Origin of the sequence: Rudanella lutea DSM 19387 (assembly GCF_000383955.1) — a bacterium.
GTDB classification, from domain to species: domain Bacteria; phylum Bacteroidota; class Bacteroidia; order Cytophagales; family Spirosomataceae; genus Rudanella; species Rudanella lutea.
In genome coordinates this window covers 5,924,857-5,980,324 of the sequence record NZ_KB913013.1, presented here as the reverse complement: position 1 = coordinate 5,980,324, position 55,468 = coordinate 5,924,857, and the positions used below count along the sequence as shown (strand labels likewise).

At 52.6% G+C, this 55,468-nt stretch carries 46 protein-coding genes and 1 pseudogene (1 of these 47 cut by a window edge); 38 read left to right on the top strand and 9 right to left on the bottom strand.

From position 1 onward, the window contains the following. The 12 genes from RUDLU_RS28205 to RUDLU_RS0124575 all read left to right on the top strand — a co-directional run. The coding region (locus RUDLU_RS28205) for a CusA/CzcA family heavy metal efflux RND transporter (RefSeq protein WP_019991116.1) at window positions 1-4,283 on the top strand (4,283 nt) is incomplete at its 5' end. A 13-nt stretch (window positions 4,284-4,296) separates the two neighbouring features. Continuing rightward, entirely contained in the window at window positions 4,297-5,565 is a 1,269-nt protein-coding gene (locus tag RUDLU_RS0124625; protein ID WP_019991115.1) for an efflux RND transporter periplasmic adaptor subunit, read from the top strand. 12 nt (window positions 5,566-5,577) lie between these two features. After that, a complete protein-coding gene (locus tag RUDLU_RS0124620) occupies window positions 5,578-6,204 on the top strand; it encodes a hypothetical protein (RefSeq protein ID WP_019991114.1) in 627 nt (208 codons plus the stop codon). Between the two features lie 5 nt (window positions 6,205-6,209). Then, a complete protein-coding gene (locus tag RUDLU_RS0124615; protein ID WP_019991113.1) occupies window positions 6,210-8,231 on the top strand; it encodes a heavy metal translocating P-type ATPase in 2,022 nt (673 codons plus the stop codon). Between the two features lie 218 nt (window positions 8,232-8,449). Further along, window positions 8,450-8,881, top strand: a complete 432-nt coding sequence (locus RUDLU_RS28200; RefSeq protein ID WP_019991112.1) for a methyltransferase family protein — start codon at window positions 8,450-8,452, stop codon at window positions 8,879-8,881. A 102-nt stretch (window positions 8,882-8,983) separates the two neighbouring features. Then, the gene (locus RUDLU_RS28195) at window positions 8,984-9,340 is read left to right on the top strand and encodes a hypothetical protein (RefSeq protein WP_019991111.1); all 357 of its coding nucleotides are present in this window, start codon (window positions 8,984-8,986) and stop codon (window positions 9,338-9,340) included. 104 nt (window positions 9,341-9,444) lie between these two features. Next, complete coding sequence (locus tag RUDLU_RS0124600; protein WP_019991110.1) at window positions 9,445-9,939, top strand: hypothetical protein; 495 nt, start codon at window positions 9,445-9,447, stop codon at window positions 9,937-9,939. A gap of 93 nt (window positions 9,940-10,032) precedes the next feature. Next, entirely contained in the window at window positions 10,033-10,314 is a 282-nt protein-coding gene (locus RUDLU_RS0124595; protein ID WP_019991109.1) for a hypothetical protein, read from the top strand. A 205-nt stretch (window positions 10,315-10,519) separates the two neighbouring features. Then, window positions 10,520-10,780, top strand: a complete 261-nt coding sequence (locus RUDLU_RS0124590; RefSeq protein WP_019991108.1) for a hypothetical protein — start codon at window positions 10,520-10,522, stop codon at window positions 10,778-10,780. Between the two features lie 38 nt (window positions 10,781-10,818). After that, complete coding sequence (locus RUDLU_RS0124585) at window positions 10,819-11,136, top strand: hypothetical protein (protein ID WP_019991107.1); 318 nt, start codon at window positions 10,819-10,821, stop codon at window positions 11,134-11,136. Between the two features lie 20 nt (window positions 11,137-11,156). Then, window positions 11,157-11,426 carry a hypothetical protein gene (locus RUDLU_RS0124580; protein ID WP_019991106.1) on the top strand — a complete coding sequence of 90 codons (270 nt, stop codon included), beginning with the start codon at window positions 11,157-11,159 and terminating at the stop codon, window positions 11,424-11,426. Between the two features lie 183 nt (window positions 11,427-11,609). Next, a complete protein-coding gene (locus RUDLU_RS0124575; RefSeq protein ID WP_044130827.1) occupies window positions 11,610-12,608 on the top strand; it encodes a hypothetical protein in 999 nt (332 codons plus the stop codon). Between the two features lie 140 nt (window positions 12,609-12,748). Here the strand turns inward: RUDLU_RS0124575 and RUDLU_RS28990 are convergent, their stop codons facing one another. Further along, entirely contained in the window at window positions 12,749-13,354 is a 606-nt protein-coding gene (locus RUDLU_RS28990) for an FAD-binding domain-containing protein (protein ID WP_245581745.1), read from the bottom strand. On the opposite strand from RUDLU_RS28990, the gene RUDLU_RS30350 reads away from it, so the two are divergent. The 5 genes from RUDLU_RS30350 (at window position 13,292) to RUDLU_RS0124550 (ending at window position 15,374) form a co-directional block, all read left to right on the top strand. Further along, entirely contained in the window at window positions 13,292-13,483 is a 192-nt protein-coding gene (locus RUDLU_RS30350) for a hypothetical protein (RefSeq protein WP_019991103.1), read from the top strand. The genes RUDLU_RS28990 and RUDLU_RS30350 overlap by 63 nt on opposite strands. A gap of 264 nt (window positions 13,484-13,747) precedes the next feature. Next, the gene (locus RUDLU_RS0124560; RefSeq protein ID WP_019991102.1) at window positions 13,748-14,143 is read left to right on the top strand and encodes an ArsR/SmtB family transcription factor; all 396 of its coding nucleotides are present in this window, start codon (window positions 13,748-13,750) and stop codon (window positions 14,141-14,143) included. Continuing rightward, window positions 14,140-14,727 (top strand): mercuric transport protein MerTP, encoded by a 588-nt coding sequence (gene merTP, locus RUDLU_RS0124555; protein WP_027303351.1) that lies wholly within the window; start codon window positions 14,140-14,142, stop codon window positions 14,725-14,727. The genes RUDLU_RS0124560 and merTP overlap by 4 nt, the downstream gene beginning before the upstream one ends. A 6-nt stretch (window positions 14,728-14,733) precedes the next feature. Beyond that, window positions 14,734-14,943, top strand: a complete 210-nt coding sequence (locus RUDLU_RS30345) for a GDCCVxC domain-containing (seleno)protein (protein WP_083940642.1) — start codon at window positions 14,734-14,736, stop codon at window positions 14,941-14,943. Between the two features lie 20 nt (window positions 14,944-14,963). Further along, window positions 14,964-15,374: a bleomycin resistance protein gene (locus tag RUDLU_RS0124550; RefSeq protein ID WP_019991100.1), complete on the top strand. Its 411-nt coding sequence runs from the start codon at window positions 14,964-14,966 to the stop codon at window positions 15,372-15,374. 37 nt (window positions 15,375-15,411) lie between these two features. Here RUDLU_RS0124550 and RUDLU_RS0124545 read toward each other — a convergent pair whose 3' ends face one another. Further along, window positions 15,412-16,026: a recombinase family protein gene (locus RUDLU_RS0124545; RefSeq protein WP_019991099.1), complete on the bottom strand. Its 615-nt coding sequence runs from the start codon at window positions 16,024-16,026 to the stop codon at window positions 15,412-15,414. A gap of 120 nt (window positions 16,027-16,146) precedes the next feature. On the opposite strand from RUDLU_RS0124545, the gene RUDLU_RS0124540 reads away from it, so the two are divergent. Beyond that, the gene (locus RUDLU_RS0124540; RefSeq protein ID WP_019991098.1) at window positions 16,147-16,779 is read left to right on the top strand and encodes a DUF4158 domain-containing protein; all 633 of its coding nucleotides are present in this window, start codon (window positions 16,147-16,149) and stop codon (window positions 16,777-16,779) included. Window positions 16,780-16,803: 24 nt separating this feature from the next. On the opposite strand, the pseudogene RUDLU_RS30660 reads toward RUDLU_RS0124540, so the two are convergent. Next, window positions 16,804-18,037 (bottom strand): annotated as a pseudogene (locus RUDLU_RS30660) (IS256 family transposase). 279 nt (window positions 18,038-18,316) lie between these two features. Here RUDLU_RS30660 and RUDLU_RS0124530 point away from each other — a divergent pair. Genes RUDLU_RS0124530 through RUDLU_RS0124515 form a run of 4 tightly spaced genes read left to right on the top strand, consistent with a single transcriptional unit; the run spans window position 18,317 to window position 24,441 of the window. Continuing rightward, window positions 18,317-19,444, top strand: coding sequence for a DNA methyltransferase (locus RUDLU_RS0124530; protein ID WP_083940641.1), 1,128 nt, complete (start codon window positions 18,317-18,319; stop codon window positions 19,442-19,444). A gap of 41 nt (window positions 19,445-19,485) precedes the next feature. Further along, window positions 19,486-20,592, top strand: a complete 1,107-nt coding sequence (locus RUDLU_RS0124525; protein ID WP_019991096.1) for an AAA family ATPase — start codon at window positions 19,486-19,488, stop codon at window positions 20,590-20,592. Further along, entirely contained in the window at window positions 20,589-21,257 is a 669-nt protein-coding gene (locus RUDLU_RS0124520; RefSeq protein WP_019991095.1) for a DUF4276 family protein, read from the top strand. The genes RUDLU_RS0124525 and RUDLU_RS0124520 overlap by 4 nt, the downstream gene beginning before the upstream one ends. Window positions 21,258-21,261: 4 nt before the next feature. Beyond that, window positions 21,262-24,441, top strand: coding sequence for a DEAD/DEAH box helicase family protein (locus RUDLU_RS0124515; protein WP_019991094.1), 3,180 nt, complete (start codon window positions 21,262-21,264; stop codon window positions 24,439-24,441). Window positions 24,442-24,538: 97 nt separating this feature from the next. Here RUDLU_RS0124515 and RUDLU_RS0124510 read toward each other — a convergent pair whose 3' ends face one another. After that, window positions 24,539-25,354, bottom strand: a complete 816-nt coding sequence (locus tag RUDLU_RS0124510) for a hypothetical protein (RefSeq protein WP_019991093.1) — start codon at window positions 25,352-25,354, stop codon at window positions 24,539-24,541. A 725-nt stretch (window positions 25,355-26,079) separates the two neighbouring features. Here RUDLU_RS0124510 and RUDLU_RS0124505 point away from each other — a divergent pair. Together RUDLU_RS0124505 and RUDLU_RS0124500 are read left to right on the top strand one after the other, a co-directional pair. Next, a complete protein-coding gene (locus RUDLU_RS0124505) occupies window positions 26,080-27,189 on the top strand; it encodes a replication initiation protein (RefSeq protein WP_019991092.1) in 1,110 nt (369 codons plus the stop codon). Between the two features lie 131 nt (window positions 27,190-27,320). Then, window positions 27,321-28,292 carry a site-specific integrase gene (locus tag RUDLU_RS0124500; RefSeq protein ID WP_019991091.1) on the top strand — a complete coding sequence of 324 codons (972 nt, stop codon included), beginning with the start codon at window positions 27,321-27,323 and terminating at the stop codon, window positions 28,290-28,292. Window positions 28,293-28,685: 393 nt separating this feature from the next. Here RUDLU_RS0124500 and RUDLU_RS30200 read toward each other — a convergent pair whose 3' ends face one another. After that, window positions 28,686-29,063, bottom strand: a complete 378-nt coding sequence (locus RUDLU_RS30200) for a transposase (protein ID WP_211220227.1) — start codon at window positions 29,061-29,063, stop codon at window positions 28,686-28,688. A 110-nt stretch (window positions 29,064-29,173) separates the two neighbouring features. Between RUDLU_RS30200 and RUDLU_RS30655 the strand changes: the two genes are divergently transcribed. Both RUDLU_RS30655 and RUDLU_RS30650 read left to right on the top strand, forming a co-directional pair. Next, window positions 29,174-29,476, top strand: coding sequence for an IS3 family transposase (locus RUDLU_RS30655; RefSeq protein ID WP_083940640.1), 303 nt, complete (start codon window positions 29,174-29,176; stop codon window positions 29,474-29,476). Continuing rightward, a complete protein-coding gene (locus tag RUDLU_RS30650; RefSeq protein ID WP_019991089.1) occupies window positions 29,445-29,582 on the top strand; it encodes a hypothetical protein in 138 nt (45 codons plus the stop codon). The genes RUDLU_RS30655 and RUDLU_RS30650 overlap by 32 nt, the downstream gene beginning before the upstream one ends. Window positions 29,583-30,127: 545 nt before the next feature. Here RUDLU_RS30650 and RUDLU_RS29830 read toward each other — a convergent pair. Continuing rightward, a complete protein-coding gene (locus tag RUDLU_RS29830) occupies window positions 30,128-30,334 on the bottom strand; it encodes a transposase family protein (RefSeq protein WP_157580429.1) in 207 nt (68 codons plus the stop codon). A 214-nt stretch (window positions 30,335-30,548) separates the two neighbouring features. On the opposite strand from RUDLU_RS29830, the gene RUDLU_RS29415 reads away from it, so the two are divergent. Next, complete coding sequence (locus RUDLU_RS29415; protein WP_083940639.1) at window positions 30,549-31,118, top strand: RNA polymerase sigma factor; 570 nt, start codon at window positions 30,549-30,551, stop codon at window positions 31,116-31,118. On the opposite strand, the gene RUDLU_RS0124480 is transcribed toward RUDLU_RS29415, so the two are convergent. Both RUDLU_RS0124480 and RUDLU_RS28175 read right to left on the bottom strand, forming a co-directional pair. Next, window positions 31,051-33,147, bottom strand: a complete 2,097-nt coding sequence (locus RUDLU_RS0124480) for an ATP-binding protein (RefSeq protein ID WP_019991088.1) — start codon at window positions 33,145-33,147, stop codon at window positions 31,051-31,053. The two genes, RUDLU_RS29415 and RUDLU_RS0124480, sit on opposite strands and share 68 nt — an antisense overlap. A gap of 23 nt (window positions 33,148-33,170) precedes the next feature. Beyond that, window positions 33,171-33,878, bottom strand: a complete 708-nt coding sequence (locus RUDLU_RS28175) for a LytR/AlgR family response regulator transcription factor (RefSeq protein WP_019991087.1) — start codon at window positions 33,876-33,878, stop codon at window positions 33,171-33,173. 748 nt (window positions 33,879-34,626) lie between these two features. Here RUDLU_RS28175 and RUDLU_RS0124470 point away from each other — a divergent pair. The 3 genes from RUDLU_RS0124470 to RUDLU_RS28980 all read left to right on the top strand — a co-directional run bounded on the left by RUDLU_RS0124470 (window position 34,627) and on the right by RUDLU_RS28980 (window position 36,614). Beyond that, window positions 34,627-35,373 (top strand): hypothetical protein, encoded by a 747-nt coding sequence (locus RUDLU_RS0124470; RefSeq protein ID WP_019991086.1) that lies wholly within the window; start codon window positions 34,627-34,629, stop codon window positions 35,371-35,373. Window positions 35,374-35,392: 19 nt separating this feature from the next. Beyond that, window positions 35,393-35,860 (top strand): hypothetical protein, encoded by a 468-nt coding sequence (locus RUDLU_RS0124465; protein ID WP_019991085.1) that lies wholly within the window; start codon window positions 35,393-35,395, stop codon window positions 35,858-35,860. A gap of 73 nt (window positions 35,861-35,933) precedes the next feature. Continuing rightward, entirely contained in the window at window positions 35,934-36,614 is a 681-nt protein-coding gene (locus RUDLU_RS28980; RefSeq protein ID WP_019991084.1) for a hypothetical protein, read from the top strand. Between the two features lie 52 nt (window positions 36,615-36,666). Here RUDLU_RS28980 and RUDLU_RS0124455 read toward each other — a convergent pair whose 3' ends face one another. Then, entirely contained in the window at window positions 36,667-37,308 is a 642-nt protein-coding gene (locus tag RUDLU_RS0124455) for a hypothetical protein (protein WP_019991083.1), read from the bottom strand. Window positions 37,309-37,359: 51 nt separating this feature from the next. On the opposite strand from RUDLU_RS0124455, the gene RUDLU_RS0124450 reads away from it, so the two are divergent. From RUDLU_RS0124450 to RUDLU_RS0124405, 8 genes are all read left to right on the top strand, one after another. Continuing rightward, complete coding sequence (locus RUDLU_RS0124450) at window positions 37,360-39,393, top strand: hypothetical protein (protein ID WP_019991082.1); 2,034 nt, start codon at window positions 37,360-37,362, stop codon at window positions 39,391-39,393. Window positions 39,394-39,432: 39 nt separating this feature from the next. Continuing rightward, window positions 39,433-40,203 carry a hypothetical protein gene (locus RUDLU_RS0124445; protein ID WP_019991081.1) on the top strand — a complete coding sequence of 257 codons (771 nt, stop codon included), beginning with the start codon at window positions 39,433-39,435 and terminating at the stop codon, window positions 40,201-40,203. Between the two features lie 73 nt (window positions 40,204-40,276). After that, window positions 40,277-46,342, top strand: coding sequence for a DUF6923 family protein (locus tag RUDLU_RS0124440; RefSeq protein ID WP_020657220.1), 6,066 nt, complete (start codon window positions 40,277-40,279; stop codon window positions 46,340-46,342). Between the two features lie 84 nt (window positions 46,343-46,426). Next, on the top strand, window positions 46,427-46,999 hold the full coding sequence (locus tag RUDLU_RS0124435; RefSeq protein ID WP_019991080.1) for a hypothetical protein: 573 nt from the start codon (window positions 46,427-46,429) through the stop codon (window positions 46,997-46,999). 26 nt (window positions 47,000-47,025) lie between these two features. Continuing rightward, a complete protein-coding gene (locus RUDLU_RS30195) occupies window positions 47,026-48,135 on the top strand; it encodes a hypothetical protein (RefSeq protein WP_019991079.1) in 1,110 nt (369 codons plus the stop codon). Between the two features lie 28 nt (window positions 48,136-48,163). After that, window positions 48,164-49,018 carry a hypothetical protein gene (locus RUDLU_RS28975; RefSeq protein ID WP_157580426.1) on the top strand — a complete coding sequence of 285 codons (855 nt, stop codon included), beginning with the start codon at window positions 48,164-48,166 and terminating at the stop codon, window positions 49,016-49,018. Between the two features lie 370 nt (window positions 49,019-49,388). Beyond that, on the top strand, window positions 49,389-54,209 hold the full coding sequence (locus RUDLU_RS0124415; RefSeq protein ID WP_083940638.1) for an SdrD B-like domain-containing protein: 4,821 nt from the start codon (window positions 49,389-49,391) through the stop codon (window positions 54,207-54,209). Between the two features lie 291 nt (window positions 54,210-54,500). After that, a protein-coding gene (locus RUDLU_RS0124405; RefSeq protein ID WP_169578073.1) for an ISAs1 family transposase crosses the window boundary here: on the top strand, window positions 54,501-55,468 show its 5' portion. Its footprint extends 130 nt past the window's final position; only the first 968 of its 1,098 coding nucleotides appear in the window; the start codon lies at window positions 54,501-54,503; the stop codon falls past the right edge of the window.

Sequence of the window (55,468 nt, the reverse complement as noted above, 5' to 3'; positions counted from 1 at the left end):
AGGTGCAGGTCATCACCCAAAGCCCGGCCCTGTCGGCCCCCGACGTAGAGCGGCTCATTAGCTTTCCCATCGAGCAGACAATGGCCACCCTGCCCGATCTGGTCGAGGTACGTTCCATTTCCCGCTTCGGTTTATCTGTCGTCACCATCGTTTTTACCGATGCGGTTGACGTACTAACAGCCCGCCAGCAGGTCTTTGAACGACTGCAACAGGCCCGCGCCCAGATACCAGCCGGTGCGGGCAACCCCGAACTGGCTCCCGTCACGACGGGGCTTGGCGAAATCTACCAGTACGTGATTCGGGCGAAACCCGGCTACGAAAAACGCTATAACGGTATGGAACTGCGCTCGATTCAGGACTGGATCGTTCGGCGGCAACTGTTGGGCACCAAGGGCGTGGCTGACGTAAGTAGTTTCGGGGGCCTGTTGAAACAGTACGAGGTGGCCGTCGATCCGCAGCGGCTCCGGGCGACCGGCGTAACGATGGACGAATTGTTCACCGCCCTCGAACGCAACAACCAGAACGCGGGCGGGGCTTACATCGACCGTCGGCCCAACGCCTACTTTATCCGCTCCGAAGGGCTAATCGGCACGTTAGGAGACATCGGCAAGATCGTCGTGCGCCGAACCGATGAGGGCGTACCCGTGCTGGTACGCGACGTGGCGCAAGTGCAGTTCGGCTCGGCGATTCGCTACGGAGCCATGACCCGAAACGACGAAGGCGAGGTCGTGGGGGCCATCGTGATGATGCTCAAGGGGGCCAATTCGTCCGAAGTGATCGGCAACGTCAAGGCCCGCATCGAGCAGATCAAAAAATCGCTGCCCGAAGGGGTTGAGATTCACGCCTTTTTAGACCGCACCAAACTCGTCAACCGCGCCATCGGTACCGTCGAGCGCAACCTCATCGAAGGTGCCCTGATCGTGGTGTTCGTGCTGGTGCTGATGCTGGGTAACTGGCGGGCGGGTTTGGTCGTCGCGTCGGTCATCCCTTTGTCGATGCTTTTTGCCGTCTCGATGATGAACCTCTTCGGCGTGTCGGGCAACCTGATGAGCTTAGGTGCCATCGACTTTGGGCTGATCGTGGACGGGGCCGTCATTATCGTCGAGGCCACCCTGCACCACATCGCCCTGAAGAACTATAGGCATAACCTGACCCAGGCCGAAATGGACGAAGAAGTGTATGAATCGGCCAGCCGCATCCGCTCGTCGGCAGCGTTCGGTGAAATCATCATCCTGATCGTCTATCTGCCCATTCTGGCCCTGGTCGGCATCGAGGGCAAGATGTTTCGCCCGATGGCCCAGACCGTCGCCTTTGCCATTGCCGGGGCCTTCATCCTTTCCCTGACCTACGTACCGATGGTGTCGGCCCTGTTGCTCAGCAAGAAACCTGTGCGTGAAGGAACCCGCACTATCTCCGACCGGATCATGGCCTTCTTCCACCGGCTCTACGACCCGGCTATCCGCTGGACATTAAACCACAAGGGTATCGTCGTCGGGCTGTCGGTCGCCCTGTTCGCCGTTTCGCTATTCGTCTTTAGCCGGTTAGGGGGCGAGTTCATTCCGCAATTGGACGAGGGCGATTTTGCGGTGGAAACCCGCGTGATGACCGGCTCCTCGCTGGCCCAATCGTCGGATGCCGCGTTACAGGCCGGACGGGTGCTCAAACAAAACTTCCCGGAAGTCATTGAGGTGGTCGGCAAAACCGGCGCGGGTGAGATTCCCACCGACCCCATGCCCATCGAAGCCACTGATCTGATGGTGATTCTGAAAGACCGCAGGGAATGGACTTCGGCCAACAGCCGGGAGGAATTGGCCGAAAAGATGCAGGCCAAATTAGAGCAGATACCGGGGGTGAGTTTCGGCTTTCTCCAACCCATTCAGATGCGCTTCAGCGAGTTGATGACGGGCGTCAAGCAGGACGTAGCCGTGAAGCTCTACGGCGAGGATTTGGGGATTCTGGCCGACTATGCCGCCCGCATTGGCCGGGTGGTCAGCACGGTGCCAGGGGCCAAAGACCTCTACGTCGAGCAGGTATCGGGGTTGTCGCAGATTGTGGTCAGGTTCGACCGGGATGCCCTGGCTCGCTTCGGGATGAGCATTGAGGAGGCCAATCGAAGTTTGCAGGCCGCCTTCGCGGGGGCCTCGGCGGGGCTGGTGTACGAAGGCGAACGACGCTATGACCTGGTGGTGCGGTTGCAGCAACAAAGCCGCCAACGACTTGAAGATGTGCAGAACCTATTGGTGACGACGGTTAATAATCAGGCAGTGCCGTTAGGTCAGATCGCCGACGTATCGTTTCAGAACAGCGTCAACCAGATTCAGCGCGAGAATGCCCAACGGCGCATTACGGTAGCCTTCAACGTGCGCGAACGTGACGTAGAAAGTGTCGTGCGCGAGTTGCAGCAGAAGTTGGACAGCCAGGTAAAGCTGCCCCCCGGCTACTACGTGACCTACGGCGGCCAGTTTCAGAACCTTCAGGAAGCCAAAGACCGCCTGAGCATCGCCGTACCCGTCGCCCTGGGACTGATTTTCCTCCTGCTGTTCTTCACCTTCGGCTCGGTACGGCAAAGCCTGCTGATCTTCTCGGCCATTCCGCTGTCGGCCATCGGGGGCGTAGTTGCCCTCTGGCTCCGGGATATGCCCTTTAGTATTTCGGCGGGCGTGGGCTTCATTGCTCTGTTTGGCGTAGCGGTGCTCAACGGCATCGTGCTGATCGGGGAGTTCAATCACCTCAAAGCAGGGGGCCTGGCTGATTTACGGACGATTATTCTGCAAGGCACGGCTACCCGGCTGCGGCCCGTGATGATGACCGCGCTGGTGGCTTCGCTCGGGTTTCTGCCGATGGCCTTGGCCCAGACCGCCGGGGCCGAAGTGCAACGCCCGCTGGCTACGGTCGTCATCGGTGGGCTGGTATCGGCTACGTTGCTGACCCTGCTGGTCCTGCCCTGCCTCTACTGGTGGGAGCAAACCCGCTGGGGCGCGAAGAAATCGGGCAACGTACCCCGCCCTGCGCCCGCGACGAGCTGGCTGCTGGTAGGTACGTTGCTGGGTGGACTTGGCCTGTCGGCCCAGGCGCAAACGCCCCCGACGGGCAACACGGGCAACCCAACGACCGGCCCGCTGACGCTCGAAGCGGCTTTGAACCAGGCAATTGCCAATAATGGGTCAAGCCGGGTGAGCAGCCTGAACATCGCTATCCAGCAAACCGCCCGGCGCACGGCCCGCGACATTGGCCGGACCGACGTATCGCTGGTGAGCGGGCAGTACAATTCGCTTAATTGGGATAACAACCTTACCATCTCCCAAAGTATTCCCAACGGCAAGCTGATCCGGGGGCTGGAACGACTGGCCGATGCAACCATCCGGGGGGGTGAATTACAACGCCAGTTGACCCAAACCGAGCTAAGGGCGCGGGTAAAAGGCACGTACCTGGAACTAACGTACCTCATTGAACGGCTCAACCTATTGGCCCGGCAGGATAGTCTGCTCGTCGCCTTTCGCCGGGCCACTGAAGTGCGGCAGCGCACCGGCGAGGGGACGGCACTCGAAGTAGCCACCGCCGACAACCTCATCGGCGAACTACGCAACCAACTGGCCCTGACCGAAGCCGACCGGCAAATTGCCCTGACAAGTCTGCAAACGCTGCTTAATACGACGAGTCCGTTAACGCTCCCGACCAGCCCGCTGGCACGTCGCCCACTACCGTTGCTGACCGATTCGGCCCTGGCCCAGAACCCGACCCTGGCTTTGCTGCGGCAGCAGGTGTTCATTGCCGGGGGGCAAATCGCCGTCGAGCAGGCCCGTTTACGGCCCGATTATTCGGTGGGCTACTTCAATCAGTCACTGATCGGTATGCAGAACATCGACGGGCAGGACCGGTATTTTGGCGCGGGAAGGCGGTTTCATGGGGTGCAGGTGGGCGTGGCGATTCCGCTGTTTCAGAAAGCTCAGCGCGCCCGCATCGAATCGGCCCGGCTGGGGCAGCAACTCGCCGAAGCCGCACTCGACTTTAACCAGCGGAATCTGCAAGGCAATTTGGCCGCCGTTGTGCAGGAGGTACGCAAGCAGCAGGCGAGCCTGACCTATTATGAGCAGACCGGCCTGCCCGTTGCCCGCCGACTGGCCGAGGGAGCCGAAAAGGCGTTCCGGGCCGGTGAAGCCGGTTATTTAGACTACAGCCAGGCCCTGACCCGCGCCTACCAGACGCAGTCGGGCTATTTAGATACGATCAATCAATACAATCAGGCGGTCGTCCAACTGGAGCAACTTCTGGGCCTGCCATAACCCCACTGAATCCATGATTTTCAGACGAAGTGTATCATTTATCGCCCTATTGTTCAGCTTACTGGCTGTACCGATGGCCTGCCAGCAGCGCACCGGCGACGCGGCAAAACCAACCGGGGAAGCCGAGCATCCCCACGAAGAAGGCCCGACGGATGTGGTCGAACTGACCGACGATCAGCGACGTATTGCCGCCATAGCAGTAGGCAGCGTCGAATACCGCAACCTCGGCCAGACGCTACAGGTCAATGGCCGATTGGCCGTGCCGGCTCAGAGCCAGGTGAACATCACGGCCCTGCAAGGCGGGTTTGTACGGGCCATCCCCCTGCTACCCGGCCAGCCCGTGCGGAAGGGGCAGGTCCTGGCCCGCATTGAAAACCCCGACCTGATCGGGGTGCAGCAGGAATACGCCGAAACCCACAGCCGCCTGACGTACCTCGAAGCCGAGTTTGCCCGCCAGCAGGAACTGAGCCGCGAGAACGTCAGTGCCCTGAAGGTGTTGCAGCAAACCACCGCCGATCTGAGGGCGACCCGCGCCCGCGTGACGGGGCTGGCCCAGCGCATCCGGCTGGTGGGCCTGTCGCCCCAGTCGGCATTAGCGGGAAAATTCAGTGCCGGCTACGTCGTTACCGCTCCCGTGGCGGGCGTCGTGACCGACGTACCCGCCGTGGCCGGGCAGTACGTGCAGCCCGCCGACGTGATTGCCCGCCTTACCAGCAGCCAGGGTTTGTATGCCGAACTGACGGTATTCGAAAAGGATTTGCCCCAGTTGCGCGAAGGCCAGCGGGTGAGCATCGTACTCAACAACGAAGGGGGCCGGGAGCGTTTGGGACGCATCAGCTTTATCAACCGGGCCATCGACGCAGACCGTTCCGTTCGGGTGGTTGTGCGGCTTGACCAATCCGATGCCCGGTTGGTGCCGAACACGTTTCTGAAAGCGAGTTTAGACCTCGGTAACAGCCGGGTTACGGCCCTGCCCGAAGGGGCCATCGTGTCGGCGGAGGGAAAAGATTACATCTTTATCGAGACCGACGATCAGGCAGCACATCACCACGAGGAAGGAGAAGCTGAACAGTCAGAGAAGGAAGAGCATGAAGCATCCGATCCACCGTCGCGGTTTAAACAAATACCCGTGCGCCGGGGCGTAACCGAAGGCGGCTATTCGCAGGTGACGTTGCCGGGCAATCTGGATATAGCGAAGTCACGGGTAGTGGTGAAGGGGGCCTACGCGCTGCTGTCGCAGCTCAAAGCGGCCAGTGGGGAAGAAGAAGGACACGCGCACTAAACAGACAGGACGATGGACAGTATTCTGATTGGTAGCCTGACCCTGAGCCTGCTTCACGCGCTGATTCCCAGCCATTGGCTCCCCTTCGTCACCATTGGGCAAACCGAACGGTGGAGCCTTCGGCAGACGTTGACGGTAACGACCATTGCGGGGCTGGCTCACACGATTAGCACGACGCTGCTGGGTGTACTGGTGAGCCTGGCGGGCTGGCAACTGGCCGAAAACTACCACGACCTCTCGGAGCGAGCCATACCGCTGTTGCTCCTGGCGTTAGGATTGTGGTATTTGATGCAACACCTGCGCCACCGCCACGTGCATGACCACATCGATACGGACACAGCGCGGAAAGCGCGTTCGTTTTCGGCCCTGCTACTCTCGCTGGGGCTGGCCATGTTTCTCTCGCCCTGTCTGGAAATCGAAGCGTACTTCCTCAGCGCGGGCGCGAAGGGCTGGTCGGCGGTACTGCTGGTAGCCCTGATCTATAACGTCGTCACGCTGTCGGGAATGCTGGTGATGGTCGCGATTGGTCGGCGGGGACTGCAACGGGTGAACCCCCACTGGTTCGAGCACTACGAAAACCTGATTACCGGCCTGACCCTCGTTGGGCTGGCGATTCTCAACTTTTTCATTGAATTCTAAGCGAAATGGCACACGACCATAGTCACGACCACGAGGGACACAATCACGACGACGTAGACCTCATTGAAGCAGGGACTACCCCCGCAGCCGACGCGGCCCCGGCTAAAGAAGGGCCGTTCCAAACGGTACGTACCTACGCTCCGGCTATCAGTAGTCTGGTGCTGCTGCTGGGCGGCATCGGGCTGGATCAATACGCGCCGGGCTGGTTTGGCGACCCCTGGCGACTCATCTGGTACGTCGTGGCGTACCTGCCCGTTGGCTGGCCGGTGCTGCGCCGGGCGTGGAGCAGCATTCGCCGGGGGGATGTCTTCACGGAATTTTTCCTGATGAGCGTCGCGACGCTCGGCGCGTTCGCTATTCGCGAATACCCCGAAGGCGTGGCCGTGATGCTGTTCTACACTATCGGCGAACTGTTTCAGGAAGCCGCCGTGCTGCGGGCGCGTCGCAGCATCAAAGCCCTGCTGGACGTGCGGCCCGACGAGGTAACGGTGCTTAGAAACGGCAACGCCCAGGTAGTGAAGGCCGCGACGGTGGCCGTCGGCGAGGTGATCCAGATCAGGCCGGGCGAGAAAGTCGGGCTGGATGGGACGATGCGCTCCGACTCGGGTACGTTCGATACGGCGGCTCTGACGGGCGAGAGCGTTCCGCGCACCATCGGGCGGGGCGAAGCGGTGCTGGCAGGCATGATCAACCGGCAATCGCTGGTGGAGATGGACGTAACGACTCCGTATCAGGATTCCAAGTTGTCGCGCATCCTGAAGCTGGTGCAGCAGGCGACAGGCCGCAAGGCGCAGACTCAGGAGTTTATCGCCCGCTTCGCCAAGATATACACGCCCATCATCTGTTTGCTGGCCGTGCTGATTACGGTACTACCGTATTTCTTCGTCGCCGACTACCGCTTGGCCGACTGGCTGTACCGGGGGCTGGTGTTTCTGGTGATCGGCTGTCCGTGTGCGCTGGTGATCTCCATTCCGCTGGGCTACTTCGGCGGTATCGGGGCGGGGTCGCGGCAGGGTATCCTGTTCAAAGGCTCGGTATTTTTGGACCTGATGACGCAGGTCAAAACCGTTGTCATGGACAAGACCGGTACGTTGACGAAGGGCGTGTTCCGGGTGCAGGAAGTCAACCCCGTTGGTATCGACGCGGGTACGCTGGCCCGGCTCACGGCGGCATTAGAAAGTAAATCAACCCACCCGGTCGCGACAGCGGTCATCGAGTACGCCCGTGTAAACGGGGATGATAACGCCTTCGGGAACGTACCCGTCGAAGCCGTCGAGGAGATTGCCGGGCATGGGCTAAAAGGACGCGTCGATGGGAAAGAAATGTTGGTGGGCAATGCCAAACTGCTCCGCAAGTTCGGGGTAGCGTTCGACGAGGTACTGACCCGGATTCCCTACACGGTGGTGATGACCGCCCTCGACGGGACATTTGCGGGCTACTTTACCATCGCCGACGAAGCCAAACCCGACGCTACCGACGCGGTCAAACGGCTGCAAGCCGAAGGCATTCGCACCGTGATGCTGTCGGGCGATAAGTCGGCTGTTGTCGAGATAGTGGCCAAACAGGTAGGCATTGACGAATGGCACGGCGATCTGTTACCCGAAGATAAGGTAGCCCAGGTAGAACGGCTCAAAGCAGAGCAAGCCGCTAACCCAAAGGCGAAGCGTCGCCCGGCGAAGCTGGCTTTCGTGGGTGATGGCGTAAACGACGCGCCGGTCGTGGCCCTGGCCGACGTGGGCATGGCGATGGGGGGCCTTGGCTCGGATGCCACTATCGAAACCGCCGATGTAATCATTCAGAACGACGAACCCTCTAAAATTGCTACGGCGGTGGAGATTGGCCGGGCCACGCGTCGAATTGTCTGGCAGAACATTACGCTCTCACTGGTAGTCAAAGCCATCGTGCTGGTGTTGGGAGCCGGGGGCGTAGCCACCATGTGGGAGGCTGTCTTCGCCGACGTAGGTGTGGCGATGCTGGCCATCCTGAACGCCGTGCGGGTGCAGAATCTGAAATTTGATGGAAAGTAGTTAACACACACCAGCCCTGTCCCTACAGGGCTGGCCTACCTACACACTCAATGGAGACGTACATCAAACCGAATTTATGGCTTATTTTTCTGTTATATGGCGGTATTGTACTGGTACTGCCCACCTACCGGGTGTGAAAGCAGACCGGCATCAACCCACTAACGTTTGGCAACACTGACTCGGCGCATGATTACGCAGGGCGGGTTTTCAAGGTACTGATGGGCCTGTTGCTGGGTACGATTCTGGTGTATTGCTTTACCGACGGGTATGGCTGGTTAACTCCGATTCGCTGGCTGGAGGGACCTAAGATCGGGGCAACCGGTGTTGGACTGGTCGCTTTGTCGCTGTTGTGGATTATGCTTGCCCAGCACCAGATGAATCAGTCGTGGCGCATCGGTATCGATGAGGCTCATCCAACCACGCTGGTTACCACCGGCATCTTTGCCTATTCCCGCAACCCAATCTTCCTGGGTATGCTGGTCGGCATTGGCGGGCTGTTTCTGGTGCTGCCCAATGCCGTTACGCTGTGCCTGTTGGGCGTGGGCTATGTGGTCATGCAATTACAGGTACGTCTGGAGGAGGAGTTTCTGGAACGACAGCACGGGGAAGCGTATCGGGCGTACCGAACCCAGACCCGGCGTTGGCTCTAATCAGCACGACTCAACGCAGCTTGTTTGGGGTGTTTTGCCGGTATCAGTACCGTTAAAGATGTCCAATGTATTCTGATTTTCAGATAATTAACAATAGAAAAAATGAAAACTACACTTTCTGTCCTGCTGCTTTCCCTGCTTCCCCTGTTGACCCAGGCCCACAGCTATTGGCTCGAACTGAAAGGTGCCGGTAAGGTGGGTGAACCCATGACGGTGCAATGCTACTTCGGTGAACTCGAAAATGGTCTGCGCGAAAAAGGTTCTGTTTTGAACGGTATCAAAGCTTTCACGGCCTCAGTGTTGCTGCCCGATGGCACCACCGAGCCGCTGACATTAATCCCCGCCGAGAACTGCTATCAGGTCCAGTTTACGCCTAAGCAGGCCGAATTGCAGCGTTGCTACAAATTCACCGAACAGGAATGCCACTTCGCCGATTGGTCGAAAATGCAAAAGGGTTAATCGAATACAGGTTGGGGCGCACCGCTTCAGCCTGTTTTTTTGAAACATGGACGCTCCACCTGACTGATGGGTGAAGACAAAAGCGCAGTCCTTACTAACCCAAGATGTGCAACAATTTATTTACACGTACCCAGGATGTCTGGTTGTTTGGCAATTCGGCCAATAGCATATGGCCTTCATTATCAACACCAGATCAGGGTGACAGCGCATGGCGACCTCGTCAGGTGATGGATTGGGAAACCTTTTGGCGGAGAGCCAGCAAGGTCAATTGTATTCTGCCTAAGCGGCTGGTGCTCCTGGCGGATGCAAGTGCCCTGTCGCATGAAATCATCTTTCAGATTCAGCAGTACAGAGCGCAAAATGCCCTGTTTTCGCCGGTCATCCATTTTGATAAACCGGACTTGTGCAAGTTCATTCACACCTTCAATAGTGATCTGGCTGGGTACTGTGCGGCCACCGATACCAACGAAGAAATGGGGCGGCTTCTGAGGGCGGTATGCGCCGGAAAGCATTACTACAGTCCGGGCTTTTGCCAGATGGTGGAGGATTTGGGCTTTCCTATCGCGAGAGGAGACGATGATGAATACATAAAAAATTAAACAAAAAACTAATGAATCTATTAGTAACAACCGTGAAAAATAATCTTATTTGCACCGCAGGGGCTTGCTTACCAGGCCCTCTGCTATGCGAATATGGAACAGAAACCCAAACTTCTTTACGAAGACATCTACGGCCTCTTTGAATTTCGGGGCATCAAACAAGGCAAAATCGCCGAGGTGATGAAGATGTCTTACAACAATTGGTACAAAACCAAACAGAATCACCTACGCAATTTGAGTCTCAATGAAATAGGAGAATTGGCCATGTTCCTCGATTTACCACCCGAACAGGTGTTTAGTCTGTGTTTCGCTGTCTATAAACGAGCCTATCTTGAGGAACAAAATATGCCTTTACCCGAACCGTCTAAGGCGTAAACGTTCTGACCCGCTGGAAGCGGGTTTTTTTACGCCCATCTGGGTATAATCAAAGGGGATTGGGCGAAGATAAATAGGTAAATCAAAGAGGATTTATAAAGAGCAATTTATTGAAAATCAGAGTTTTATGTATATAAAGTAGGCTGTAAATTTAGGTAGTGAATCAGCGAACGACTTAACTAACCCCGCTGAGATTACGGCCCTTATGACTTGTTTTTGCAGCCCTGCCCGCGTTCGGTTAGCCATCGACAGCCGCATCAACCGCGACCTTATCGCTACGGCCCGAGAGCAGGGATTTGTGTTCAGCAACCCGCCCGAAGACTTCCTCATCAGGGAGCGCGTGGCCGTCGCCGACTTAGAAAATCCGGCCTTCATGTGTACGCCCGACGTAATGCACTGGTTGATGGGAAAGGCCATCGAAGCCACACTGTTTCAATTATATCTGTCCCGCCGAATGCGTCAATAAGCCCCCTACCCTACTTTAAACACCCTATTCATTCTGATATGACAAAGACTATGAACCCCTACGTACAAACCCTGTACGACCAAATTGGCCCTATGGCTTTCTCGATGATGGGAGCCAAACGTTTCCACGTCGATAACCGGGCAAACTCGTTAAGGTGGCAGATAGCCAACTCGAAAATCAAAAGTGTTACTGTTCGCTACGACATCACCAGCGATTTGTACGAAGTTTCGTTTCTAACTGAGACTGCTAAAACCATTTCCGAAATTGTCATCGAGCAGGTAGAAATAGGTCAGTTACACGCCACTATTGAGCGGATGACTGGATTACGGCTTTCTCTTTCCCGTGTGTATGCGTAACAGAATACTTATCTTTGAGTATGAGAGCACCCTACAGCGAACGCGCCAAAGCTATCCTGAATAATCCAGACACAGCCAAACAACTCACAGAATGGCTAAAAAGCGGTCAGACGACCGGCAAAATCCTGTACATAGATGAGCAACAGCAACCCAGAACTGTTATCGCGAGCCGTACTAATCGCCCCGAAGCTACGCACGGCGACGAGCCAAGACTGTTGACGTTATGGGAGCGAATCAAAGGATTTATGGCTGTCCTGCTTGGTGCTCTTGTCAATCCGTTTGGGTCGTGAGCGGTGCCTTTACGGCACCGTTTTTTTAATCAAGGGGTGCTGAAAATTTGCATTAACATAGTGGAGTTGAAAGTGTTATGTCTTTGATGGTGAATTAGTTATACTGTAATTGATTGGCTATTTTTATATCAGCAAACGGCCTGACGGTAGGGCCGTACAAAACAACAAAACTTGCTGATCGCCATGCGCAAAGCCAACATAAACAACCAACTTTTAACCACTGATTCTTGGGACACGATTTGCTTTCCCGTCAAGTCCGTTCCCGCCCGTGACATCCTGCCCGACCCCTACCGGGTCGTACCTACCGACCGGCAGCATTTTATCGTCGGCACCATGCCCAGCGAAGAACGCCAGATTTTTGCCGCCCAGTCGCCCCGCTATTCGCTCATTCCAAACGCAGTTATTCGCGATGCTGTTACAGAAGTGACGGGTATTGAGCAGCCCGTACATATCCGCTACAGCCGTAACGGTGAGTACTCGATTAATATCATTCTGCCCGACGAAACGACCGTAGGTCCTAACGACGTGATTCAGCGGCAACTGACGTTTACTAATTCGTACACGGGTAAGTCTCAGTTTACCATTCAGGGTACGGAGATGAAGCGGGTACGGGAGCAAAAGGTACGGGTAGCATTTTACCGTCAAATCTGTTCAAACGGTATGATGGGATGGGCCGACGAGTTCGTAAGCCTTGACCAGTACCTTGATTGGCTCGTGACGGGTCAAACGCCGGAGAAAGCCAAAGTAAAGGGCTTGGAATGGGTCTATGAAAGTGCCGAGACCTTACGAGCCTATCAGCACATCTTTACCCACCGGGGTATCAACCTGAATCAGTTCCGTGCCTTTCTGGTCAACTTTTTGCGCGACTTCCTACGCTACGCGCAGGACTGCCCCAGCCCTACGCAGGACGTGTTTAGCGTGATGCAGGACACCGCCGTAACCGACCGGCAGGAAGCCGCCCGACTGGTCCGTAAAGTGGGTGTTTCGCAAAAATTGGTTGATGCCGCTATGGAACGTATGGCCACCGAGGAATGCGTTTTAGGCTCCGGCCCCAACGCTTGGCTCCTGTACAACGGCGTAAACCACGCGCTATTCAATGGTAATTCGGGTCTGACGCTACCCGCCCGTTACGCCCTTGATGAAAAAGCCTTTCACGCCATAGCTGCCCACTACATTTTGTAGAAAGCAAGCTGACTGCCTTTAAGGGCAGTCAGTGAGGAACAAAGGGGTAGATTGTTTATAATTTTCAATGATTTCCAGACAATTATAACTTCAGAATTTTATCATCTAATACAGCTTAGTCAAGGATGGTTCTCGCCCAACTATCTTTCGACCAGATGGTCGCCGGGCAGGTCGCTCCTCGAAGAGGTTATTTGGTTACGAAATTTATAGAACTGTTCTTGTGCGAACTGGTACGTTTGCTTCGTGTCTATGATAGGGGCCGGGTACTCCTGACCGATCCGGCACCCAGCGGTCTGTTGTTCTAACGCTGGCATCGTCCATGGCTGGTGAATGTACCGCGTCGGGCAGGCAACCAGTTCAGGTACCCACTGCCGGATGAATTGCCCCTCAGGATCGTGTTCCTGTGATTGCTTGACGGGGTTATAAATTCGGACGGGCTGGCGATCACTGGCCAGAATTCCGGCCTGTAGCTGAAGCTGAGCATAGTGGATCCCCGGTTCAAAATCCGTGTACTGACGGGCTAAATGCCAGCCCCCTTCCTGCCAGTGCTGAAACAGATGGTGCGTCAGAAACGAAATCAGCAGGGCCCGCATTCTAAAGTTGACATAGCCCGTAGCAATCAGACACCGCATACAGGCATCAATTAGTGGATAACCTGTCTGACCCGTTTGCCAGGCCAAAAAATGCGCTGGGTTCACCTGCTTTTCAAGGGCATCGAAAGCGGAGTGCTTGTTCTCGAACTCGATGCGCTCATCGCGCTCAAAGAGTTGAATGAAATAACTTTGAGCACGCAGTCGGGAAATGAACAGGGCCGAAGGGCGAATGCCATTGCTGCCATTAGGGGGACGAACCGCCTGCTGGTAAGCCTGATATAGAGGTTTTTCTTACAAATGTCCGGAAAACGGCGTTAGTAAACTACGCTTTTAGTTTTGAGGCATAATTTATACACTGTTCTATACGAAATTTCCAGTTGCCTTGAAATAGGGTTCTTCTGGTCCGCCAACCCGGTCCCAACCGCAGCGGCGGCCAATGAGTTAGTTTACTCTGTTTGACTATTTGCACATAGTTTTTAATCTTCAAAAATATATTTAAGCAAATACTTAAATACTGTTATATTTGCCCAAATATTAGTGGCAGATATGGAAGATGTAGAAAAAGAGTCAGATCAAATTAGTAGCTGCATCCGTTTGTTCGCGGATCAAGAGCAGATCCAACTATGCAAGGAAACCTTAGACGAAAATGAAGACGCTTTTACCAGGTTAGCGCAGGTTTATGCGCTTGCTGGAAATGAGGCCCGGCTTAAAATACTTTATCTTATCCAGCAGCAGAACGAGCTTTGTCCTTGCGATTTGAGTGATATTTTGCAAATGACCGTCCCTGCTATTTCTCAGCACCTGCGAAAACTGAAAGATGCCAGTTTAGTACGTACCAGAAAAACTGGACAAACTATCTTTTATTCGATCATACCTGATCAGGCCAGTATCATCGGTCAACTATTTGTTGATATCCCCAGTCAAGAAAGTGTAGCCTTATGAAAGCGTCCAAAATCACCGCTAATGCCAGCATACTAACTGCATTGGCAAGTTCTGTTTGCTGTATCACACCATTATTGGCCATGGTGGCCGGGACAAGCAGCTTGGCAACCACTTTTGATTGGATTGCGCCTGCGCGTCCTTATTTTATTGCTGGAACCGTATTGATTTTGGGTTTTGCATGGTATCAGCAGTTAAAACCCGCTTCCGAAGACTCATGTAATTGTGGACCTGAAAACAAACCATTTATGCAAACCAAAAAGTTTTTAAGCCTGGTAACCCTTGCAGCAGTACTTCTGATTGCCGTCCCAAGTTATTCAGGACTGGCCTATCAGCAAAAGCAGGAAGCACAACAACCGGTTTCCAAAACAGACCAAACAGCCTATATAAAAATTAAGGGAATGACCTGTGAAGGGTGTGAACATCATGTTAAACAGGAAGTTAATAAGTTAAAAGGCATACGGCAGGTTCAGGTCTCGTATAAGAATGGCAATGCAACGGTTAGATATGATAGTAAGAAAACGTCACTGGCAGAAATTAAAAAGGCAGTCGACGCTACTGGTTATAAAGTTGTTGAAACAAACTAAGCAGTTATGAATTTAATATTGGAATCCATACTTACTTGTCCGCATTGCGGCACCCGACGCTTGGAAACAATGCCTGTTGATGCATGTATGTACTTTTACGAGTGTACAAATTGCAAAACATTGTTAAAGCCTGCTTCCGGTGACTGCTGTGTTTTTTGCACTTATGGAACCCAAAAATGTCCCCCGATACAATTGAATAAGTCGTGCTGTGCTTGAACTAAATGATATCAGTATCTATGAAAATGAAGAAAACGATCCCAGCTCTTCCTGTTAAAAACATTGACGAATCCGTTAAATTCTATTCTGAAAAGTTAGGTTTTACAGCACCTTATTATGACGATGGCTTTGCAAAAGTAGTCCGGGACGAAATTGAAATCCACTTGTGGGCATCTTCGGATGAAAGCTGGAAGAATAAAGGCTTATCCCTGGTAGCAGATCCAATTTGCAGTGGGGCTGAAAGCTTTCTGGCAGGCACGGCCAGTTGCCGGATTGAAGTCCAGGGTATTGATGAGTTGTACGAAGAATATAAAAAGCAAGGTGTAATTTATGATATTGACACTGTTGTACAAGAGCAGCCATGGGGAGACCGGGAATTTCCGGCACTAGACCACCATCGCAATCTGTTAACTTTTTATGAGGAGATTTAGAAAAGCCAAGATCATCATTGATGCTAAATTAACGCGGTTAAAGAGTATCCTTCGCTTTGGATAGGTAGTTGTAAACTGTTCCATAAGCTATTCCTAGTTGTTTAGAAATCTTGTTCATTGATAATCCTTGCTTTTGCAAATCAAAAATTTCATTCTGTCGATCCATTGATATAGTTGGCCGTGAAATACGTTTTCCTTGTGCTTTTGCCCTTGCCATACCGGCTTTAACCCTTTGGCTGATCAGTGAGCTCTCAAATTGGGCCAGAGAAGCCATCACATGAAATATCAGCTCACCAGTCGGCGTGGTGGTATCAATATTTTCCTGATAGGAGATAAAATCTATTCCCATACTCTGAAATTCCTTCATGGCATTGACCAGTGCCTGGGTTGAGCGGGCAAAGCGGTCATACCGCCAAACCAGGACTACATCCAGCTTTCTCTTTCTGGCCGCTTCCATCATCAATTTATACTGGACCCTGTCTTGGGTTGTTCCGGAAGCGTAGTCTATAAATTCTCCCATGACTTCAAAGTTTCGTCTTTGGGCGTAGTCCCGTAACTGGTCCAGCTGGGTCTGTGGATCCTGCCCTTTATCCAGAGTAGATACTCTGGCATATAGTGCTACCCGTTTGGCCCGATTGTTCTGTTTTTTCATTTAATTGCTTATCAAAAAGGAACTCCTTTACAAATATACTTTTTAACGCTTAAAAACAGGCTTTAAACCTATTGCAGACGGGGTGAATTTTGATACCCTTTTTGATAGCCCCATTTTCATATGGCATCACGATTTTTGAACCAATCCCAGCGTGAACGTTACGAAAAGGTCCCGACAGAAATATCAGAATATGACCTGATGCAATTTTTCCAAATCACGCGGCAGGACAATATTTTTCTTAAATCGTTCAGAGGGGAGCACAACCGGCTAGCGATCGCACTCCAGATTGGGATTGTCCGGTTCATGGGTTTTCTTCCAGACAAATGGCAGCAGCAGATCCCGGCAAATGTAGCTGCCATGGTAAGTAGGCAACTGGATTCTGATATTGAACTGTTATTAATATACGGGCAACGGGATAAGACCAGAACGGAGCATTTAAATGTAATCTTAAAATATTTGAAATTCCGCCGGTGGCAGCCCCTGGATGAAATCTGGCTTTTGCCCTGGCTGCTCGATAAGGGGATGGAACATGACAACCAGCCGATATTGCTCAGGCAAGTGTGTTTAAAACTGGGGCAGGAAAAAATTATGAGGCCGTCTATTGGGACATTGGAAAGGATTGTTGGTAGCCTGGATGAACAGCTGCACCAGGAAACCTATCGAAGGCTTAGTTTGCTGCTGACCGAGGAAATGAAGGCCAGGCTGACGCAAATAGTCGAATTGGACGATACCGGCGGCATCACTTGGGAGTGATTTTTAAACTGTGTCAGGCGGGCTTTAGTCGAAGCGATGCGGTTTGATGCGTTCTTCAAAGATACTTGTCAGGTCGTTGATGACCTCCTTCCAGTTGTAGGTTTTTGTTTCCCACTTTGTTTCCAGATTCTGAATCACCAGATACACCAGCTTTTGCAAAGCTACGTCAGAAGCAAAAGCTCCCTTCGTCTTGGTCACCTTGCGGAGCTGGCGATGGTAAGCTTCCACCGTGTTGGTGGTATAGACCACCTTGCGAAGGCTGGCGGGGTAATCGTAAAACGAGGATAGCAACGACCAGTTGCTCACCCAGCCTGCCAGTGCTTGCGGGTACCTACTGCCCCACTGCTCTTGCATCCATTGTAGATTCTCCCAGCCCTGCTCGGCAGTAGGAGCCTGATAAACGGTTTTGATGGCCTTGACAAACTCTTTCAGATGCTTATCAGGAATAAAGCGGAACGAATTACGTAACTGATGCACAATGCATAACTGGACCGTTGTGCGGGGGAAAACCGTGTTGATAGCCGTATCAAAGCCTTTGAGCCCATCCACACAACTAATCAGAATGTCTTCTACCCCTCGTTGTTTTAAGTCCGTCAGCACTGTTAGCCAGAAGCGGGCCGATTCGCTCTCGGCTGTATAAATGCCCAGTACCTGTTTACGACCTGATAGCGTCAGCCCGATCACGCTGTACAACACACGCGTGACCACTTTACCCTCCTGACGAACCTTGTAATAGATGCCATCCATCGGACCGCCGAAGCGGCCACATCAATACATACAAACTCGCCAGGGGCCGGTTTTGCCAGTCCCGCATGGCGGGCAAAACCTTATCGGTAATGCTGGTTAGCTCACTATCAGAGAGTGAGTAACCATACATCTCCTGGAGATGCTGACTGATGTCGGCGTAGCTACAGCCGCGCCCATAGAGCGAAAGAATTTTAGCTTCCAACTGATCAGTGAGTACCACTTGGCGCTTGGGGACGAGTTGCGGTTGATAGCTGCCCGCTCGATCACGGGGCGTGGTCAGCTCCAGTAGCCCTGCGCTACTCTTAACTGTCTTGGTGGTTTTGCCGTTGCGTCGGTTGGCTTGGGGGCGTGACTCGGCTAAGTGGTTCTCCATTTCCCCGTCCAAAGCTGATTCTAAAAAGTGCTTGAGTAAGGGAGCGAACAGGCCGTCCTGGCCGGTAAGGGGCTTGCCATCATAAAGGCCCTTGATGGCCGCTTTTTTGAAGGCTTCGTAGTCGAAGGAGTCAGTCATGAGTAGGAAATTAGGAAATTGTTTTCTTCCCTTCTATTCAAACCCAATCTTGACACAGTTTAAAAAGCAGTCTCAAAATCAGATAAGTTAACTGAAGTCGGTCGCTTACCACACTCAGAACAGCAGATAGAGCGGTATGATGAAGTGGACCAGAACGGTGTCCCGTTTGAATGGGAGAACTTCAGAAAAAGTAGCGCTGATTCAAATAGATATGATCGGCCTAAACAGTTCTTTCCAATTTATTTCAATAAGAACACAGAAGCTATTCGGGTTCCTGATATGCGCTGGTCAGACTTGCAAAATTCATGGGTCATTAATGAACAGGTTACAGAGTCAGAGATACCAATTTATCCAATAAATAGTTCTGGTAATCAGAAAGTTTGGCAGTATGGAGTTGATAGAGTACGTGCTGATCTAACAGAATTCAAAGTTAAATTGCAGGGTGATTCGTATGAAGTTTATAAAAAGAAACGTATAAATTTAAGTGGCATACTGCCTCGAACATGGTGGGATAACCCGCTTTATTCAGCACGTGATAACGGAACTGCAGCTATAACAGATATTTTTGGCGATAAGCAGGCGTTTAGTTTCCCAAAATCGGTTCATGCCGTAAGTGATTCGTTGAAAGTTTCTGGGGTTGGTAAAGAATCAATAATCCTTGACTATTTCGCCGGTTCGGGTACAACAGGGCACGCGGTTATCAACTTAAACCGCGAAGATGAGGGCAAGCGTAAATATATTCTGGTCGAGATGGGCGAGTATTTCGATACCGTCACGAAGCCGCGTATCCAGAAAGTCATTTACTCGAAAGACTGGCGCGACGGCAAGCCTCTTGGCAGGCAGGGTATCAGCCACTGCTTCAAATACCTGCGGCTGGAAAGCTACGAAGACACACTCAACAACCTTAGCCTGGCCCGCACAGCCCAGCAGGAACTGGCGCTCGGTGGTTCGGCTCAGTTCCGCGAGGGGTATTTGCTCCGCTATATGCTCGATGTCGAAAGCCGGGCGTCCTTGTTTGATGTGGCCCGGTTCCGCAACCCCTTCGCCTGCTACATCGACGTAACCCGGCAAAACGAGCGCACCCCCACCCGCGTCGATCTGGTCGAAACCTTCAACTACCTCATCGGCTTAGTAGTCGAAGGGCAGTACATCAGCGGTAAGCATATCCGCGTCGTTACGGGGCAAACCTTGAAAGGAGAGAAAACGCTCATCATCTGGCGCAATCAGGACGAGGTGGATAACGCGGCCCTGAACGAATGGCTGCAAAAAAGCGGCTACAATCCCCGCGACCGCGAGTTCGACCGCATCTACGTCAACGGCGACAACCACCTGGAGAATCTCCGGCGCGACGACGAGACATGGAAGGTTACACTCATTGAGGAGGAATTCAGCAAACGAATGGGGTAGGGGAACGGTCCGCCGTAGCGGAGAAAATGGTAGCTTTAAGTATGGACAAGCAGCACGTTTTACACACTATCTTCGTCAGCGGTTTTCGGTCAATTCGGGAACTACCATATCTGCCTGTCCAGCATCTGAATGTGTTGATCGGGCAGAACGGCGCGGGAAAGTCGAACTTCATCGAGTTGTTCCGGTTCCTGAATGAAATCATCAATGGGCGCCTGCAGGTTTATACGGCCGTCAAAGGAGGGGCCGACAAGCTGTTGCATTACGGGAGCCGGGAAACCCAGTTGATCCATATTGAACTGCTCGTAGGCGATATAGTGTATCATCTTGAGCTTGTTCCGGGCGAAGGCGACCGGCTCATCATACGGGATGAAGATGTAACACATAAAGGATTTGATTTTGGGTTGAATCCCGATGAAAAACCCGTTTCGAGGGGCAGCACGGAGTCAAAACTAACGAAAGATGATCGCTCAGTTAGCCGACTCATCAGATCACAGTTGCAGGACTGGCGGGTGTATCATTTTCACGACACCAGCGCCGAGGCCCGGGTCAAGAAGCTGGCAGACCTCAACGACGTAGCGTTTCTGCGGCCTGATGCTGGCAACCTGGCGGCCTTCCTGTACTATTTGCAACAGAAGTCGCCCCGGCACTACGACCGCATCGTCAGCACGATTCAGCTGGTACTGCCGTTTTTCAAGGATTTTGCCCTGCGGCCCAATCCGTACAACGAACAGAAAATTCTGCTAGAGTGGCAGGATACCGGTTCAGACATGCGCTTCAACGCGGGCGATCTGTCCGACGGGTCGTTGCGGTTCATCTGTCTGGCCACGCTACTGCTTCAACCCAACCTGCCCAGCCTGATCCTGCTTGACGAACCCGAACTGGGCCTGCATCCCACGGCCCTGGCGCTGCTGGCCGGTCTGCTCAAAAAAGCCGCATCACGTACCCAGGTCATCGTTTCTACACAAAGTATCAACCTGGTCAATGCCTTCTCCCCCGACGACATCATCGTCGTGGACCGCGAAAACGCGGACGGCCGCCCCGGAAGTTCCACGTTCCGCCGGCTACAGACCGAGGAACTGGCCACTTGGCTCACCGAGTACAGCCTGGGCGACTTGTGGGAGAAAAACGTAATCGGCGGAACCCCATGATTCGATTGAACATCACCGCCGAGGGCCATGCCGAAGAACAGTTTGTCAATCAGTTGCTGCGTCCCCATCTGCTTCCGCTGGGCATCTACGCCGACGTACGCCGATTGCGGACCAGCAAAGGGCACCGGGGAGGCTACACCAGTTTTGGCAAAGCCGAGTTCGACATCCGGCAGTGGCTTCGCGAAGATTCCACTGCCTGGCACACTACGTTGATTGACCTGTATGGCTTAGATAGCGGGTTTCCAGCCTACGAAGAGGCCCGGCTAATGCGGCCGTATGCGCGTATCGCCCGGCTCGAACAGGCCTTTGGTGAGCGTATCGATCACCAAAGGTTCATTCCGTATCTGCAACTGCACGAGTTTGAAGCCCTGCTGTTCGCCGATCCAGCCCATACCGAAAGCTGGCTTCAGCTCGACCATCCTAAACTGGTAGCCGGTAGTTTAACCGCAATACGGCAGGGGTATCAAACCCCCGAAGAGATTAACGATAGCCTGTTAACGGCTCCGTCGAAGCGCATTTTGTCGCTCTGTCCCGGTTACGATAAAGTGGCCGATGGAATCCTGATTCTTAAAGAAATTACGCTACCCGTTCTCCGGCGCGAATGTCCTCATTTCAATGAGTGGCTGACGCGGCTGGAAGGGTTGGCTCAACCCCGTACTGACTAACAGAATGCCCCGCCTTTCGCAAGCTCTGCTGCTCAACCAATACATCCTGCACCAATTCGGTGTCAAAGACCTACAAGCCCTGTCCGAGAACCTGCGCGACGCAGCCTACGAGGGCTACGACGAAAACCACGTCAGCCATTTTCACCGGCAGTTGGTGCAACGCTTCTACGCCAACACAAACCTGCCCGAATCGCTGCTGTTCGAGTACGATCAGAACATTGTCTCGCACACCCTGCGTGTCAGCCAATCGCGTCCGCAGCCGGTGCGCTGGAAGTATTTTCAGTACGTGGCCCTGCTGTTCACCGAAATCTTCCTGGACCGGTACTTTCGCGATGCCGACGCGCTCCTGACCGACATTAACCGGTTTTGGGAAGAACGATTCGACCGCTCCACAGGCGTTAATAAATACACCGACGTATCCGAACTAACCAAACTGGCTTTCTGGAATGCCACCGGGTCGGGCAAAACCCTGCTGATGCACGTCAATATTCTGCAATATCAGTACTACTTGAAAAAGCATGGCAGAGAGAAAAGCTTGAACCGGATTATCGTGCTAACCCCAAACGATGGGCTGTCACGGCAGCACCTGGCTGAGTTTGGGCAGTCGGGGCTTGATGCCGAATTGTTTTCCAAAACAGGCGGTACACTGTACGTCGGTCAGAAGATTGAAATCATCGACATCAGCAAGTTTCGCGAAACGGGTGGCGAAAAGACGGTGGCCATCGAAGCGTTTGAGGGCAACAACCTGGTGCTGATCGACGAAGGCCACCGGGGCAGCGGGGGCGAAGTCTGGAAAGATTACCGAAACCGCCTGAGCGCCGAAGGCTTTTCCTTTGAGTACTCGGCCACCTTTGGGCAGGCCGTTAATGCCCAGACGGGCAAAAAACAGCGTGACCTGCTGAACGAATACGGCCGCAGCATCTTGTTCGATTACTCGTACCGGTATTTTTACGCCGACGGATATGGCAAAGATTACCACATTCTGAACTTAGCGGAAGGCCGCCCCGCCAATACCCAGTCCAACGACTTCACAACGCGCTACCTGACCGCCTGCCTGCTCACGTTCTTTGAGCAGTTGCTGCTCTACCGCAATGACCGGGCCGGTGCCACCGCCTTCGGCATCGAAAAGCCCTTAGCTATTTTTGTGGGCAGTAAAGTAACGGCGGTTCGTACCGACGGCGGCAGGAAGGTATCAGATGTGGTGGAGGTGCTGCTATTCCTGGCCGATTTTGTGAAGCATGGCGACCGTAGCCGACGCGATATTGACCTGCTACTGGTCGGGCAGGATGGCCTGATCGACAAGGCAGGCCGGTCTATCTTCAGTAACAGTTTCCGTTACCTTCGCCAGCAGGGGTTCAGTAGTGACCAATTGTTTACGCAATTGCTGACCGACGTGTTCAACAGTTCGTCGGCCAACGCCCTGCTGCACATAGATAACCTGAAAGGGCAGGACGGTGAAATTGGCCTGCGGCTGGGCAATGCCGATTACTTCGGCGTTATCAACGTCGGCGACGATACGGCCCTGCTCAAACTCTGCGAAGAGGTCGGCTTGCTGACCGACGAAAAGGAGTTTTCGGCCTCACTGTTTCGGTCCATCAACGCGCCTGGTTCGCCGGTCAATCTGCTAATCGGCTCCAAGAAGTTCTCGGAGGGCTGGAGTAGCTGGCGGGTCAGCACAATGGGCTTGCTGAACATTGGACGGGGTGAAGGCTCCGAAATCATTCAGTTGTTTGGCCGGGGGGTACGCTTAAAGGGATATGGGTTTTCACTCAAACGAAGCACCCAACTTGACGCCAGTATCCGGCCGGCATCTATTGCTGACCACTTGACCCGGCTGGAAACCCTAAACATCTTCGGCATACGAGCCGACTACATGGATCGTTTCAAGGAGTACCTGGAAGGGGAGGGACTAAAAAACGGCGATGAGGAGCAACCCATCGAGCTAACGCTACCCATTCTGCCGGTAGTCGATCTGGCTAAAAAGGGGCTGAAGTACGTTCGTTTTCGGGAAGGACGTGACTTTAAGAAACAGCAGGTGGTTCGTCTGACGGGCAAACCGATGTACCCCGTTCGCCTGGACTGGTACCCCAAGGTTCAGCTCATGCAATCGGCGCGTGGAAATACACTCAGTCAGGTAACGGTAGTCCAAACGCATTCGCTGACCGACCGGCATATTGCTTTCTTAGATGTTGACCAATTATACGCGGCCCTGCTCACCTATAAAAATGAACGGGGCTGGTATAACATCGATCTGCGTCGGGATGACCTGCTGGCGGCTCTGCACGATACATCCTGGTACGAGCTGTCTATTCCGGCTGAACAACTGGAATTTACCCACTTCGAGCAGGTACGTACCTGGCAGGAAATAGCGACCAGTTTGCTGAAGGGCTACTGTGAACGTATGTACAATCAGGCCCGAAGTGCGTACAATGCCCAACACCCCGAAACCGCCCTGCTGGACACCGCCCACCCTAATTTCGAGAAGGGATATCGAATAAGCATCATTGAAGCCGGCAACGAAACCCTGATCGACAACCTGCGCCGGTTACAGGCTGCTCTACAAGCCGGTCAGTTCACAACCGACAGCCGTTTAGGTAACCGTTTTGATGCGCTGCATGTAGTGCCGCACCTGTACCAACCCCTGCTGTACATTGATGCTAAAAGCTATCAGGACGCCGTTAGCATTCAACCTGTCGCCTTAAACGAGGGCGAACGGCGGTTTGTCGAGGACTTACGAAAAGTCGTACTTTATGGACTTTCTTTTCTACAGGACACTACTGTTCATCTGCTGCGTAACCAAAGCCGGAAAGGTATAGGCTTTTTCGATGCCAACAACTTCTACCCCGATTTTCTGCTTTGGGTAATTCAGGCCGGGCACCAGCACCTGGCTTTTATCGATCCCAAGGGCATCCGTAATTTTTCAGGATTTGATGAGCCAAAGATTCAGTTCTCACGGCGTATTCAAACCGAGTTGGAGCCGAAACTAAATGATCCGGCCTTGCATTTGTCTTCCTTCATTGTATCGGTAACTCCTTACGAACGGTTAAAAAGCTGGGGAGGCTTACCCCCCATTGACGACTTCAATGCACACAACATTTATTTTCAGACGCACCAATCTGCCGAGTATCTTGAGAAGATACTTACTAAAATGTTGTTCAGACAAGACAGTATAGTAGAACAATAGTAGCCATATACTCGACTTATATAGCTAGGCCAAAGATATTATTATTTTGGAATAGTAAAATTTTAATATTTTGCTATTCCAAAATATTTTAATACAGCTATTTGAACGAATCCACTACTTCATTTTCTGGCCTCAGCCGTGCATAAATCGTCATCCGGCCAACCTCTGACTTAACAGGGAAATTATTAAGGTATCCTTCTACCTCACGATTCTGATAGGGATGATCGCGCAAAATCTCGACGGGGTCAACGAAGAATATGTTATAACGTACCTGGGTTATATTGCCCAGTTTATCGCGCTGGGTGTTCAATAGATGCTCTTGGGCGTTAGCATAATCACCCGAAGGAAGCCGATACTTGTAATTAGCCGTTACGTAAAAATGCTGACGACTATAGTTAGACACAGCCATTTCATACCGGGTAGGGTTATCCAAAATTTCCCGCCATGTCTTCACCTGCTCCCAGTGTAATCCGATCAAACCCTTTGTCTCGGCCTGTTTCGTAGCATTCATACTTTCCAGCTTCGATTCCAGCATCTGAGCTTTCACGGTGAGGTCGTCAATGTATTGTTTGATCTGCTCCTGCTTCTGATCGGGCGTAAGGTCTTTGTCCTTTAGCAAAAAGTACCGGTGTTTACGGTAAAAAGTAATGCGAACAGCAGGCCGGTCTAAATTGACCATCTTAATCGTTCGACAATCGAAATCACGTATTGTCTCAAAAAAAGGTTGGTAAGCCATATCGACGAAGTGTATGACACCGGTCGATGCCCAGTCACCCTCAATATCCCAGGCATCGCGATTTGGGCGCAGTTTGGGAACTTCGTCCATCAACTGCGTGAACTGAGCCAATAGCCGGGCATAAGTCTGTTTATCGTAGTGCTTCCGCTTAGCATGGCCGGTCAATTCATCTTCCATATTTCCAAGAATTAAGATTGATGGAGCTAAAATAGCTAATTCGCTTTATATTTCCCTTAAAGGGAAATATAATATTTTACCGTAGTCCAAACTTTTATGATTTTTTCTTTTTCGTGTCAGCTTTAACCAGCATGCGTGCCTTTTTGTCTTTCAATGACCTTATAATCTTAGTTATTTTTAAATTTTAAAATCATTTTTAAATGATAGATTAGATAATTAGATAATTATAGGATGTACATATAGCTTATAAACCCTTAAAATTCAGGATCTTAGATGTGGATAACTTAGCTATCTCTAACAGATAATAGCAGAAGCCTAACATTTAATAGTATAAGCCTAACATTTGATAGCACAAACCTAACAGATAATAGTCTTTACCCTAACAGATAATAGCAGCATCCCTAACAGATGATAGTAATGAGCCTAACAGATAATAGCAGAAAGTGAAGTCAACCGTTAAGGGAAGATAGTTGCAGATCGAGGGTTAAAAATTGTATAAAACAAAGTTTTATTCCTTAGAGGGCAGTGAACACCCCTTGTCGCATATTCCTTTACCCTAACAGATAATAGTAGAAAACACGGAAGAAAAGGTCTCAACTTTAAAGAATTGAAACAACTAAAACTTATAAATACTTAATAATCAATGTTTTATACCTAACAAATTACATCGACTTTGTTAGGAACGATAAACCCTTTACCTTGCACCTACTATTATTTGTTAGGGTATGAAAAAGTTATCCAGCACGAACAAATCCCTTCAACTGGCAGATGGTCAACTCTCGCTGGTATTTGAGAGCGCGACAGTAACCTCCCCGGTGGAGGTAAACCCCGAAACCATTGTCCTTCGCACAGATACGAACAAGACTATTTTGATTCGGGAGCCTCTGAAGTTGCTGACCAGTACGACGGAGTTTGGGTTCTTCGAGCGTCGTCTTTACTGGCTGGTACTTCGTGAGGTTCGAAATATACAGGCACTTGATAAATTGAAAATCAAGCCGTTTGAGGAATTAAAGTTTCGTTTTCATTACTCGGAGGTAATTAAGGGTAATCCAAATTCCTCTATCAAGAAAGTGCTGGACCTGATTCAAAAGCGTACCATCAGTTGGGAAGACGAATCAGGGAAACATACAAACGTCGTTGTTTTTCCGATGGCCGAATACTGGCCCAACAAAGGCATTATTGAGTTGACAATGTATCATGCTGTTATCCCCGTCTTTCTGTTTCTGGGTAGTGGCTACGCACAGTATGGTCTTGAAGATGCGCTGATTTTGAGCAGTGAATATGCTCAACTACTTTTCACAAACCTAGCCCGCTTCCGAAACACAGGCATTTGGCGTGTCGGTTTAGATGAACTGCGGGAACTGATCGGCGCGAAGGAAAAATCGTATAACAGCTACTCTGCATTTCGGACTCGGGTCATCGACTTATCACTGCGGCAGATCAACGAGCACACAGGTTTATCAGTAACGTACACGCCGATGATGCAAAGTCGAGCCGTGGTTGGTATCACGTTTCACATTAAGTCAAAAATGTCTGTTGATGAGTTGGAGAAGGAAACCAAAAAGGCGGAAATGAAGCAGCGGTATGATGAACTTATGCAGATGGACATTGCTGAGATCATCGCCTATGCCGGCACCAAACTCAGTCAATACTACCCGTCCTTCACACATCAGCAACGGAAAGCAATCCTTCAGAATTCAGATAAGCTACAGGCATTTCTACGCGCCGATCTATATGCCGATTACGGATTTGCCAACAAAGACCCTGAAGCCTACGTCGCCCAAAGCGTCTTCAACTATAAGAAGAAGGGACTCCCATCCGGGGACGTCGGCTAATTGCGTAAGAATAGAAGGGAAAAAAAGAGAGTCGTCCGGCAAGAGTAACCTTATTTACTACTTCCGATAACTTTTACTTATCGGACATAACAGTAAAATCTGTACCTTGCTCCATATTCTTCTACACGTCTATGAGAAAGTCAGTCATTACTCCTAATGTTATCAGTGAGGCCCATTCCGTAACCATTTGTTCAGCACAACAACTGAATCAGCAAACGGCGGCTTTTTTTAGAAAAGGTATTGAAGGCTCGACTAACACGCGGATTGCCTACTCCGCAGACATCAAAAAGGTACAGGCGTGGCTTCGCCAGCAAGGCATCGATGATCTTCCAATCAGCCCGGCAACCTTAGCTACGTATCTATCCGATCAGGCTTCCGAACATAAGTGGTCTACAATCATCCGTGGATTGGCGGCAATTCGAAAATGGCATCGCCTTCATAAGCATCCAGACCCGTCGGCCGACGAAACGGTACGACTGGTTTTAGAAGGAATCAAGCGAAGTATAGGTACTGAGCCAACTCAGGCACCCGCGTTTGATATACAGGAATACAAAGAGCAGATACGCCCTATTCCGCCAACACCGACAGGTATGCGGGATCGGGCGCTGCTACTGGTTGGGTTCGCGGGGGCTTTTCGCCGTTCAGAACTGGTTGCTCTGGATATCGAAGGAGTTCAGTTTACACGCCACGGAGCGATCCTTAGTTTTCAGGGCAGTAAAACCAATCAGTATGGGCGAACCGAACAGAAAGCAATCTTTTACAGTCCGGATCCCGACACCTGTCCTGTACGTTCCCTACAGGACTACATCAACGTATTAGAACGTAGCTCAGGGCCTCTTTTTGTACGGATACGAAAGGGAGAGCAGGTCACGACGGATCGGTTGTCGGACAAGCAGGTAGCGAGAGCGGTAAAAATGTATCTGGGTGATGCCTATTCAGCACACTCGCTGAGGGCTTCGTTTGTGACTATTGCCAAACTCAACGGTGCTGATGATTCCCAAATCATGCAGCAAACAAAGCATCGTACGAGGACGATGATTGATCGTTATACCCGGGTGCAACAGATTGTGAAACATAATGCTGCTATGAAGTTAGGGCTGTAATACTATATCAGTTCAGTAATTCACGGGTCTTTCGAACTCACCAATTTAGCCAATGTTACAATACAATTACTATAAAGGTCTTATACACTGGGCTTTCAACCTAAAATGGGTCCTATCCATATTCAGAGTGAATCTAAAGTTTCTCACTAAAAGTGGCATAATCACACTATAGCAGTGAAAACAGGGCATGTTTTCTGCTTTCTAAGCTAATTCACACATTAAGCTGTTCGAGTATATTTAGCGGTAGCATGGAGCTCCCTACATTCTAATGAACTGTAAGCTCCGGTTATCGAGGACGTACTGGGCATAGTAGCGGATCGTATCGTCGGTCAAACCCAACCGGGCGATCAACGGGGCTAGGTATATGTGTATTCCGGTCAAAGTGGCTGAGCGTCACTTTGGGGGACCAGTCCAATTTTGGGCCAACACCCGCAGCCGTAATAGGTCAAAGTTTGCTTTGCCATACATCGTTCGCTTGATGGTCTTCAGCCGGTTCACCTGTTCCTCCGTTTGCTTATTACTCCACTCTGAGAGGAAGGCTTCTTCAATGGCAGCAAAATCTTGACGGATGGCCCACACAAAACCACTCAAGATAAGTAAATTTTCGACATCAGCACACCAACTAGCTAACTCATGAGCTTGTTTAGTCTCCATCAGTTTCTTGAATTGTAAACCCAAGCGATGGACTTGGCTGATAGGTTCATTACCACCAAGCAAGTGTTTCAGAAGGAGCCGATCTGTTTCTGGCAAATCCACTTCATAAAGGAACATGCCAGCGAATTTTCCGTTGAAAGGATGTGTAAAGTGCTCAATGTGAGCAGTAGTGGCTATTACTATTGGCGGAAGCATCCAGTTAGTACCAGACAACAAATCAGAAGCAGTTGGAGAGCCATATCCGACGAGTGCATCGGCAAAGTCAATCTCGTTACGGCAGTCCCCGAATTGTTGATGAACTTAGTGATCAGGGCATAAAGGTGGCCCGCAATCGCGTTACTCGACTTATGCAAAAAGCGGGCATACGAAGCATTATGTACAAAAAGTATCGAGTACAGACCACTGACTCAAAGTACGATTATCCAGTAGCCAAAAACTTGCTAAACAGAGAGTTCACAGCTGATAAACCGGGGCAAAATCGGAGCGCCGAAGCGATGGGTGTCCGACATCACCTACATTGCCACCATTGAGGGGTGGCTCTATATAACCGTGATTTTGGATTTGGCGGATCGGAAAGTGGTAGGCTGGGCCTTGAGTGAGAGTCTCAAAGCGGTGGATATGAGTGTGGCCGCTTAGCGTATGACCCTCAAGAACAGGCCACTAAACGGTCGACTTCTGTTTCATTCGGACCGTGGGGTTCAATATGCCTGCACCGAATTCAGAGCGCAACTAAAGGACTTGCCAGTTGAGCAGAGCATGAGTCGGAAGGGAAATTGCCGCTTCGGCGGTCCGATGGCCTAATGCGGTTGCTGAGAGTTTTCGCTTCGGCGATCCGATTCAAGACGCTCAAAAGCGAGTTGGTTAACCCCACTCATTTTGAGACGCGGGCAGCGGCTCGATTAGCCACCTTTGACAGGGCCGCCTGAGCGGTACATTGAAGGGTGGTGTAATCGTCGGCGAAAACATTCGAGATTAAGCTACCGTACCCCCAGTCAACAAGAATGTTATTTTTACACCTCCTCGATGGCTGCCTAAGAAAAAATCTCCACTATACTGTAGCAAGTTCAGATCTGTTGGTCTGCTCTGAGGAGTCTACGGGCATAGGGTTCGCAGACGGAGTGGCATGACTGGGCAAAGACTTTGCGAGGACAGTCAGCTAGTGGCCAGAAAAACTTGCGTAGTCACACGTGGAGTTTGATGCGTTTACCACTTATGGGTAGGTCGGCTAAGGTGCATTGGTAGAAACTATGCACTCGGTTGGCGGGTGTCTGACAAAGCGGACAACTGCCAACCGCATCGATGGCTAACAAACCAATAACCAATGAGTCGTCGGTGAGTTGATGGTGGCAGAACAGAAATCCAAGCGGCAAGAGTGGGGTCAGGTCCATACTTCTTCAACCAAAAAAGTACTGGGATTCACCTAAAGTGACGCTGAGCCAGTTTACTCCGAAATACTCATTTTTTAAGGAATTGCTCATTCGTATCAATGATTTACGTATTGGGGACATTTAAATTTAAGTTAATAGTTTGTTAATTGTAATGCTTTATATGTAGGACTAATTTTGACTAGATTAACTAAATAGCCTGTTAGTCTAACAATACGTGAGAATACCTCTATCAAAAGAATCATTACGTGATGAAGAACTTGTTCAGTTATACTTGAACACGCGTCAGGCCGTCTATTTCGACGCCCTTTACATACGCTACCAGAGTAAAGTGATAAGTTTGTGTAGCCGCTATACAAAGCGTCAAGAAGATGCAAAAGATCTATCCCAAGACCTTTTTCTAAAAGTCTTAGCCCGGCTTGACAGCTTCAGCGGTACTGCTCGGTTCAGTACTTGGGTGTACTCCGTAACTCAGAATTTATGCTATGACCATCTGCGTCGGCAGGACAAAATTCTGATTGAGGTAGTCGAAGAATCTGAATTTTTGCAAATGAATCTGGCAGCTGCTGAAAATGAAGAAAGTTTTGCGTGCCCTGAACAGCTCCGCAAGTCCATGGAAACGTTAAACAATCAGGAACGGAAGTTTATCAGGCAACATTATTTTGATCAGCTGTCGATTCGTGATATGGCGCAACAAAATCAACTCTCTGAAAGTGCAGTCAAAATGCGGCTGATGAGGGCACGTGGTCGTTTGCGACAGAATTATATACAGTTTGTACAGGTGTAGCTATCCCAATACGAACCAGTGTGCCGCTTTTAGGTAGTTGTTCTACCCATAATGTTCCACCTTGGCGGTCCATCATTTCCCGGCAGATCCGCAACCCCAGTCCAACCCCTTTCTCTCCCGACGTACCGCTACGTACGTCGGGACTCTTGAAGAGGTTACTAATCTGCTCAGCTGTCATGCCCACGCCTGTGTCCCGAATGTGCAGTTCAACCATTGCCGATTTTGCTACCGTGTGCAAACGAATGAACCCATCCGTAGGCGTAAACTTAATGGCATTAGTCAGTACATTCCTTATTACAGCCATAAGTTGATGCCGATCCGCGACCACAAGCTGATGTTTATCGACCTGATTGATAACCGTCAGTTGTTTCTGCTGTATTAACTCGCTGGTCTGACTGAGTACTTCGGCCACCAACTCTTGTAAAACAAGCGATTCAAAATTAAGCTGAAACCCCTTTAGCTGTACCATTGACCAATCGAGTAGGTTTGTTAATAGGTGCAGCACACTGTCGACCTGTAGATCTAAACGGTTCATCAGAGGTTTCAGATGGAACTCTGTGTCTAAGGACCGTAACTGACGGATGCTATTCTTCATGCTGGCCACCGGGCTACGCAGATCGTGGCTAATTAGCGAGAATAGCTTATCTTTAGTGGCATTGGATTCTGCCAGTGCATCGGCCGTTTGCTGCAACAGTTGCTGCTGTTCATTTAACTGGATGTTAGTACGTTGCGTTTTTCGAAGAAAATAGATAACAACCCCACATAGGATCCCCAACAGCCCGATTACTACAGCTGCTGCAAGCTGTGTTCGCTGAGCCAGTTGAATTTGCTGTTGCTGCCGACTTGCCTGAAGTTGGGCAATTTGCGCGTTCTTCTGGAGCACCCGAATCGTATGCTCACTCGTTTCGCTGTCGAACTCGGCCTGCATCTGCGCTACTTTCTGGGCACTTTGTTCAGCAAACCGCCGATCTTTAATTTGCTGAGCTTCACGGCTAACGATCAGTGCATTGCGGTACTCTCCGTTGGCTTCGAGCGCAGTAACCAGCGTTTGCAGAGTGATTATCAACTCTTCTTCTTGCTTGTTCTGGCGCGAGTAGTTGGCGGCCTGTCGGGCCTTCTGCAGCGCAGTTTTGGGCTGTTGCATCAGCAGATATGTTATGGCCTGTTCACGCTTAGCCGTTGCCTGAAACGACAGGTCGTGCAATCGGCGAGCCATTACCTCCATGTTGTTGAACAAACTAAGTGCGGATAAGTATTGACGCCGGTGCCGTCCGTTTACCCCAAGGTAATGCAGCATTTCTATCACCTTGAGCGAGTCCCCGGTTCGCTGAGCACAACGTAACCCGGCTCGATATTCATTGGCTGCACCTTGCCACCTATTCTTTTTTTCCAATACCTGCCCTTTCATAATGTGGGCATACATTCTGTGGTCGGGTGGCCAGCTATCTTTAACGAGTGAAAGGTATTTTTGCTGATACTGAGCCTGTAGGTTCGTATTACCCATGTTGCCGTATAACTCAATAATCAGCAGATAGTTGGCTGCAAGCATAGGCTCGTTATAGTGTGTGAGCAGGTATTTCAGGTTGTTGCCTATCTGCTCTACGGCTTTTTCCAACTGGCCGGCATCGGAAAACATAACGGCAAGCACATACTGATACCGGGCTGATTTGGCCTCGCTGCCTGCCCGATCAGCATGAGCAATTGCCTGTTGTAGCGGACTAATACCCCGGCGATAAAGCCCTTTGTGCCGGTAATAGCGACCGAGATAATAGTGTAATTCACAGACGTAAAAATCGGAAGGGCTTGCCTTGTGAAACCCCAGCCCCCGCTGCACATACTGATACAGACTATCGTATTGATTCTCGATCTGATACTGCCTGACAATCTGGGTGCAGATGCGCAACCGGATACTATCATGCGCAGCAGCTGCAATCTCATACTTCCATTTCGCTATTGGTGATGATGCAGTGGTTTGTGCCTGACACAGAAAAGATAGCCAAACCAGGATGAACAGTAGAAACGAGCGCATAGGAGTAATTTCATTACGGGTAATTAATCGTCATGCCCCTCAAACAGGCCAAGCAGTTTCTCTAAACGTGGCCTGAATGACACACCAATGGGCACCTGTATGCGGCCGAGCCATATAGTGCTGCGGTCGAAACTGGTAATTTTGCTCGTGTTTATCAAGTAAGATTTGTGTACGCGCATAAATAACCGGGGCGGAAGCAGATTTTCGAGCGTTGAGATTCGCTCATTAACCGTGTAGATAGAATCGCCGGTAAAAACTTTAGAATAAATACCGAACGCTTCAACATAAAAAATACTACTGTACTCAAATCGCTGTACTTTTCGTCCCATTTTAAGATAGGCAACATCCGTCTCAATCAGATGCTGCGGGTGACGGGTGCGTTGTAAAGCCCTGCTAATAGCCATATGAAGCCGTTCGAGGGTAAAGGGTTTGAGCAAAAAGTCGACCGCCCGGCCAATTTCGTAACTGTCAACGGCATATTCAGGATAAGCACTGACCATAATGACGGGCGGGAGCTGCGTATTAGTCTTCAGTAGGGTTAAACCTGAGGAGTGTTCCAACCGAATATCCAGAAAGATCATATCAAGAATTTGGCTACCGATTTGCTCAATGGCTTCTTCCAGGGTAGGCACTATGCCCAGGCACTGATACAAGCCCAGGGCATCGAGCATCGAAACAAGCTGCCGGGCATCGTCGACGTTATCATCGACAATCAGGTATTGCTTAATCATTTAGCACAATGGATGAGAGGTGTCAACTGTATTGTCAAAATGAATAAAATCCATAGAAAAGCTTCTCAATATGCTTCTTTAGACGATGACTGCTTTATGCTGAACCAGACTATTTTAGCACGGATGTAATGGTGGAGAGTAACCGAACGGTGAAGCAGAACCGAACGGATCCTCGTCGGTTGCTGACCAAAGATAGCTACATTTTTCTTGCCATTTTTTGTCGTATAGAGGTGCTTAGGCGCTAATACATATCATGTAACTCATCGTTGAGGATAGCAAATATCGAGTTGAGAGCAATAAAATGCTTATTGAGCGCAGGTTAGATACTATTTTATTCTTCAAAAAAGAGGCCGTCCGAGCCCTATGGGCCGACTCTTCAATTGAGGGTATCAAAACACAAATTGGCGATAATAAATAGACTTTTTGCATCAATGGCTCGTGCTGGATACCTACAAACAAACAAAGTGTCATGGTTTTTGTAACTATCCAAATGTGTCATACTTATAGCAAGCCGACACCTTACCCGCTATGTCAATATCAGTTTGTACCGTCTGGGCCAGTTTCCCGCCAGCCCCTGAGGCCACCGCTCCACGCCCCCCTAATCTGATTACCCAAAGCTACTTGCATAAATATGCTTACGTATATACATAAGCGTTAGCGAAGTGTCCGCATTTTATTAACTGGTTTTTCACCTAAATCTGGCCCCTCCAAAAAAGCCCTCAACAGGGGTCAGGGGCATCGTATATCTATGAAAAAGCACATTTACTTTCTGACCAGTCTGATTGCCCTGCTTTGGCTTGGTGGCACACTCGCCCACGCGCAGGTGAAAATCGGGGCCAACCCCGGTATTATTGGCTCATCAAGCAACCTCGAAGTCGAAGCGAATAATGGTAACAAGACTGTAGTTGATAAAGCCACCGGCGCAGTAAGCATAACGGCTACCGCCGATCCCCTAAAATTGGTTGGCTTACAACCAGCAACGGGTTCGGAAACGGCCCTTTTGATTGACGGTAACGGAGTGGTGAAAAAACAGGGAACAACCATCAGCATTCCAACCGTACGGGCTTCAGGGGGTACTTCGGCTAACTTCGATGCCACATCGCTTGGTTCTCTACGAAAGACACCCATTAACACTATGTCACTCAATGATGGAGGTTTCTCAACAAACACCAACAGCTATACCATTGCCACCAATGGTATCTACATGATATCAGGGGTAATTTCATTCAACTACACTACTCAGAATAATACCGTCGCTATCACTGCATATGTGGTTGTCAATAATACATCTATTAAAATAAACGACGTGGGTGGTGCAAGTTATGCCAACGGTCCGGGTAAGGCTGTTATGTCGGGATCGGTAACGATACCACTAAATGCGGGGGATATACTCTACTTAGCCACGCAATCTTGCGGCCCAAACAGTACGGCATGTCCTCAGACGTACACAATAACTCCAGATTTGACCAATCTGACCATCACAAAGATGTTGTAACCTATCAATCAACAGCCTCATGTCATACCCTCAACATATTCACCCGTTACAGCGGCTCCGGGCCGAGGTGACCTATATCGCCGACTTTGGCGAAATACGGCTCCCCTCCGATGGAATGTACGCCTTTCGGTTGCAGATCAGCGATCCGGGCGGGCCCGCGGGTACGCTTTACCATCTGAGTCTATATTTTGGTTCGGTCCTGGAGGATAAAGTAGAGTTAAGCTTTCCCGACGACTTTGCCTCCACCACCACGGTAGGAGCCTGGGGGCGGGCTGGGCAACCTGTGAGTGTATGCCTAGTACAACAATTACTCAACCCATGGCGGCTCTGGACCAATGCTCCGCCCATTGCACGGCCTAACCTACGCGGGGTACTGCTACGCTATTGGCGCGTGGATGAGCCGCAAACCGGGGATAGCAGACTCTACAGCGACGAATCGCGTTGGACTAATTTCTTTTTCTGTAACCTGCCCCAAGCCACTGCTTGAACAGCCAACGACAAGCTACAACGAGAACCATCCAATAATCATAAACCAGCCTGCTACCAGGCACACAAAACCAATGAAACAACTGATTTACGCATTATATCTTTGCCTGACCGCCCTGCTGCTCCCACAGGCGACCCAGGCTCAGGTAAAAATTGGGGCCAATGCCAAGACCATCGGCTCCAATTCCAATTTGGAAGTGGAAGCGGCTAATGGGAAGAAAATGATTGTGGATAAAGGCACTGGTGCTGTGACGATTAACGCTGCAACTACCATCAAAGATGGAACAGAGGGTGCTGGGAAAATTTGGACCTCAGATGCAAATGGAACAGGGAGTTGGGTGGCTGGAGCTACGGTCAATGTAGTCACTGGTACATTACCTGCTTCGTGGCCGGGTCTCCCGCTAACAAGCAATCCTGCCAACGCGGTTAATACAGGTGCACGAATCACGCTACCTCCGGGAAAATGGCTATTGTACTTCAATGCAACGTACCTAAATAGCTACAATGCCCCTATCAATATCTGGTGGGATTTATCAACGTCAAATACAACCAACACAATCACGGGAAGAACGTTGAGCGGGGCTGCTCCCACCTTAACATTCTCTCCGGTTGCGGCAGCTTATAACGTGGCACCAACTACAACAACTACTTACTACATGTGGGCTTTCGCTAATTCCAGTGTAAACCCTAACGCAACAGGAAGCGCAACATACTCGGGTGAGGGGAGAATTTTTGCCATACCTGTATCTAATTAATCGTCTAAGGATATCGACTTCGGTCTTAGATGACAAGCAACAAAATCGCAATTCAGGGATTAACAGCCGCTACGCGCTCGGCTACGATCTGCTTCAAGGTTTTCAGAATGCGGACGACGTCGAACAAGTCGTCAGAGGTGGCTGAGTAACCGGGGCTGGTGGCGTATTGGCGGTCTTCGAGTGTCATAAACTGCCAAAGGCTACCCATCACGTTGCAGCCATACACGGGCAGGTCGGGCGAGGGGTTCAGCATTTGCCCCGCCAGCATCGCAGCCAGGCACTGACCGGCCGGGTCGACGTGGGCTGGGCAGTCGTCACTGTCGAGGTTGAGCTTGTAGTCTTGAAACACAAAGAATGGCTGTTCTGGCTCGCGGTAGCTGCTTGCCACCATGCCATCGACGGTGGCTTCGATGTCGCGTTGACTGAAGTGATTGAAGGCCAGCGTCGAGAAGTCGATTAAAGCGAAGATTGGGCCGATGAAGTGGGTATCCAGCTCGTGTTCGTTCCAGTCGTGTACGTTGAAGTTTAGTCCTCGTTGAAACCGCATCAGAGCCTCCCGCTCGAAGTTGGAAATTTCGGCAGGTCGGTTAAGCCAATCGGTCAGCGACGGAAGCTGCTCGGTTCGCCGGGTTCTGAATTGTTTATCGACGCTTTTGAGCGTACAACTGGCAAATGGTTTTTCAGAAATAGCCATGAAAACAGAGAAATTTTTACCAAAAAAACACATTATAACCCCCTTAGCGGTATGAAAAGACGGCTACTCCTTCTGATCGCCGGGCTTACCCTGTGGGTATTGGGTGTAGGGCCACTGCTGGCCCAAACCACCCAAAGTTCCGTTTTCGGCACGGTGCAGGTTCACCCTAATGGCACCTCCATGCCGGGAGCATCCACTCCGGGCGGCAAGCTGGCTATCTATAATTCGCTCACGTTTGTGAGTGGCTACGTGATTACGCCCCGCGCTTCGCCCAATGACAACATCAGTTTCCGGCCCGGCAGCGGCTACACGGGCGCGTCGGACGGGAGCCACGTGAACGGCTATGCCGAGGTGGCCGGTACGTCGGCGTTTACGTTTCCGGTTGGTGACGGCACCACGCTACGCCCGGCGGGTATATCGGCTCCCCCTACGAGCGGCACCTTTCAGGCAGCTTACTTCTATGCCGACCCCGGCACGGCTACCCTGCCCACGGGCGGACCGTTTAGCCGCACAGCCCTCGGTTCGGGCCTTCTCGGTGTGAGCGGCACCGAATATTGGGACATCAACGGGGCGCAGGCGGTGAACATCACCCTGACCTGGAACCTGACGAGCAACCTGATTGCCAACGGCTTTGCCAATAACACCAGCCTGATTACGATTGCGGGCTGGGACGGCACCCGGTGGGTCGATCTGGGCGGCACGGCCACCGGCAATCCGCTGGCTACGGGGTCCATCACGACCACTACGCCCGTAGTGCCCGACACCTATACGGCCTACACCCTGGCCCGCAAAGGCAACGTGGTAACGCCCCCCACCGCCAGCAGCACCTGCGGCATTGTGATTCATGGCCCTACCGATGTGGAGGTTCACCCTAGCGGTACAATGGCCGTGTATTGCGACGTAACGTTTGTGGATGGCTATGTGAATACCCCCCGGCCTACGGCGGACGACAATATTGTATTCATGCCCGGCACCAACTGGTTCGATGCCTCCGACGACAGCCACGTGAACGGCTATGTGGAGAAGGTGGGCAACACGGCCTTCGTGTTTCCTGTGGGCGACGGCACCGCGCTCCGGCCCGTGGGCATGAGTGCCCCGGCGAGCGCGACGTCCACGCTACAGGCCGCTTATTTCAGCACCAACCCGGCATCGGCCACGTTGCCTGCGGGCGCGCCCTTCAGCACCACCAGCCGGGGCATGGGTGTGAATGCGGTAAGTCCGGTGGAGTATTGGGATGTGAACGGCACCGAGCCAGTGGACCTGACTTTTACGTGGAACCCGGCCAGCGACCTCAGCACGCTGACAAACGGCAACCTGAATGATCTGATTATGGTGGGATGGGACGGGAGTAAGTGGGTGGACCTCGGTTCGCCCAGCACCACCGGCACCCTGAGCGGCACCGGTACGCTGACCGTGCCCGGCATCACGCCGAACACCTATATGGCCTATACGTTTGGCAGCAAGGCGGCAGCACCCCAGCCCCCCACGGTGGCTATTTTCACCCCGGCCAACGGCTCCCAGGCTACACCGAATCCGCCCATTGTGGGGTCGGCTACGGCGGGGGCCAGCGTGACCGTCAGCGGTGGGGGTAACAGCACGGGCGGCCCGTGCATCGTAACGGCTGCCCCCGACGGCAGCTGGACCTGCACGAGCCTGACGTTTGCAACGGGCATGGGCCACACCATCACGGCCATTGCGAGCAACTCGGTTGGCACCAGCAACACCGCCACCAGCAGCTTTGTGGTGCCTGCCACCTGCCCCAGCCCCTCGGTGGGCGGTACGGCCACATTTGCGGGCGGTGCGCTCTGCAACATAGCCAACGCGGGTGTGATTACGCTCACCGGCCAAACGGGGAACGTGACGGGCTGGGAAACCAGCACCGACAACGGCACCACCTGGAACCCCGTCGCAAACACAACTACAAGCCTTCCGTTTACGAACGCCCAGAACGGCCAACAGTATCGGGCGGTGGTGCAGAACGGAGCCGGTTGTACGGCGGCAACGTCCGCGACCGTCACGCTCACGACAAGTGCCGGGGCCTGCCCAGTAAATTGTACGGTGCAGGCGAGTGTGATAACGAAATAAAAGTCAACCATTAACCCGCCCGCTGGGCGACCAACTCCAATGAAAATCAATCAACTCGTTTACGTTTTTTCACTGCTTGCCGGTTTGTTGCTGTTGCCGGAAGCAAGCCGCGCTCAGGTCAAAATCGGCAACAACTACACCACCATCGGCAGCAACAGCAACCTGGAGGTGGAGGCCACGAATGGGAATAAGGTAATTGTGGACAAAACAACTGGTGCGGTCAGTGTATCAGGTACATTTAGCGGTGACCCGCTACAGGTCACGGGCGTAAAAGAAGGCCAAACCTCGGCAGCTCAGACGCTGATGATTACCGCTGATGGTTACGTGCAGAAAGCACCGGCTGCTGTTTCACTACAACCCCGGTTTATTGCCTCTATGAAGCAAAATGCTTCTCAAGTCGTGCCGAGCGCGACCACCAACACGCCGATTGATTTTGTTAGCGTTGATTTTCAATCTTACCCTGGAAGCGTTGATTTAGTTAATAACAGAATCGTAGTTCCTCGTGCAGGTTACTATCAAATTAATGGGACTCTTGGAGTGGACGATGCCGCAGGAACACTTGTTTCCACGTGTATATACTATCAAAAAAATGCAACGCCGATAGGAGAGAATTGTTACAGGAATTTGGCTCCTAATCTTGGCTCGTTGACAGGTACACGCCAGTCCGGATCATTTTCAATAGTGGTGTATTTAAATGCAAACGATACGGTGTCAGCATTTATAGCAAACTCGTCTATGAACACAGCACTCACTGCAGGAGTGGCCCTTAACGCAACCGGAGGCTCTCTTCAAGTGATTGAGTTGCGGTAAAATCGCGACGTTTAATTAAGGCTTCTGCAGCCTCACATCAGTCTCTGAAGACATAAAATTAATTTTCTAACGCATGAAACGACTGTTACATCAAACTGTCGCGCTGGTATTCCTTTGGCTGGCGTTGCCGCTGCTAGTGCTCGTGCCGCTTGCCCAGGCCCAAACGGGCAGCGGGGTGTTCGGCAACGTGGGCGTACATTCGGGCGGCCATATGGGTGTTTACGGCACCCTGACGGCCGTTTCGGGCTACGTGGTCACGCCCCGCCCCGAACCCACGGCCAACATTAGCTGGCAACCGGGCGCATCGCATAACGGCACCTCGGATGCGAGCCATGTGGACGGCTACGCCGAACGAGTAGGCAATACAGCCTTCACCTTCCCGGTCGGCAATAGCGCGGTGCTACGCCCAGCTGGCATTTCGGCCCCGCCCAGCAGCGGAACCTATTCGGCGGCTTATTTCGCCACCAACCCTTCGTCGGCTACGTTGCCCACGGGTGGGCCGTTCAGTACGGCGGCTTTGGGGGCAGGTGTAACGGGTGTGAGTCCGGTGGAGTATTGGGACATTAACGGCCCCGGTGCTGTCAACTTGACCCTTACCTGGAACGCGGCCAGCAACCTCACCACCCTGACGGGCGGCACCCTGAGCAATTTAGTCATTGTCGGCTGGGACGGCACCCAATGGGTGAATCTGGGCGGCACGGCCACGGGAACACTTGCTGGCTCAGGCAGCATCACGACCACTACAGCCGTAGTCCCGAACATCTACACGGCCTATACCTTTGGCAGTGCCAATGTAACCCCCTGTGCTACACCTACCGTGGGCGGTTTAGTGAGCTATTTGGGCAACCTGCCCCTGTGTACTCAGAGCAACGTGGGCAGCTTAACAATAACCGGCCAAACCGGTGATGTAGTGCGCTGGGAAACCAGCACGAACAACGGCGCTACGTGGCAGCCCATTGCGGGCAGCGCGGGTAAGGCGTCGTACAACTTCGTCAATGCGCAAAATAGCCAGCAATACCGTGCCGTAGTGAACAACGGCACCGGCTGCGCCGACGTTTCGGCTACGTCTGCAACCCTTATCACCAGCAACACAGCCTGCCAGACGGCCCTGTGCGACAGCCGCACGGGTAGCCTGAGCATCAATGTGGTAAGTCAGTCGAATGGGTCCAACACCACGGCGCAGGTCGTGGCCGTGGATTTGACGGGCGTGATTCAGGCCGTTTCAGCACCGGGCGGTAACGGGGTGTCGGGTCTGGCTCCGGCTACGTATCTGGTGTATCACGTCACGTTCGACAATACACAGACACCTCTACCCACCCTGAGCGTTGGCACGGCGGTATCGGCCGTGGGCGGAGCCTGCGTGCAGTGGTCCAACGGGCTGCTGTTTGGCGTGTGTCCGGTCCTGCCCACGGTAGCTATCACCAGCCCGGCTCCCAATACGCTGGTAGCCTCGCTCAACCCGCCCATTACGGGTACGGCCACACCGGGCGCGAGCGTGACGGTAACGGGAAGCCCCGGCACCACGGGCGGGCCGTGTGTAGTTACGGCGGCTAACGACGGTTCCTGGACCTGCACGAGTCTGACTTTTGTGTCGGGGCGCAACAGTGTGTCGGCCGTAGCGGGCAACTCAGCGGGGCGTAGTTCGGTAGCCAGTGTCCCATTCGTGACGCTCTGGGAGCAGACTTCCTATGTCTGCGGCACGAGTGCGTACCTGTTTCAGAACCTCGTCGGTGTACCTACCAGTATCGTCAGCGTGAACCTGCAATCGGGTGCCAGTACCACCGTAGCTCAGGGGATGTTGCCGACCCCCAACACCGATTTAAACGCGATGGGCTATAACACCATCGACAACTTTATCTGGGGATATCGACTCAACACGGATCAGATTGTGCGAGTCGGGGCCGGGTTTGGTGTTCAACCCGTGACAATTGCGGGTTTACCTGTAAACGGCAGCTTCAACGTGGGCGATGTGGGTCTCGACGGGATTCTGTACCTGTATAGCGGCAGCGGCAGCAGCACAACCATTTACCGGGTCGACCTGCGCCCGACTTCGCCTACCTACCTGACGTTGTTGTCGAGCCTGACGACCACGGCTTCGATCATTGCCGACTGGTCGGTCAGCCCGGTCGACGGGAATTTCTATACGGTCGATAATACGTTCCAGTTGCTGCGGTTCAACCCGGCAACGGGCGCGCGCACGGTGGTTGGTGCGGTAACGGGCACCGCGATTCGGGCGACCGACAGCGGTTTCGGCGCGACCTACATGGACAATACGGGTGCCTTGTATCTGAGCAACAACGCCACGGGTCAGATTTTCCGGCTTGCCCAGCCGCATTCGGGTTCGCTCGTAACGACTCTGTTCTCAACCGGATCACCGTCGGCCAACAACGACGGGGCACGTTGCCCCAGTGCGCCCGTGCTGACCCCACAGCCCCAGTTTGTATGCGGCACAGACGCTTATTTGTTCCAGAACCCGGCCAATGTTTCTACCGGCGTTGTGCGGGTCAACTTATCCAGCGGAGTCAGTTCAACCGCAGCGAATAGTATTGCCCCGGCACCCGACAACCAGCTTAACGCATTGGGATACAATACCTTCGATGATTACATCTGGGGTTATCGGGTCAATACGAGTCAGGTGGTACGCATCGGGGGCGATTTTTCGGCACAGGTAATGAACATCAACGGGTTGCCCGCCAATGGTGCGTTCAACGTGGGCGATGTGAATGCCAATGGTGTGCTGTACCTGTTCAGCGGTAATGGCACCAGCACAACCATTTACCGGGTGGATTTGAACCCCAATTCGTCTACCTATCTGGCCTTGCTTCCTAATTTAACCACGACCGCTACGTTGATGGCCGACTGGGCCTTTAGCCCGATTGATGGCAACCTCTACGGGGTTGACAATACGTTCCAGTTGTTGCGGTTCAACCCTTCGACGGGCGCGCGCACGGTAGTCGGGTCTGTAACGGGCACCGCGATTCGGGCTACGGATAGTGGTTTTGGAGCCGCCTACATGGATCTGGATGGAAGTTTGTACCTCGGTAACAATGCCACCGGACAGATTTTCCGCATCCCCAACCCGCATACAGGCGGTCTGGCGGCTACGCTGTTCTCACAGGGGCCAGTTTCGGCCAATAACGACGGTGCCCGCTGCCCGGCCGCTCCGGTGGTCGATCCACCGAGTGTAGCTATCACCGGCCCGGCACCCAACACGTTTGTGACGACCACCAACCCGCCCATTACGGGTACGGCTACACCCGGCACCAGCGTCACACTGACGGGTGGACCCGGCACCACCGGTGGCCCCTGCGTCGTGACGGCCAGCAACACCGGTACGTTTACCTGCACGAGTCTGACGTTTACCCCCGGCTCACAGACGGTTACGGCCATTGCCTGTACCTCCGTTGGTTGCGGTACAGCCATCAGCAGTTTCAGTGTCGTCGCGCCCCCCACGCTCATAGTTGATCCGGTGCCGCCTACCGGCCCCACGACGGGTACGGCTACGCCCGACGCGCAGATTGTGATTACCGACCCCAGCGGACGTACTCTCTGTACCACCACGGCCAGCAGCAGTGGCAGCTACAGTTGTCCGGTTACGCTCCCTCCGAGCCTGACCAACATCATTGTAACGGCCTGCAACCTGGCGGGCTGCACCAGCCAGACCGTAACGCCTTTGCCCAGCCTGACAGTTGCTCCGCCTGTAAGTCCTGGGCCACCCACGCAACCCATTACGGGTACGGCAAATCCGGGGGCACAGATCACCATCACCGGACCTGGTCCGGTTACGCTCTGCACCACCACGGCCAGCAGCAGCGGTACGTTTAGCTGTCCGGTCACCTTACCCCCCGGCGAAACGAACCTGACTGTAACGGCTTGCAATTCGGCGAGTTGCGTGACGCAGCCCACCAGCCGCACGGTGATTGGACCGCCTGTTGTGATCGTAGATCCTGTGCCGCCTACCGGCCCTATTACGGGTACGGCCACGCCGGGTGTAGCCCTGACGCTCACAGACCCCACGGGCCAAACCCTGTGTACAACGACAGCCAGCCAGTCGGGCACGTTTAGCTGCCCTGGTCCGCTGCCACCGAGCCTGACGAGTGTGATCGTGACGGCCTGTAATGTAACGAGCTGCGTCAGCACGACAGCTCCGGTGCGGCCTTCGCTGGTGGTTGATCCACCGGTGGCCCCTGGTCCGCCCACGCAGCCAGTAACGGGCACAGCAAATCCGGGCGCGCAGATTACCCTGACGGGGCCTGGCCCGGTGACGCTTTGCACCACCACTGCAAGTAGTTCGGGTACGTTTAGCTGCCCCGTAACGCTGCCCGATGGTATAACGACCCTGACGGTAACAGCCTGCAACGCGGGTGGCTGCACCAGCCGACCCGTCACACTGACAGTAGCCCAGCCGCCCGTAACAATGCCCGACATTGCCAACACTAACCCCGGTACGCCGGTGACGGGCAACGTGCTGACTAACGACCGCGACCCGCTCGGACTGCCCCTGACTGCTTCACTGACAACCCCGCCCACGGTGGGAATGGCCACACTCAACCCCGATGGCAGCTACACCTATACGCCCCCCACGGGCTTTACCGGCACCACCTCGTTCTGCTATACGGCGAGCAATACGGCCGGTCACAGCAACAGTGCCTGCGTGACGGTGAATGTCGTGCCCGCGCCCCAGTCGGCCCTAGCCAACAACGCGCCCGTGGCCAGCAACCTCAACACGCAAACCACGCAGGCCGTACCAGTGACGGTGAACCTGCTGGCCAACGTGAGTGACCCCGACAACCCCGGCACAGCCAACGGCCAACTGAACCGGCCCACGCTGCTAAGTCAGCCCGCCCAGGGCACGGCGGTGGTCAACAACGACGGTACTGTGACCTACACGCCACCGGCTGGCTTCACCGGCATAGTCAGTGTGCCGTATCAGGTGTGCGACAAAGCAACTTCGCCCCTGTGCAGCACGGCCCTGCTGACGGTGAACGTGCAGCCCACACTCCCCACAGGCACGACCATCTCGCCGGTAGCTACCGATGGTGTGCTGATTACGCCGGTGAACACCCCAGCGATGGGCACGGTGGCCACCAACAGTTACGACCCACAAAACCTGCTCCTGACCTATACCGCAGGGCAGCCGCAGAGCGGAACGGTTGTGATGAGTTCAACGGGGAGCTATACGTTCACGCCCGCGCCGGGCTTCGTGGGGCCGGTTAGCTTCACCTATGCTGCCTGTAACTCGGCTGGCAAGTGCAGCCCGGCCACGGTATCGGTGCTGGTGCAACCGGCCCCCGTGGGTGGCCTTGTCCGGCTGAACGTGCGGATGCTCTTACAGGGGGCGTTGTTCAACGTGGGCAGCGGTACACTCATGCGCGACGACCTGCGGGCGGGCGGCTATTTACCCGCCACCTCGCCCTACTCAGCGTCGGTCAGCCCGCGATTTAGTCAGAGCGGTGGCGGTGGTAGCGAAACCACAACGTCGGCTGTGCTGTCGGTGACAGGAACCAACGCGATTGTTGATTGGGTGCTGGTCGAACTGCGTAGTGCAGCCAACCCAACACTAATATTGGCTACCCGCTCCGGTCTGCTTCAGCGCGATGGTGACGTGGTGTTGCCTGCTGATGGTACCTCACCGCTTACGTTCACGGGCCTGACGGGTAGTCAGTACTACGTGTCAGTGAAGCACCGCAATCACCTCGGCGTAATGACGGCCATGGCCCTACCATTGAGCAGTTCAGGTACGGTAGTCGACTTCTCAATTATGACATCGTCTCAGATCTACGACCAGCCTGGCGCAGTGAACTACAACGGCAACGAAATGGTGACCGTCAGCGGGCGGCAGGCTCTGTGGGCCGGTGATGCCAACGCTGATGGCAAGGTAAAGTATGCCGGTACAGCTTCGGACCTGACCACCGTGCTGAATGAAGTCATCACCGCTCAGACCGGCAACAGCAGTCCGACCTACAACTATGACTTCGCCTTTGGCTATTTCTGGGGCGATGTGGACCTCAACGGTAAAGTGAAATACCAGGGATCGGTCAACGACCCAACCTGGATTTTCAGCAACGTGGTGGCTACCTACATACTAAATACTGGACCACTCTACAACTACGACTTTTTGGTGGAGCAGTTGCCCTAATCGGTAATGGCTGAACGGGTGAAAGACAGTTCGCTCGTTCAGCCATCATCTTGTATCAATAACAATGACACACAGTCAATCACAATGAAACGTCTATTTCTCCTTACATTCCTTCTGGTGGCCGGTATAAGTACTTATGCCCAGAGTGGACAAATTGACCTGACACTACGCTACAATCTGGCCCAGAGCCGCTATGAAGTGTATGCCCGGCCCAACTTTTCACAGACCGGATTTCTGTGGGGCAGTGCCCAAGTAAGCGTTGTCACACCTGCTTCCGTAGGGAATGGGGCGTTCAACGTAACCAGCCACAACGCCGGCGCCTGGGACGACAACTCACAATTATATGCCCCGGCGGCCGCTCCAGGGCTTGATTTTCATGGTATTGGTTCGACCGGCCGCTCTACTACGCTTGTGGCTAATCAGGAACTGCTCCTGTTCAGCTTTACACTGCCGGGCAACGCCTGTGTAGCGGGGCTGCGGCTGTTTGTGAACGGCTCCGACCCTGGGTCGAACCCTTCAACCATGCCGGGCGACTTTACGAATGTCGTGTATGTAGCGGCCGCTAACAATACCACAAGCGTGTATCGGGCCAACTATGTGAACACAGGTACTCTTTGCACAGACTGTGTACTGGTAGCACCCTCACTAAGTAAGTAAGGTCCATCCCATCAAGCAACAAAAACATGACGCTTAATTTTACCCAAACGCACCGGAATGCCCTGCTGGGGTTGCTGCTGGCCCTGTTGGGGTTGCTGAACAGCGTCACGCTGGCGCAACAGACCACGGCTCCCTGCGACTACACTACCGCAACGGTTACCCTGACAAGCGCGGGCGGTTCAGGCGGTGGCACCGTTCGCTACGTTCTTGTCGATGCAGCCGGGTTGATACGTCAGGTAAGCAGTACACCCACATTCGGAGAGCTGACCGGCTCGCAGAGCTATACGGCACTGGCCCTAAGCTACGAGGGGCAGGCAACGAACCTAACCGCCGGACAACCGTTAAGCGCGGTATCCGCTTCGTGCTTCAACTGGTCCAATGATCTGCCCATTCGGGTGTGTGTGAGTACGGGTGATGCAGACGGCGATGGTGTAATAGACACTAACGACCGCTGCCCTGACACGCCCACGGGTACGGTAGTCAACGCTTACGGGTGTCCCCTCAGTCTGTCCGTCTGCGACTACTCAACACCTACTGTAACGTTCAACAGCACAGGTGGTGCAGGCACAGGTATAGTGCGATATATATTGGCCGATTCGATAGGCGTTATTCGTCAGATCAACACAACCCCTACATTTAGTGGACTGGCCGGGACCCGTACCTACATGGTACTGGCCCTAAGTTACGAAGGGCCGGTAATGAACCTGACCGTTGGACAACCACTTAGTGCAGTGTCGGCCTCATGTCTTGCCTGGTCGGATGCTTTGTCGACGAGGGTTTGTGTACCGGCCTCTACGGACTGCGATTACACAATCGGAACAGTCATTAGTTTACGAAATTCAGGTGGTTCTCAGACGACCAACACTCAGACCCGCTACCTACTTGAAGACAGCACTGGGTTGCTGGTGCAGGTGAATCAGCAATCGACCTTTACGACCATAGGCCTGACTCCCGGTATCTATCGTGCCTATAGTCTGGTATATACCGATAATCAACCTCTGACACTGCAACCCGGCACCCGGCTGACTATTCCGACAGGCGTTTGTGTGGCTCAGTCGGATGTCCTCACTCTGCGGCTCTGTGCCGACTGCATTCCCAAATGTGTTCCGATCACCGTGAGCCGCTTGACTCGCTAAGGGCTTCGGCTACCTTTCAAGAATTTATATGAAAACACTCCGATTTACTATGTGGCTGCTGCTGGCCACTCCACTTTATACGCGAGCCCAGCCAACGGGCTTCCCGATGGTGGCTACAACAGGTCGGCAGTTGGGCGTACACCTGAGCTATAACGCCGAACAGAATCAGTATGAAGTCTATGCAACGGCCAACTTCAGCCAGACAGGCTTTGCCTTAGGGCCATCGCAGATTACGGTGGCCGTGCCCCGGTCGGTGGCTGATCAATCGCTGAGTGTCTTTGGCGGATCGGGTCGCTGGACTGATTATTCGTCGGTTTTTGCTCCCGCTGCGGCCCCTGGTCTCGACTTTCACGGGGTTAACAGCATTGGCCGTATCCTCGACGTGCAAGCCGATGTCCCTCTTTTGCTGTTTGCGTTCCGCCTTCCGGGGGGCTATATAGAAGGTGTTCGGCTGTATGCAAACGGGCGCGATCCCCGCTCTGCGCAGGTCGGTATGGGAGGTGGTGATTTCAGCAATACCCTTCAGGATCACAGGGGCATTGAGCTGTTCCGTCCCGTCTTGGACACCATCCAACTGGCGAACCTATCCATTTCCGAAATAACGGCTACGGATGCGACTCTGACGGTATTTCCCAACCCCATTACGGGCGACAGCTTTCGGGTCACACTGAAAGGCTACCCCGACGGCGCACGGCTGCGATTGAGACTGTTATCAGCTACGGGGGTTGAGTTTGGACGACTGGAAGAATCGGCCGACAAATTAATCAACTATTCGATCCGGGTGCCCCGCCAACTGACGGGACAAGCTTACCTGTTAACGGAATCGTTGGGCAATGCACCCGGGCGGACCGGCCTGTGCAACAAATTGCTCATTATGCCTTAACCCATTTTACCTACTTGCCCAAAGCAGGTTCTTCAACATATGGACAAAGTACTAACTCTCTTAGAGGCTTATTTGAAAAGCCGTAATGCTATTCTATGGGCTTGCGCCGATAGGCCAATGAGTGTACAAACTTCTATTGACTTGCTTAAGACGACCGCTACAGTTATTCATAAACGGCGTAAAGATCCCAAAAGCTGGAGACCCAGTGAACTGATTGTATTGGGCGAACGGCTCAACATAAACACTGTAGCTATTGCAAATCTTCGTTCGCTTACACTACAGTTAACCACGATGCCCGAAGAGACCATTCGCCCAGTGATGAAGGCGGCACATCTGGACCGTAAAAAACTCATGATACGAAACCGGAACTATGATAACTGGCAACATGATGAGTTGGAACGGCTTGCATTGGTACTTCGTAACTGGAAGCCGCTCCACTTATCCCAAAAAACAGTATTACATCATGTGTCATAAATTTTTTCTCGCCTTCCTATTAGTAGTGGTGGCTTCGATGGGTGCAGAGGCACAATCGATTTCCGGCACGGTGTTTCGGGATTTCAACGCAGATGGCCTGTATACAAGCCTGCCAGCATCGGGTACCTATAGCTATGGAGAACCTGGTATTGGTGGAGTGAGCATTCGTGCTTACAATTCCGCCGGTACCGAGGTGGCAACCGTTTACAGCAATAGCTTGACAGGGAGCTATAGCCTGACAGGCTTAACAACCGGACAAACCTATCGGATTGAATTTGGCAATTTACCAGGGGGGGATTACGAGACCACTCGTGGTAGAGCGGCAGGAGGTAGCGCAACGTCTATTCAGTTTGTGAAAGCCCCATCGACAGCTGTTAATTTTGGCCTAAACTATCCAAACGATTATTGTCAGCAGTCCCCTCCTCTAATCGTGCCTTGTTTCGTTAGTGGCGATCCCTTAGCCAGTAACAGTACGGTAGCTGATGAGCATGTGCTTGTAAATGTGCCTTACACAGCTCAGGGAACCGCCGTTGTGGCAACACCCCTGGCCGATGCAAGACATATTGGAAGCGTTTGGGGGGCGGCCTACCAGCGTGAGACAAAAAAGCTATTTACGGCCGCTTTTCTTAAACGACATGTTGGGTTGGGGCCTGCCGGACTGGGAGGAATCTACGTGACTAACACAACAGGAGCGCCTACGCCCTCTCTCTATGTAGACCTGGAAAGTGCTCCGTTCAATCTGAATCTGGGAGCTTCCCGGCTGACAGGGCGAACTCTACCGGTAAGTGGAACGGCCTCCAGCACAGATCCCCTTGCCTTTAGTGCCGTAGGAACAGTCGGGTTGGGTGGTTTAGCCCTTTCCACCGATGGAACCGTTCTTTACGCTGTCGATCTATTCAACCGGAAGTTATTAGCCTTAAAAATTGGCAATCCAGCGGCAACGTCGCTGTCAGGAGCCAATCTGACTCAAATTAACTTGCCTGATCCAGCCTGTAATCGTGGTGTGGCCCGTCCGTTCGCTGTCACTGTTCAGGATAGTAAGGTCTTTATTGGTATGGTTTGTACAGGCGAAAACGGAGGCAGCGCGAGCGATCTGTACGCCCATATTTATGCAATGAACGAAGGGGCTACCGCAATTCCTTCAATCCCTGTTCTAAGCTTTCGACTAAATTATTCAAAAGGGCAAGTACATACTGGCGACAGTAATTTGGGGGATAATTGGGAAACCTGGGTAACACAATTCAATCAGCTCAATATAGGAGGCACTATTTCGAGCGGAGCCGTCCGGGTAGGGCGCCCACAGCCTATGCTTACGGATATCACCTTCGCTGATGATGGTGATATGATAGTAGCCTTTAGCGACCGAAGTGGCCATCAGTTAGGCTATGAGCAGCGTAATACAACTGACGCAGGTAGTAATCCCACCCTATACAATGGATACATTGGCGGGGATTTACTGCGGGCTAATTATACGGGGACCGGTTGGGTGTTAGAACAAAACGCTACTTTGGGACCTTTGGCCAGCGTGGGTAGCAATAATGGGCAGGGACCAGGCACCCCAACAAGCAATGGATACAGCAGCCCTTCAGGTGAATTCTTTTTCGGTGAAAATTACAGTACCATCCACGAAGAAACGGGTATGGGCAGTGGATTTTCTGTGCCTGGACTTAATCAGACGATTGTTTCTATCATGGACCCCTTCGATGTCTTTACGGGTGGTTTTGGCTGGTTCGACAATACAACAGGTGCCAGCGTAAGACGCGCCCAATTATATGATTCGAACAGTGATGGAGGCATTACCTATGGCAAAGCCAATGGCTTGGGAGTGATCAAAGCGTTGTGTGATGCTGCCCCTGTTCAAATCGGTAATCGCGTATGGTCTGATTTGAATAATAATGGGGTTCAGGACGCGGCTGAGCCAGGAATTAGTGGGGTGCTAATAACTCTTAAAGGCCCAAATAGCACAACTATAGGTACTGTAACGACCAACGCGCAGGGTGAATATTACTTTACGAATGCAGCCGGAACCGATGGCAACGGCTACAACTACGGCGTCAACCTCACCTATGGCGGTAGTTATAGTCTGTGTTTCCCAACATCAGCTAGTGGGTTGGCTCTTAGTAGCCAGCCTAATGCGGGCACCGGCACCAGCGCTGACTATATTGATTCTGACCCAACAGCGGCGGGGGTAATTGCCTTTACACTGGGGCAGGCGGGCCAGAATAATTTCTCCTATGATGCTGGTTATGTGCCATGCGCCTTGAGCTTCACGGCTAAGCCTGGCTCCTGTAACCCAACTACCAACCGTTACGCTGTAACGGGTACGGTTACCTTCACAGCTACGCCCGGCGGTTCATTAACAATTATCGATGACGGGGCCAACACCCCGGCCGTAGCGACGGTACTATCCGTATCAGCCGGACAAGTAACCTTACCCTTCACTCTGACGGGGCTGGTCAGCGGTGGACGTCGGCATGTAGTATCAGTTTCGTTCTCGACAACGGACTGCGGTACCCAGAGCCTGACGTATCTGTCACCGACGAGTTGCACCGCAACTCCCTGTGTTGGAACAAACCTGCTTACGAACCCATCGTTCGAGCAGGGACTACCCGTGCTACCGGTCGGTCAGACACTACAGAGTCCACCTGTCGGCTGGACGGGCGGTACAGCCGATAACAACCCAAATGCGGGTTTTGCCGCGCCTGATGGGTACGCCTTTGCTTTTTCGGGCGACAATGGAGGAACGCTTTGCCAGTCAGTATCAGCCACGGCGGGAAACACTTACCAACTTACTTTCTATGCAGGTGTGCATCAGCTCAACGGGCAGCGGGTCACGCTCTCATTTCTTAACAGCAACAGTGCGGTACTTGGCACACCGGCCTCTTTTTCCATTACCCATATTCTGGAGAATACCAACAGCTTTGGTGGCCCGTATAGCTTGTCAGGTGTTGCTCCGGCCGGTACTGTTCAAGTGCGCGTTTGCGGGGTAAGTGGGAACGGAGTAGGTTCCAGCTTCTACGTTAAGCTCGATAATCTGTGTTTGACCGGCGCGGCCGCTCCTTGTGCAGTCAGCGTAGCAGTAAACACCCCCGTTTGTAACACGACTACAAACCAGTACGCGCTGTCGGGTACCCTTAGTCTGACCAGCGCTGTAGCGGGTACAGCCACCCTGACAGACGGAACCACCTCAGCTACCTTAGCCATTACAACAGGGCAAGCCTCTGCACCGTTTACCCTGACTGGACTTCGCAGTGGCACCGGGGCCCACAACCTGCTGGTTACGCTGCCCGGATGTGGGTCAGCCTCGGTGGGGTACACAGCTCCTCCGCTCTGCGCCAGTTTGACGCTTGGTTCGGCCACCGTCTGCGCCGGGCAAACCGTTAGCCTGACCGCTATTGGCTGCCCTCAATCGGTGTTATTTGCAGGAGGAGGCTCTGTTAACGGCAATGTACTAACGATTAGTACGGCGGCCAGTCTGACAACGACGGCCATTTTTACTTACACTGCTATCTGCACTAGCACCAGCATAAGCACGACAGGCACTGTAACAGTTAACCCGCTACCCAGCCTTACGCTGACGCAAACTCCTTTGGGAACGGTCACCACCGGTAGCACTGTAACGCTAACCGCTCAGGGCTGCACGGGCGGCACACTCCGCTGGTCAGACAACACCGCCAACCTGAACGGTAATACTGCGACAGTTATGCCAAATAGATCATCACAGGTGTACTCGGCTACCTGCACCACACAGTCTGGTTGTGTTGGTTCAGCCAGTCTGACAGTAACAGCGGTGGAACAGCCTGCGCAACTGGTATTGGTGAAGCAGGTAAGTACTAGCCGCGCTCGGCTTGGTGATCTGCTGACATACACGGTGGTGCTAGCTAATGTAGGTCTGGGCGCTTCTGAACCAGTGAGTGTGACCGATGTGATGCAGGGAGTAGTTTTTGTACCAAGTTCAGCTACCTCCTCGCGGGGTAGTTTCATAAGTACCCCGGCCGGGGGCGTCTGGACACTGCCAGCGCTGCCCGCCAGTACTACTGTGTCACTTGTATATACCGCGTCAGTAGCTGCCGATGGGGTTGTATACAACACCGCCAAAATTCCGTCGCAAACGGCTACGGTCTGTACCTCAGTTCCCATGCTAGTATGTGATAATAATCCGATTGCTATCCTGCTGACTGCTCCGGCTGGATACTCTCGCTACAAGTGGTTTCGATTAGGAGAAAACCAACCCGTTTACGACGGGCCACTGAACAGCTTCACGGCGACACAGGCGGGTGAGTATCGGGTTAGTGTAGTTGGTAGCCAAGGTGCGTGTACCGATGGGTCGTGTTGCCCTGTAGTCATTGAGGCTGTTCCATTTCCACCGGTTACAGCTCTGGCTGTAGCCCCGAGTTGCCAGGGTAATGTACCGCTCTCGAACGGGCAGATAAAACTGGCTTCTTTGGCATCCGCATCGATAGGAGCGGGGCTCCTATATCAAATATCGCCAGGAACAACGTTTGATACTGAACGAGTGCTGGCTCAGGGTAACGTGCCAATAGGTGGGTTACTGGCTGACAATCTGGGGGTGGGTGTATATACAGTTCGCCTAACCACGAGCACAGAACTGGTCTGCCAGCAAGATTTCGTTATTACGGTTTTAGCTACCTGTGTCTGTCCAGCACCTAAATGTGTGCCAATAGTTATAAAGAAGACAAAAGAAGGAGCTAAGTAATTACTAATGAAGGCCCGCAATAAGCGGGCCTTCACTTTATCATCTTCTTTTAAGCTACAGTAAGTAGAGCCAGGTCCACTTGTATTGATCTCTTATTGTACTTTGTAGTAGCTTATATTGCATAAACAAAAACAATCTTCCTCATGATGTCACGTTTACCTACTTTGTATATTAGGGCTTTTTCATAAAAGTAGGGATTGAGCGACCTTTGTGTTTTTTCTCCGACCAAAGAGATTCTTCACCTATGATTGCCCAATCCCAAAAAACGAAGTTAGCCGCTACTGCCAGTTTTTGCAAAATCACCTGCCAGATAGCCGCGACAATCGAGGCAAACGCCATGACTTAGCCTTTGTGCTGACTGGATTGCTGTGGGCCTTACTGCGCTCAGGAGGCCAGCTAAGTCTGAGTAAGTTACACCGTTGGCTGGTACGCGAACACGACTGGTTAGTCAAGCAAACTGGACAAGCTAGCAGAAAGCCCATTTCTGATCCACAACTTCGGCGGGTGCTGGCAGGCTTGGACTATACCTGTTATAATACGCTTAACGCGCAGTTTTTTAACTGGTCACAAACCCAAACTGGGGTGTGGTACAGTGTGGATGGCAAAGAACTACGCGGCAGCATCGACTCAGTAGGCGGCCAAAAGCGCGGCCAGGCGATCGTGCAGTTAGTGTGCCATGAAGATAGCCAAGCTCAGTTGATGGGCTATTATGAAGGGGACAAAGAGTCGGAACGCAAGGTGGTCGCTGCTTACTTTAAAGCACTACCCGTGAGTGCGTTAGCAGGTCGTCGTTTTACACTGGATGCCTTGCACCTCACACCTGAGTTGTTGACTTGGCTGCATGGCGGAGGGAGTGGTTATTTAGTCGGAGCAAAAGCCAATCAGGCCCAGTTGCTGGGGCAACTTACGGCCTGGTCCAATCAGGCTGCCATCACTCAATCCATGGAATGGACCAAAGCTCATGGCCGTCTGGAAAAGCGGTCGTATCGGCTCTACCCCTTGCCGAGTTGGTTGCTGGAAGAGCGGTGGCAAGGGGCGGGTTTGTGCACGCTAATTGTGGTGGAACGCCACACTACGCGCTTGAAGGACGGTCAGATCAGGCAAGAGCAGGCCTATTTTGTGAGTAATCTGCCGCATACGGATACAGGCCTATGTCGAGCGATTCGCGAGCATTGGGTGATTGAAGCCGATCACCATGTGCGGGATACGACTGCTGGCGAAGATGGGCTGCGTTGTGGGCATGGGGCTCGGCTTCGGAC

What these genes read in the sequence shown, in the direction of transcription:
- RUDLU_RS0124440 (WP_020657220.1), top strand. Translation starts at nt 40,277, where the DNA reads ATGAAACGACTGTTACATCAAACTGTCGCGCTGGTATTCCTTTGGCTG.
- RUDLU_RS0124445 (WP_019991081.1), top strand. Translation starts at nt 39,433, where the DNA reads ATGAAAATCAATCAACTCGTTTACGTTTTTTCACTGCTTGCCGGTTTG.
- RUDLU_RS0124625 (WP_019991115.1), top strand. Translation starts at nt 4,297, where the DNA reads ATGATTTTCAGACGAAGTGTATCATTTATCGCCCTATTGTTCAGCTTA.
- RUDLU_RS0124595 (WP_019991109.1), top strand. Translation starts at nt 10,033, where the DNA reads ATGGAACAGAAACCCAAACTTCTTTACGAAGACATCTACGGCCTCTTT.
- RUDLU_RS0124525 (WP_019991096.1), top strand. Translation starts at nt 19,486, where the DNA reads ATGGACAAGCAGCACGTTTTACACACTATCTTCGTCAGCGGTTTTCGG.
- RUDLU_RS0124415 (WP_083940638.1), top strand. Translation starts at nt 49,389, where the DNA reads ATGATAACTGGCAACATGATGAGTTGGAACGGCTTGCATTGGTACTTC.
- RUDLU_RS0124615 (WP_019991113.1), top strand. Translation starts at nt 6,210, where the DNA reads ATGGCACACGACCATAGTCACGACCACGAGGGACACAATCACGACGAC.
- RUDLU_RS0124505 (WP_019991092.1), top strand. Translation starts at nt 26,080, where the DNA reads ATGAAAAAGTTATCCAGCACGAACAAATCCCTTCAACTGGCAGATGGT.
- RUDLU_RS0124510 (WP_019991093.1), bottom strand. Translation starts at nt 25,354, where the DNA reads ATGGAAGATGAATTGACCGGCCATGCTAAGCGGAAGCACTACGATAAA.
- RUDLU_RS0124600 (WP_019991110.1), top strand. Translation starts at nt 9,445, where the DNA reads ATGTGCAACAATTTATTTACACGTACCCAGGATGTCTGGTTGTTTGGC.
- RUDLU_RS0124465 (WP_019991085.1), top strand. Translation starts at nt 35,393, where the DNA reads ATGTCATACCCTCAACATATTCACCCGTTACAGCGGCTCCGGGCCGAG.
- RUDLU_RS28980 (WP_019991084.1), top strand. Translation starts at nt 35,934, where the DNA reads ATGAAACAACTGATTTACGCATTATATCTTTGCCTGACCGCCCTGCTG.
- RUDLU_RS0124480 (WP_019991088.1), bottom strand. Translation starts at nt 33,147, where the DNA reads ATGCGCTCGTTTCTACTGTTCATCCTGGTTTGGCTATCTTTTCTGTGT.
- RUDLU_RS0124550 (WP_019991100.1), top strand. Translation starts at nt 14,964, where the DNA reads ATGAAAATGAAGAAAACGATCCCAGCTCTTCCTGTTAAAAACATTGAC.
- RUDLU_RS0124515 (WP_019991094.1), top strand. Translation starts at nt 21,262, where the DNA reads ATGCCCCGCCTTTCGCAAGCTCTGCTGCTCAACCAATACATCCTGCAC.
- RUDLU_RS0124575 (WP_044130827.1), top strand. Translation starts at nt 11,610, where the DNA reads ATGCGCAAAGCCAACATAAACAACCAACTTTTAACCACTGATTCTTGG.
- RUDLU_RS30195 (WP_019991079.1), top strand. Translation starts at nt 47,026, where the DNA reads ATGACGCTTAATTTTACCCAAACGCACCGGAATGCCCTGCTGGGGTTG.
- RUDLU_RS0124455 (WP_019991083.1), bottom strand. Translation starts at nt 37,308, where the DNA reads ATGGCTATTTCTGAAAAACCATTTGCCAGTTGTACGCTCAAAAGCGTC.
- RUDLU_RS30200 (WP_211220227.1), bottom strand. Translation starts at nt 29,063, where the DNA reads ATGTTCCTTTATGAAGTGGATTTGCCAGAAACAGATCGGCTCCTTCTG.
- RUDLU_RS0124450 (WP_019991082.1), top strand. Translation starts at nt 37,360, where the DNA reads ATGAAAAGACGGCTACTCCTTCTGATCGCCGGGCTTACCCTGTGGGTA.
- RUDLU_RS0124580 (WP_019991106.1), top strand. Translation starts at nt 11,157, where the DNA reads ATGAGAGCACCCTACAGCGAACGCGCCAAAGCTATCCTGAATAATCCA.
- RUDLU_RS0124500 (WP_019991091.1), top strand. Translation starts at nt 27,321, where the DNA reads ATGAGAAAGTCAGTCATTACTCCTAATGTTATCAGTGAGGCCCATTCC.
- RUDLU_RS0124530 (WP_083940641.1), top strand. Translation starts at nt 18,317, where the DNA reads ATGCGCTGGTCAGACTTGCAAAATTCATGGGTCATTAATGAACAGGTT.
- RUDLU_RS0124560 (WP_019991102.1), top strand. Translation starts at nt 13,748, where the DNA reads ATGGAAGATGTAGAAAAAGAGTCAGATCAAATTAGTAGCTGCATCCGT.
- RUDLU_RS0124620 (WP_019991114.1), top strand. Translation starts at nt 5,578, where the DNA reads ATGGACAGTATTCTGATTGGTAGCCTGACCCTGAGCCTGCTTCACGCG.
- RUDLU_RS0124435 (WP_019991080.1), top strand. Translation starts at nt 46,427, where the DNA reads ATGAAACGTCTATTTCTCCTTACATTCCTTCTGGTGGCCGGTATAAGT.
- RUDLU_RS28200 (WP_019991112.1), top strand. Translation starts at nt 8,450, where the DNA reads ATGGGCCTGTTGCTGGGTACGATTCTGGTGTATTGCTTTACCGACGGG.
- RUDLU_RS0124545 (WP_019991099.1), bottom strand. Translation starts at nt 16,026, where the DNA reads ATGAAAAAACAGAACAATCGGGCCAAACGGGTAGCACTATATGCCAGA.
- RUDLU_RS30345 (WP_083940642.1), top strand. Translation starts at nt 14,734, where the DNA reads ATGAATTTAATATTGGAATCCATACTTACTTGTCCGCATTGCGGCACC.
- RUDLU_RS28195 (WP_019991111.1), top strand. Translation starts at nt 8,984, where the DNA reads ATGAAAACTACACTTTCTGTCCTGCTGCTTTCCCTGCTTCCCCTGTTG.
- RUDLU_RS28975 (WP_157580426.1), top strand. Translation starts at nt 48,164, where the DNA reads ATGAAAACACTCCGATTTACTATGTGGCTGCTGCTGGCCACTCCACTT.
- RUDLU_RS0124470 (WP_019991086.1), top strand. Translation starts at nt 34,627, where the DNA reads ATGAAAAAGCACATTTACTTTCTGACCAGTCTGATTGCCCTGCTTTGG.
- RUDLU_RS28175 (WP_019991087.1), bottom strand. Translation starts at nt 33,878, where the DNA reads ATGATTAAGCAATACCTGATTGTCGATGATAACGTCGACGATGCCCGG.
- RUDLU_RS0124585 (WP_019991107.1), top strand. Translation starts at nt 10,819, where the DNA reads ATGACAAAGACTATGAACCCCTACGTACAAACCCTGTACGACCAAATT.
- RUDLU_RS30350 (WP_019991103.1), top strand. Translation starts at nt 13,292, where the DNA reads ATGCGCTGGGTTCACCTGCTTTTCAAGGGCATCGAAAGCGGAGTGCTT.
- RUDLU_RS29830 (WP_157580429.1), bottom strand. Translation starts at nt 30,334, where the DNA reads ATGGACCTGACCCCACTCTTGCCGCTTGGATTTCTGTTCTGCCACCAT.
- merTP (WP_027303351.1), top strand. Translation starts at nt 14,140, where the DNA reads ATGAAAGCGTCCAAAATCACCGCTAATGCCAGCATACTAACTGCATTG.
- RUDLU_RS0124590 (WP_019991108.1), top strand. Translation starts at nt 10,520, where the DNA reads ATGACTTGTTTTTGCAGCCCTGCCCGCGTTCGGTTAGCCATCGACAGC.
- RUDLU_RS0124520 (WP_019991095.1), top strand. Translation starts at nt 20,589, where the DNA reads ATGATTCGATTGAACATCACCGCCGAGGGCCATGCCGAAGAACAGTTT.
- RUDLU_RS0124540 (WP_019991098.1), top strand. Translation starts at nt 16,147, where the DNA reads ATGGCATCACGATTTTTGAACCAATCCCAGCGTGAACGTTACGAAAAG.